This is a genomic window from Thioclava sp. NG1, from assembly GCF_003122275.1.
Taxonomy (GTDB): Bacteria; Pseudomonadota; Alphaproteobacteria; order Rhodobacterales; family Rhodobacteraceae; genus Thioclava; species Thioclava nitratireducens.
In genome coordinates, this window is record NZ_QFBB01000003.1 from 57,672 (window position 1) to 115,342 (window position 57,671).

Here is a 57,671-nt window from a genome sequence, read left to right on the forward strand (position 1 = left end):
GATCAACAGCACGCCCGCCAAGGCGCAAAGCTGGGTGCCGCCCTCGGCCAGAACCGCCGTGATCAGCCCCGGCTCGCCGCCTTGCTGGCCCAGTACGGGCATCAGCGCGACGATAACCATCCAGAAACCGAGGCCAAGCACCGCGACCCCGGCGATCCTTGGCGCGATACCCTCGATGCCGCTGATCACCGGGCGCATCGGCTCGGATATCTCGCCGAAGACGCGCGTGGCCCAGCCGCCTGCGAGACGCGCCTCGTTCAGCGAGACCACCACGAAGGCGATCACGAAGGGCAGCAGGAAATAGATCATCCGGAAGGCCAGCAGGCCCGCCGCGGCATCGCCGAGCGGCACGCCCGCGGGCAGGGCGGCGATCACCACCGTCTCGAACACGCCGACGCCGCCGGGCACGTGACTGAGAATGCCGACCATGCTGGCCGCAGCGTAAATCGCGACGAAGCTCGCGAAAGGTGGCGTGCCTGCGGGCATCAGCACCCAAAGCGCGCCCGCCGCCATCGTCGAGTCGAAGAGCGCCACGCCGAGTTGCCCGACAAGGATACGCGGGGCCGGCATCGCGATCTCGCGGTCGCGGATGCGCAGGGCGCGCCCCGTATAGGACAGGTAGAAGGCGCCGCCCAGGATCAAGGCCGTCGCGGCCAGCGCGCCGACGCGGATCAGGGACTCGGGCGCCGAGATGACCCCGGCGAGCGCAGCAGGATGCACGGAAAGCGCCAGAACGCCCACCATCGTCAGCCCGAGCCCCATCGCGATCGCGATATAGGAGGACAGCGCCGCGACCTCGAACGCGTTCAGCCCGGCGGCGGAGTAGATGCGGTAGCGCACGGCGCCGCCCGAGATCACGCTGATCCCGACCGTGTTGCCGAAGGCGTAGCCAAGGAACCCGCCAAGCGCCACGGTGCGCAGGGGCAGCTTTTTGCCGAGGTAATGCAGCGCCCAGAAATCATAGCCGACAAGCGCCACGTAGCCCAGCGAGGTCGCCCCCACGGCCGCGCCGAGCGTGGGCCACGGCGTCGCCCTGATCTGTGCGATTACCTGGCGCACGTCGATGCTGGCGAGCAGATGATGCAGCGCCCAGAGCCCCATCAAGAACAGCAACAGCCCCAGCGCGATCGGCCAGAGTATCTTGACGCGCGACGAGGCAGGGGCGGCTTGCGCCGGATCAACGTGAACCATCTTGTATTTCCAAGTTTTTCCAATCTCTGGCGGAACGATCGCAGAAGGAATTTATGTCCTTCTTAAAATTCCGTAAGAAATCGCTTCCGATGGCATCTTATCGACCGAGACGGCGCGGCTGACCAGAGGCAGAACACCGGAATGCGAACGGCGTCGAGAGCAAACGCTCCCGACGCCGTCGCGGGTCCGAGACGTGGCGGCAGGCTGCAATTCGGGGCCCGCGCGCCGCGTTTTTCCGGTTTGGTTAGAGCTTCAGCCAGGCGGCGCCGTTCGGGCCGAGCGACAGGGTGCCGTCCTCCAGCGTCGCGGCGAGGCAGGGGCCGACAAGCTCCCCGTCCGCTTTGAGCGTCACCGGATCCGGGCCGAGGTTGAAGTAGCAGGCGAATTTCGTCTCGCCATCGTCGCGGATGAAGCCGAGGATCGGGTCCGGCAGGTCGAGGAAGGTCGACGCGCCTTTGCGCAGCACCGGGTTTTCCTTCCGGAAGGACAGCACGCGACGGTAATAGGCCAGCACCGAGTGCGCGTCGGCCTCCTGCACCGAGACCGCCCGGGCGGCTTGCGGCGGTTTCACCGGCAGCCACGGCTTGGCCTTGGAGAAGCCCGCATTCGTGCTTTCGTCCCAGACCATCGGCGTGCGGCAGCCGTCACGGCCCTTGTTCTCGGGCCAGAAGCGTAGGCCGGGCGGGTCGGTAAGCTCGTGATATTCCATCTCGGTCTCGGTCTGGCCGAGTTCCTCGCCCTGATAGATGCCGATCGTGCCCTGGAACGACGCGAGCATCGCGATGGCCAGCCGTGCGATGCCGTCCTCGGTGCCGTATTTCGCCCAGCGGGTCACATGGCGCTGCACGTCGTGGTTCGAGAAGGACCAGCTCGGCCAGCCATCGGGGGCATTCTCGAAGAAGCCTTCGATCTTGCCGCGGAAATGCGCGGGCGAGAATTTCGGCCCCAGCATGTCGAAGCTGTAGGCCATGTGGAGGCGATCGACGCCGCGCGTGTATTCCTCCATGAGCCCGAGCGCGCGATGCGGCGCTTCGCCGACTTCACCGATCAGAGTCCGGTCTTCGTATTCGTCCATTACCACGCGCATCTTCTTGAGGAAGGTGATGTTCTCGGGGCGGTTCTTGTCGAACTCGTGATCCTGCATGTCGTAGGTCGAGACCGGCGGCCAACGCTCTGGATCGGGTTCCATCGCCGGGTTGTCGCGCAGCTTGGGGTCGTGGAAGTAGTAATTCACCGTATCGAGCCTGAAGCCATCGACGCCGCGATCGAGCCAGAAACGGAAAATGTCGAGCAATTCCGCCTGCACCTCGGGATTGTGCAGGTTCAGGTCGGGCTGTTCGATCAGGAAATTGTGCAGGTAATACTGGCCGCGCTCGGGGGCGTATTCCCAGGACGAGCCGCCGAACACCGCCTGCCAGTTGTTGGGCGGGCTGCCGTCGGGCTTGGGATCGGCCCAGACATACCAGTCCTTCTTCGTACCGCCTTTCTTGGAGTCCTTGAACCACGGGTGCTGATCGGAGCTGTGCGAGATCACCTGATCGATCACGACCTTCAGGCCCAGTTCATGCGCCCGCGCGACCAGCGCGTCGAAATCCTCCAGCGTGCCGAATTGCGGATCGATACCGCGATAATCGGACACGTCATAACCCATATCGGCCATTGGCGAGGTGAAGATCGGCGACAGCCAGATCGCATCGACGCCCAGCGAGGCGACATGATCGAGCCTGCGCGTGATCCCCTTGAGATCGCCGATCCCGTCGCCCGAGTCGTCTTGAAAGCTACGCGGATAAATCTGGTAGATAACCGCTCCGCGCCACCAATCCTTCGCCATGAATCGCTCCTCTTTCAGTTTCCTGTTGCCCGTTAACGCGGCAAGGGTAGACTTGTTAGCGCAAACGGCAACAGCTGCTCAGATGGTTTCTACGCCGTCGCTTGACCTTGAACAGGGGGCGGCTCATCAATCAATTGCTATCTGAAGAGATCCGGAGACCTCCCCCTTGAAAGACACCCAATTGCCCAGTGCCGAGACGGTTCGCGAAGAAATTTTGCACCACATCACATTTTCGATGGGCAAGGATCCCGATCACGCCTCGGTCTATGACTGGCGCATGGCACTGAGCCTCGCGATACGCGACCGGGTCGTGGCACCGTGGTTCGCGGCCACCCGCCGCACCTGGGAGGAGAAGCGCAAGCGGGTCTACTATCTCTCGATGGAATTCCTGATCGGGCGGATGCTGGAAGATGCCGCGATCAATCTCGGGCTGCGTGCGATTTGCCGCGAGGCGATCGAAGGGTTGGGGCAGGACTGGGAGACGGTGGTCGAGAACGAACCGGATGCCGCGCTTGGCAATGGCGGGCTGGGGCGGCTGGCGGCGTGCTACATGGAGAGCATGGCGACGCTGGGCTGCCCGGGCTACGGCTACGGCATCCGCTACGAGCACGGCCTCTTCAAGCAGCGCTTCGAGGGCGGGCGTCAGGTCGAGACGCCGGAGGATTGGCTCAAGCAGCGTCATCCGTGGGAATTCGAGCGTCCCGAGGCGGCCTACGAGATCGGCTTCAAGGGCCATGTCGAGACGCTGGACGGCAAGCCGCATTGGATCCCCGGCGAGACGGTGCTGGCCGAGGCCTATGACATGCCGATCATCGGCTGGGAGGGCAAATGGGCGAACACGCTGCGGCTGTGGTCGGCCAAGCCCACCGAGCTCTTCGACCTCGCGCGGTTCAATCACGGCGATTACGCCGCCGCGGCCGAGCCCGAGGCGCTGGCGCGGACGTTGAGCCGCGTGCTTTACCCGGATGACACGACCTATGCGGGCAAGGAGCTGCGGCTCAAACAGGAGTATTTCCTGACCTCCGCCGCGCTGCAGGACATCATGCGCCGGCATCTGGCTTCGGGCTATACGCTCGAAGAGCTGCCGGACTATGTCGCGATCCAGATGAACGACACGCATCCGGCGATCGCCGGGCCGGAACTGATCCGCATCCTCGTCGATCTGCATGACATGGAGTTCGAGACCGCGCTCGAGATCACGATGCAATGTCTGGGCTATACCAACCACACGCTGCTGCCTGAAGCGCTCGAACGCTGGGCGACCTATCTGATGGGCACGGTGTTGCCGCGCCATATGCAGATCATCGAGAAGATCGACAGTTGGCACCGCCGCACCTATCCGAAACGCGCGCATTTCGTGGGGATCGTGAAGCATCAGGAAGTGCGGATGGGCGAGCTGGCCTTCATCACCTCGCACAAGGTGAACGGTGTATCGGCGCTGCATACCGAGCTGATCAAGCGCAACCTCTTTCCCGAGCTCGACGCGCTGCATCCGGGGCGGATCATCAACCAGACCAACGGGATCACGCCGCGCCGCTGGCTGCGGATGGCGAACCCGGCGCTGTCCCACCTCATCATCGACACGATCGGCGAGGGCTGGGAGGCCGATCTCGACAAGCTGCGCACGCTCGAGCCTTACGCCGATGACGCGGGCTTCCGCGAGGCCTTCATGGGCGCGAAACGCCATAACAAGGTGCATCTCGCGGAGTGGGTGCACGAAAGCCAAGGGATCACCATTGACCCCGACGCGATCTTCGACATTCAGGTCAAGCGCATCCACGAATACAAGCGCCAGCTACTGAACATCCTGCAGACCATCGCGGACTGGCATGCGATCCGCGAGAACCCGCAGGCCGATTTCCAGCCGCGCGTGAAATTCTTCGGCGGTAAGGCCGCGCCGGGCTATCACACCGCGAAACAGATCATACGGCTGATCAACGACGTGGCGCGGGTGGTGAACAATGACCCTTACGTCGATGGGCGCCTCAAGATAGTCTATCCGCCGAACTACAACGTCTCCATGGCCGAAAGACTGATCCCGGCCGCCGATCTGTCAGAACAGATCTCGACTGCGGGCAAGGAAGCCTCCGGCACCGGCAACATGAAGTTCGCATTGAACGGTGCGCTGACCATCGGCACGCTCGATGGCGCGAATGTGGAAATCCGTGAACAGGTCGGCGCGGAGAACTTCTTCCTCTTCGGCATGACCGCCGACGAGGTGATGGAGCGCCGCCGCGATCCCGAACATGCGCGCAACGCGATCCTTGAAAGCCAGCCTTTGCAGGACGTTTTGCAGATGATCGCCGAGGGACGTTTCTCTCCGGAGGAACCAGAACGCTATCACGATCTTGTTCATAACATGTGGCACAGCGATTATTTCCTCGTTGCCTCCGATTTCGAGGCCTACCGGACCGCCCAGAAAGAGGTGGACACGGCCTTCGCCGATCGCGCAGGCTGGGCGAAGATGGCTGTTTTGAACACCGCGCGGATGGGGTTCTTCTCCTCCGACCGGGCAATCAAGGGCTACATGGACGAGATTTGGACCACGCGATCTGCCCTGTGAACCAAGGAGCGATATGACACTTTCCCGCGACGAGGCCGAAGCGCTGATCGAAGCGCATCATCCCGACCCGTTTTCCGTGCTGGGTCTTCATGACGGGAAAATCGTGGCACTCGTGCCCGGGGCGGACGAGGTCTGGGCGCTCGGGAAAAAGGACGTCGCGCTGGAGCCTGTGGTGCCCGGGGTCTTCGCCGGAAATTGGAGCGAGAAAACCTATTGTCTGCGCGCGCGACGCGACCAGACGACATGGGATTTCGACGACCCTTACAGCTTCGCGCCGGTGCTTGGACCGATCGACGAGTATCTGATCGGGGAGGGGACGCATAAGCGTCTCTGGGAGAAGCTCGGCGCCCATGCGATCACCCACCAAGGCGTCGAAGGCGTCCATTTCGCGGTCTGGGCGCCCAATGCGCGCCGGGTCTCGGTCGTGGGTGAGTTCAATTTCTGGGACGGGCGGCGCCACCAGCTGCGCCGGATCGGTGCGTCCGGTGTGTGGGAGATCTTCGTCCCCGGCATCCATGAAGGCGCGCTCTACAAGTACGAATTGCTCGACGCCGAGGGCACGGTGCTGCCGCTGAAGGCGGACCCGGTCGGCTTCGGCGCGGAGCATCCGCCTGCGCAGGCCTCGGTCGTGCGCAAGCTGGGGCTGCACCGCTTCGGTGACAGCGCATGGTGCCAGACCCGGGCCGAGGCGCAGGAACGTCACGCGCCGATCTCGGTCTACGAGGTACACCTGGGTTCGTGGATGCGGATCTGGGACGATGGGGGCAGGCCGCTCTCGTACCACGAGTTGGCCGAGAAGCTGGTAGATTACGTTTGCGACATGGGTTTCACCCATATCGAGTTGCTTCCCATTACCGAACACCCGTTCGACGGCTCCTGGGGCTATCAGCCGATCGGGCTTTACGCCCCGACGATCCGCCATGGCCGCCCCGAAGAATTCGCGGAGTTCGTCGATGCCGCACACCGGAAAGGGCTCGGCGTCATCCTCGACTGGGTGCCGGGCCATTTCCCGACCGACGATCACGGGTTGAGACATTTCGACGGCACGGCGCTTTACGAGCATGCCGACCCGAAAGAGGGCTTCCATCAGGACTGGAATACGCTGATCTACAATTACGGGCGGCGGGAAGTGTCCAACTACCTGCTTGCCAACGCATTGTTCTGGCTGGAGGAATATCACCTCGACGGGCTGCGCGTCGATGCGGTGGCCTCGATGCTCTACCGCGATTACTCCCGGGCGGCGGGCGAATGGGTGCCCAACAAATATGGCGGGCGCGAGAATCTCGAGGCGATCGAATTCCTGCAGAACATGAACGCGGCCTCTTACGGCGGCGCGGAAGGCATCATGACGGTGGCCGAGGAAAGCACCGCCTATCCCGGGGTCACGCGGCCCGTGCATGAGGGCGGGCTCGGTTTCGGCTACAAGTGGAACATGGGCTGGATGAATGACAGCCTGCGCTATTTCGCGCGCGATCCGCTTTATCGCAAATTTCACCATAACGAGCTGACCTTCGCGAGCTCGTACGTTTACAGCGAGAATTTCATTCTGCCGATCAGCCATGACGAGGTCGTGCACGGCAAAGGCTCGATGCTCGGCAAGATGCCGGGAAGCGAGCCCGAGAAATACGCCAACCTCCGGGCCTTCTACGCCTTCCAATGGGCGCATCCGGGCAAGAAGCTTCTCTTCATGGGGCAGGAATTTGGCCAGTGGTCGGAATGGAGCCACGAGCGCGAACTGGACTGGTATCTTCTGAACGATCCGCGCCACGAGGGGCTGCGCGCGCTGGTGCGTGACCTCAACCGGCTCTACCGCGACACGCCCGCGCTGCATTGGGGCGATTGCGAGCCGCAGGGTTTCGAGTGGATCGCGGCCAACGATTCCGAGGCCTCGGTCTTCATCTTCGAACGCCGCGCGCCCGGCTCCGATCCGGTCGTGGTCGTCGCGAACCTGACCCCGGTCGAACGCAGCTACCGCATCGGTCTGCCCCAGAGCGGCGAATGGTGCGAGATTTTGAACACGGATTCCGAATTCTATGGCGGTGGCAACCGCGGCAATCTCGGCGCGATCGCCGCTGAAGACCACGCCCATGGCCGCTGCGCCCATAGCGCGGAGGTATATTTGCCGCCGCTGTCAGTCGTGATGTTCACGCCCGCATAAGCGGTGCCCAGAGGAGGGGGAGGATTATGAAACCACAGCCCAACACGCGCCTGAGCGCACAGGCCATGGCCTTCGTGCTGGCGGGCGGCCGCGGGAGTCGCCTCAAGGAGCTCACCGACAGGCGCGCGAAACCCGCGGTCTATTTCGGCGGCAAGACCCGGATCATCGATTTCGCTCTGTCGAACGCGCTCAATTCCGGCATCCGCAAGATGGCCATCGCCACGCAATACAAGGCGCATTCGCTGATCCGCCACATCCAGCGCGGCTGGGATTTCTTCCGCGCCGAGCGGAACGAATATCTCGACATCCTGCCCGCAAGCCAGCGCGTAGCCGATAGCCGCTGGTATGCGGGCACCGCCGATGCGGTCGCTCAGAACATTGATATCGTAGAAGATTACGGCGTGAAATACGTCATCATCCTTGCCGGCGACCATATCTACAAGATGGATTACGAGGTGATGCTGCGCCAGCATGTCGAGACCAAGGCCGATGTCACCATCGGCTGCCTGACGGTGCCGCGCATGGAAGCGACCGCCTTTGGCGTGATGGCCATCGACAAGACCGGCCAGGTCACCGATTTCCTCGAAAAGCCCGCCGATCCGCCCGGCATGCCCGGCGATCCCGATCACGCGCTGGCCTCGATGGGGATCTATGTCTTCGACTGGGAATTCCTGCGCGAATTGTTGATCCGCGACATGGAGGATCCGAATTCAAGCCACGATTTCGGTCATGACCTGATCCCGCAGATCGTCAAGCACGGCAAGGCTATGGCGCATAAGTTCTCGGATAGCTGCGTGACGACGGGACTGGAGACCGAGCCTTACTGGCGCGACGTCGGTACGGTCGACGCGTTCTGGCAGGCCAATATCGACCTCACGGATTTTACGCCGAAGCTAGACCTCTATGACACCGAATGGCCGATCTGGACCTATGCCGAGATCGTGCCGCCCGCGAAATTTATCCACGATGAGGACGGACGACGGGGCTCTGCGATCTCCTCGCTGGTTTCTGGCGATTGCATCGTCTCGGGTGCGGAGGTGCGCAATTCACTGCTTCATACGGGCGTGCGTGCGCATAGTTTCGCAAGCCTCGAGGAGGCGGTGGTGCTGCCTTACGTCGATATCGGGCGACATGCGCGGCTCAGCCAATGCGTGATCGACCGCGGCGTGCAAATCCCCGCAGGCCTTGTCGTGGGCGAGGATCCGGAAGAAGACGAGAAGTGGTTCCGCCGGTCGGAAGGCGGGGTCGTGCTGATTACGCAGGCGATGCTCGACAAACGCGCGGCGGCATTGGACTAACTGGGGTGGATAGCGGGGCGCTGCCCCGCACCCCGGGATATTTGGAAAGAGCGAAGACATGAAACGCGTGCTCTCGGTTGCGTCAGAAGCGGTTCCACTGATCAAGACGGGCGGTCTGGCCGATGTGGCAGGTGCGTTGCCCGCCGCTCTCAAAGGGCAGGGCTGGGAGATGTGGGTGATGATCCCGGCCTATCGCGGAATCCTGAAAAAGCTGAAATCGCCGAAACCAGTATGGGAAAGCGAGAGCCTCTATGGCGGTCCGGCGCGGCTGGTGCTGGGCAAGGCGGGCGGCATGGAGGTTCTGGCTCTGCAGGCCGACCATCTGTTTGACCGTGACGGGGGCCCGTATTCCGAAGACGGGCGCGACTATCCCGACAATGCCGAACGCTTCGCAGCCCTCAGTTTCGTCGCCGCCGAGATCGCGCGCGAGGGCGCGGGCAAATGGCAGCCCGATCTGGTGCATTGCCACGATTGGCAGACCGGGCTCGTGCCATGGTATCTGCGCGGCACCGGGATCCCGACCGTGATGACAATCCACAACATCGCGTTTCAGGGCCGGTTCGGCCGCGACAAGCTGGCAGCCCTCGGGCTGCAGGCGTGGGATTTCACCCGCGAAGGCGTGGAGTTCTGGGGCGACATCTCGACGCTCAAGGCTGGGTTGGTTGCGGCGAGCGCAATCACCACGGTCAGCCCGCGTTATGCCGACGAGTTGATGCGCGGCGAGTTCGGCATGGGTTTGGAAGGTGTCATTCAGGCCCGCGCGGGCGATCTGCACGGTATCCTCAACGGCATCGATCTGGAGGTCTGGAATCCTGAGGCCGATCCGGAGGCGACGTGTTTCTCGGCTACGAAGCTCGGTGGGAAATCTAATAATCGCAAGGCCTTGGAAGCCGAGTTTGAACTGGATGCGCCGGGGCCGCTTGCGATTCTGATTTCGCGCCTGACAGCGCAGAAGGGGATGGATCTGATCGCCCCGGCGCTCGAGCCCTATCTCGAAGCGGGCGGTGGCCTTGCCGTGCTTGGATCGGGCGATGGCTGGGCCGAGGATGCGATGCGCGAGCTTGCTGCGCGCCATCCCGGTCGGGTTGGCGTGAAGATCGGCTATGACGAGGCGCTGAGCCACCGGATGTATGCGGGCGGCGACGCGGTGCTGGTGCCCTCGCGGTTCGAGCCCTGCGGGCTGACGCAGCTTTACGGGCTGCGTTATGGCTGTATCCCGGTGGTCTCTGCCGTCGGCGGTCTGGCCGATACGGTGGTGGGCGCAACGCCCGCGACAGAAGCCGCAGGCGCATCGACCGGCATCGTATTCCATCCCGTTGACGATCTGGCGCTGCGGCAGGCGCTGATGAAGTTGATCGCGCTTTACGGCGATCGAAAAGGCTGGTCCGCGATGCAGCGCCGCGCGATGAAAACCGACTGGGGCTGGGAGCGGTCAGCCGCGCGCTATGCCGCGCTGTATGACGACCTTGTCGCTCGATGAAGATCACCCCAGGGAAACCGGACCCGCTGGGCGCGACGCCCTGCGAAGGTGGCGTGAATTTCGCGCTTGCCTCGGCCCATGCCGAGAGGGTGGAGCTATGCCTGTTCAACGGAGAGAAGGAAGAACGCATAGACTTGCCGGGACGTTCGGGGCCGATCTGGCATGGCCTCGTCGAGGGGCTCAATCCGGGCGCACGCTATGGCTACCGGGTGCATGGGCCCTGGGCCCCCGAAGCTGGACATCGGTTCAATCCGGCGAAGCTGCTGATCGACCCCTACGCGCGGCAGATCGACTCGAAGATCAGCTGGCAAGCACCTATGCAATATGGAAAATCCAGGCCAGACCGGCGAAACAGTGCGAGCGTTGTGCCGAAGTCGGTCGTGACCGATATCGAGCGGCCCAAATGGGATCGCCCGCGCCACAGCTGGTCGGAAACAGTGATCTACGAGGCCCATCCCAGGGGGCTGACGATGACCCATCCGGACGTGCCCGTGGCGCTGCGCGGCACATGGGCAGGGCTCGCCTCTGATCCGATCCTGTCGCATCTCGCCGATCTTGGGATCACCGCGATCGAGCTGCTGCCGAGCTGCGCCTATCTCGACGACCGCTTCCTGGTCGAGAAGGGGTTGAGCAACTACTGGGGCTACCAGCCGATCGCCAATTTCGCGCCCGAGCCGCGCTATTCCGGGCCAGATCCGCGCGACGAATTCCGCGACATGGTGCGGCGCTTCCATGGGGCCGGGATCGAGGTGATCCTTGATGTCGTCTACAACCATACGGGTGAGGGCAACGCGGTCGGGCCGATGCTCAGCCTTCGCGGCCTCGACAATGCGAGCTATTACCGCCTGACACCGGACGGCGCCTATATCGACGAGACCGGAACGGGTAATACGCTGGACCTGTCGAACCCGCTTTGCCTGCGTCTGGTGATGGATTGCCTGCGCCATTGGGTCGAGGAGATGGGCATCGATGGCTTCCGCTTTGATCTGGCCGCGACGCTCGCGCGCGGATCGTCGGGGGCGGTCGAGGCGCATTCGCAATTTCTCACCGCGATCGAGCAGGATCCCGTCCTGCGGAGCGTGAAGCTGATCGCGGAGCCGTGGGATATCGGGCCGGGCGGCTATTACCTCGGTGGCTTCCCGCATCCGTTCGCCGAATGGAACGACCGTTTCCGTGACGACGCGCGGCGCTTCTGGCGCGGTGATCGTGGGATGGCGGGCGATCTGGCGCGACGCGTCGCGGGCTCGGCGGAGATCTTCGACCAGATGGGGCGGCCCGCGACGGCATCGGTGAATTTCATCACCGCGCATGACGGATTTACGCTGCAAGACCTCGTCTCCTATGGCGAAAAGCAGAACCTCGCGAATGGCGAGGAAAACCGCGATGGCCATGATGCGAACTTCTCTGAGGCGCTCGAGGACCCTGAGGCGCAGGCTTTGCGCAAACGCGCGTTGCTCGCGACGTTGCTGATGAGCCAAGGCGTTCCGATGCTGCTGGCGGGCGACGAGATCGGCAATTCTCAGGGCGGCAACAACAATGCCTATGCGCAGGATAACGAGGTCGGTTGGATCGATTGGAGTGGACCTGACGAGACTTTAACAACATTCGTCAAACGCTTGATAGAGATACGAAAAAATCACCGCGTCTTGCGGCAGAACCGCTATCTGCATTCGCTGATCCGCAAGCAGGACGGGATGCGCGATCTGATCTGGCGGCTCGCCTCGGGGCACGAACCCGAGCCGCATGATTGGAACGATCCCGAACTGCGCTGCATCGGTGTCGAGATCCGTGGCGCCGCCGAGGGGCCGGCAGGCGAGGCCGGGAGCGAAGCGGTCTATGTGATCCTCAACGCAGGGCCCAAACAACGGGTGCAGTTACCTCCCGGTCGCTGGACCTGCTTGATCGATTCCGCGTTTCCTGAACGGGAGGCGGAACAATTGGGCGCCCCTGAGGCTTGCCTTGCCGCACAATCCGTTCAAGTCTTTACCCGCGCAACAGTGCAGGAGAAATCATGACCCGCCACGCGACCCAGCCCATCGACGGCCAGAAACCCGGAACCTCGGGGCTGCGCAAGAAAACCCGCGTTTTCATGCAGCCGAACTATCTCGAGAACTTCGTGCAATCGACCTTCGACGCGATCGGCGGCGTGCGGGGCAAGACTTTGGTTCTTGGCGGTGACGGGCGCTATTTCGGGCGTGAAGCTGCGAGTACGATCCTGAAAATGGCGGCTGCCAATGGGGCCGCGCGGATGATCGTGGGGCAGGGTGCGTGGCTCTCGACGCCCGCCGCCTCGAACCTGATCCGGCAGCGTCAGGCGAACGGCGGCATCATCCTCTCGGCCAGCCACAATCCGGGCGGCCCGGACGAGGATTTTGGCGTCAAATACAATAGCTCCAATGGCGGTCCAGCGCCGGAGTCGATCACTTCGGCGATCCACAAACGCACGCAGGAGATCACCGAATATCATCTGATCGACGCGGCAGACCCGGATTTGGACAGCGTCGGTGAGACGAAACTGGGAGAGATGACCGTCGAAGTCGTCGACCCCGTGACCGCCTATGCCGACCTGATGGAAACGATATTCGATTTCAACGCTTTGCGCGATGTCTTTAAGGCGGGGTTCCGGATGCGGATGGACTCGATGTGCGCCATCACCGGACCTTACGCGGTCGAGATCTTCGAGAACCGTCTCGGTGCGCCGGCGGGGACCGTGACCCATGGCACGCCGTTGCCGGATTTCGGCGGTATGCATCCCGATCCGAACCCGACCTGGGCGCATGAGTTGATGGACGAGATGATGGGCGAAAACGCCCCGGATTTCGGCGCGGCGTCGGATGGCGATGGCGACAGGAACATGATCCTTGGCGCGGGCACTTATGTCTCGCCGTCGGACAGTCTTGCTGTGCTGGCCGCAAATGCGCATCTCGTTCCGGGCTACAAGGACGGGCTGAAGGGCGTCGCGCGCTCGATGCCGACCTCTGCGGCGGCGGACCGGGTGGCCGAGGCGCTTGGCCTCGATTGCTACGAGACGCCGACGGGCTGGAAGTTTTTCGGCAATCTGATGGATGCGGGGCGCGTGTCGCTCTGTGGCGAGGAGAGCTTCGGCACGGGCTCCGACCATGTGCGCGAGAAGGACGGGCTATGGGCGGTGCTGATGTGGCTCAACATCCTTGCCGCGCGGAAGATGTCGGTGGCCGAGATCATGGCCGATCATTTCGCGCGCTATGGCCGCAACTACTATTCGCGCCACGATTACGAGGCGCTGCCGACCGAGCAGGCAGAGGCGATGCTGGACGATCTGCGCGCTCGTCTCGGAGAGCTGAAAGGGACGCAGGTCGAAGGGCTTACGGTCGAAAGCTCAGACGAGTTTTCCTATACTGATCCGGTCGATGGCTCGGTCGCGGAAGGTCAGGGTTTCCGTATTCTGTTCGAAGGCGGCTCGCGCGTCGTGCTGCGGCTGTCGGGCACGGGCACCGAGGGCGCGACGCTGCGCGTGTATCTCGAGCGCTATGCACCTGGACCGGATGGGCTGGACCATGATCCGCAAGAGGCGCTGGCACCGATCATCCGGGCGACCGAGACGTTGGTGGGGATCCGAGAGCGCACGGGGCGCGAGAAACCCGACGTCATCACCTGATCCCGTCAGGCGGTAAATCCAGCCGCAAAACAAAGTCGGGGGGTGAAATCGCCCCCCGTTTTCATACTACATTAATACCTATAATCGGTATTATGTAAATTATGATTGCGGTTTGACGCCCACTATGGGGTCAAAACCGTGCTCCCGACCGTTTTCCGGCCCTCCAGCGCCTCATGGGCTGCAGCAACATCCTCCAGAGAAAATGTCTGTGGCACGTCGATCTTGATGTCGCCTTTTCCAATCATCTCAAAGAGTTCTGCGGCGGAGTTTCGTAGCCACCCCGGCTGATCCGTGTGTTGGAACAAGGTTGGACGCGTCAGGAACAGCGAGTTACGCGCAAGATCGCCGATCTTGAACTGATCCGCCGGTCCCGAACTTTGTCCGAAGCACACCAGCGTGCCGAAGCGCTTGAGCACATCGAGCGACGTCATCAGCGTATCGGCGCCAACCGAGTCATAGACCGCCGCGACGCCTGCGCCGTCGGTGAGCCGTTTGACCTCTGCGCCGAAATCCTCGGACCGGTAATCGATCACCGCGTCATAACCGTGCTCGAGCGCACGCGCGCATTTCTCAGGCCCGCCAGCCGTACCGATCGCGCGTACGCCTTTGGCCTTGAGCCATTGACCCGCGATCGAGCCGACGCCCCCTGCAGCCGCGTGGAAAAGCACGGTGTCACCGGACTTTACAGGATACGAGTGATGAATCAGGTAATGCACGGTCAGACCTTTAAGCATCACCGCTGCCGCGACTTCGTCGGAAATATCGTCCGGGATCGGCACCACGTTTTTCGCCGCGATCACCCGGTGGCTCGCATAAGCGCCGTTGGGCTGCGTATAGGCCACGCGCTGCCCGACCTGCAGATCGACGCCGTTGCCGACCGCCTCGATGACGCCCGCCGCTTCACCGCCGGTGATCAGGTCGCTCTCGACGGGCCACGGATAGAGGCCGGTACGGAAGTAAACATCAATGAAATTCAGACCGATAGCGGTATGTCTTAAGGTGATTTCACCGGGTCCGGGCTTGGGAACCTCTATTTCGATCTTGTGGAATTGGTCGCGCCCGCCGGGGCGCGCGATTGCCATCGCATAGGCCATGATATCCTCCCTGTTGCCGCGCAAAGGTACTCCGCGCGGCCCCGGCGTCAATCCGGGATCGGATGCGGCAGGAAGGCGCCGTTCATCTCGACGATCTCATCCCAGACGCGCAGCGCCAGTTCGCGCGGGCGTTCGCTCTCGCGGCGCACAAGGAACCAATGACGCATCAGCGGCAAACCAGGCGCCGGGATCAGCGCCAGACGTCCGGTCTCCAGCTCGTCCGTCACCGTGTGGAGGCTGAGAAACGCGATGCCGAGACCCGCCATCACCGCCTGCTTGATCGTCTCGTTGCTGTCCATCTCCAGCGTGTCATAGAGCCGCCCGTCACCGACCCGGTCGAGCCAGCGCGACATCAGGATCCGCGTCCCCGATCCTTCCTCGCGCGAGATGAAGGTCTCGCCGAAAAGCCGCTCGACATCGTCTGCCTTGGCGATCAGCGGATGGCCCGGCGGCGCGACCAACGCATGCGGATGCTGGCCGATCGGCTGCGCCACGACCGGCGGATGGCGCGGCGGTCGGCCCATCACGGCGATGTCGAAACTGCCGCGCTCGATCCCCTCGATAATGGCCGAACGGTTACCCACGCGCAGCGCGACCTCGATCTCGGGATGGGCGTCTTGCAGCATCTTCACCAGCCGCGGCGCGAAATACTTGCCGGTGGAGACGACGCCGAGCGTGATCCGACCCACCTGCCCCCGTGCGATGGCGCTCAGCGTCGCTTCGGCCTGCGACAAGTTGTCCTCGATCCGCAGCGCGCTCTCGCGCAGCGCTTTGCCTGCTTCGGTCAGCTCGGATCCGGCGCCATCAGCGGCACGCTGGATCAGCCTCATCCCGATCGCGTCCTCCAGTCCCCTGATTTGCGTATGAATTGCTGGGGTTGTGAGGTTCAGGCTCTCTCCGGCAGCCGTCAGCGAACCGCCGCGAGCCACCGCATCGAGCGCGCGCAATTGCTTCAGCGTCACAGCATTCATCCGCATTGGGTTTCAAATATCCTTAACGCACATTCCCTTTATTTAAATTTCATAAAAAACCGATCCGGGCAATGGTCTGGCTCACAAGAACATCGTCTTTGGAGGAGGAGAAGATGTCCGTGAGTTTCGACGGCCTCGGTATTTCTGCCGATCTTGCCGACACCATGACCCGCTTGACCAGCGTCGGCGCCCAGCTTGCCCGCATGATCGCGCGCAACGGGCTGGACGGAAATCTGGCGGAAGCGGCTGGCACCAATGCCGGTGGCGACGGGCAGAAAGCGCTCGACGTGATCGCGGACGAGGCCTTCATGGCCGCGCTGCGCGGTGGTGCGGTGCGCCATTACGCCTCGGAAGAGCAGGACGAGGTGGTCGATTTCGGGACCGGCACGCTCGCGCTCGCCATCGATCCGCTCGACGGGTCGTCCAATATCGACGTGAATGTCTCGATCGGCACGATCTTCTCGATCTTCGAGGCAGCCGACGACACGGAGGCCAGCTTCCTGCGTCCGGCGAACGAGCAGATCGCGGGCGGCTACATTATCTTCGGACCGCAGACCGCCCTAGTCGTGACCTTCGGGAAGGGTGTGCAGCAATGGGTTCTCGAGCCCGGAAGCGACATCTGGCGCCGCGTGGCCGATCCGAAGCCCCTGCCCTCCGAGACCTCGGAATACGCGATCAACGCCTCGAATTACCGCCACTGGCCGCAGCCGATCCGCGCCTTCATCGACGATCTGGTCGCCGGCGCCGAAGGCCCGCGCGGGCGCAACTTCAACATGCGCTGGATCGCGTCGCTGGTGGCCGAGACCCACCGCATCATCTCGCGCGGCGGCGTGTTCCTCTATCCCGGTGACGACCGCGAAGGCTACCAGCGCGGACGCCTGCGGCACGTCTACGAATGCGCGCCAATCGCGATGCTGATCGAGCAGCTCGGCGGCGAGGCCACCGACGGCGCCGATCCCATCATGTCCGCGACGCCCGACCGGCTGCATGCCCGCACGCCCTTCGTATTCGGCTCGGCCAGCAAGGTCGCCCGCGTCGCCGCCTATCACGACTTGCCGCAGGATGAAGCCCACGCGCTCTTCAATACCCGCGGCCTCTTCCGGAGCTGATACATGTCCAAGAAACACCCCATCATTTCCGTCGTCGGTTCCTCCGGTGCAGGTACCTCGACGGTGAAATCGACCTTCGACCAGATCTTCCGCCGCGAGGGAATTTCGGCGGTCTCGATCGAGGGGGACGCCTTCCACCGCTACAACCGCGCCGACATGAAGGAAGAGCTGCAGAAGCGGTACGACGCGGGCGATCAGGGCTTCTCCCACTTCTCCTACGAAGCCAATGAACTCAAAGAGTTGGAGCGCGTCTTTCGCGAATATGGCGAGACCGGCAAGGGCAAGACCCGGCATTACGTCCATGACGATGCCGAGGCCGAGAAATGGGGCACGCCACCCGGTCATTTCACCGACTGGAGCGATTTCGCCGACGAGTCCGATCTGCTTTTCTACGAAGGTCTGCACGGCTGCGTGGTCAATGACGAGGTGAACCTCTCGGCGCTGGCAGATCTGAAGATCGGCGTGGTTCCGGTGATCAACCTCGAATGGATCCAGAAGATCCATCGCGACCGGGCCTCCCGCGGCTATTCGACCGAAGCCGTCACCGACGTGATCCTGCGCCGCATGCACGCCTATGTGCATTGCATCACGCCGCAATTCACCGAGACGGATATCAATTTCCAGCGCGTGCCGGTCGTCGACACTTCGAACCCGTTCATCGCGCGCTGGATTCCGACCGCGGATGAGAGCCTCGTGGTGATCCGCTTCAAGAACCCGCGCGGGATCGATTTCCCTTATCTCACCTCGATGATCAACGGCTCGTGGATGAGCCGCGCCAACTCGATCGTCATTCCCGGCAACCGTCAGGATCTGGCCATGCAGCTGATCCTCACCCCCCTCATCGAGCGCCTCGTGCGCGAAGCGAAGCGGGCTTGAGAAGGATGAACAAGGCGATGAAAGATATTCAAATTACGCAAGAAACCCGGATGGCGAATGCGATCCGCGCGCTCGCGATGGATGCGGTGCAAAAGGCCAATTCTGGCCATCCCGGCATGCCGATGGGCATGGCCGATGTGGCGACGGTTCTGTTCAACCGCTTCATCAATATCGATCCCACCGCGCCGAAATGGCCCGATCGTGACCGCTTCGTGCTGTCGGCCGGGCACGGTTCGATGCTGCTCTACGCGATCAACCATCTGCTGGGCTATGAAGACATGGGCATGGACCAAATCAAGGCGTTCCGCCAGCTGGGTTCGCGCACCGCTGGTCACCCGGAATACGGCCATGCCGACGGGATCGAAGTGACCACCGGGCCGCTTGGTCAGGGTGTCGCGACCGCCGTGGGTATGGCGATAGCCGAGAAGATGAAGAACGCGCGCTATGGCGCCGATCTGGTTGATCATTTTACCTATGTCATCGCGGGCGACGGCTGCCTAATGGAAGGGATCAGCCACGAGGCGATCGACCTCGCGGGTCATCTGGCGCTCGGCAAGTTGATCGTGCTGTGGGACGACAATTCGATCACCATCGACGGCGACACCGATCTCTCCACCTCGATGGATCAGAAGGCGCGTTTCGCCGCCGCCGGCTGGCATGTCGTCGACTGCAACGGCCACAGCCCGACCGAGATCGCCGCTGCGATCGAGGCCGCGCGTCAGGATCCGCGCCCGTCGATGATCGCCTGCCGCACCATCATCGGCTTCGGTGCGCCCAACAAGCAAGGCGGCCACGATGTCCACGGCGCGCCGCTGGGTGACGCCGAGATCGCTGCCGCGCGCAAGCAACTGCATTGGGACCATCCGCCGTTCGAAATTCCGGCCGCGATCTACGAGGAATGGGGCCGGATCGCCTCGCGCGGCGCGCGGGCGCGGGCGGAATGGGAGACGAGGCTGAACGCCGCGACCGCTCGCGCCGACTTCGTCGCCGCAGAGGAGGCAGACACCAGCGCCCTGCCCGCCGCGATCGCCGTCTACAAGCGCAGGCTGTCGCAGGACAGGCCCAAGGTAGCGACCCGCAAGGCGAGCCAGATGGCGCTGGAAGTGGTCAACGCCACCCTGCCCTTCACCGTGGGCGGCTCGGCCGATCTGACCGGCTCGAACCTCACGAAATCCTCGGGCATGAAATCGATCACGCCTACCGATTTCACCGGCGATTACATCCATTACGGCATTCGCGAGCACGGCATGGCCGCTGCGATGAACGGTATCGTGCTCCATGGCGGGCTGCGGCCCTATGGGGGCACCTTCCTGGCCTTCGCCGATTACTGCCGCCCCGCAATTCGTTTGTCGGCACTGATGGGCGTGCCGACCTGCTATGTCATGACCCATGACTCGATCGGCCTCGGCGAGGACGGTCCCACCCATCAGCCGGTAGAGCATCTGGCCTCGCTCCGGGCCATTCCTAACCTGCTCGTGCTCCGACCAGCCGATGCGGTGGAGACCGCCGAGGCCTGGGAAATCGCCATGACCTCGACGGCCACGCCGACGATGATCGTGGCCTCGCGTCAGGGTCTGCCGACGGTTCGCATCGAACATACGGACGAGAACCTCACCGCCCGCGGCGCCTATCTGCTGCGCGCACCCGAGGCCCGCGACGTGACGCTGATCGCCACCGGCTCCGAAGTTGAAATCGCAATGGCCGCTGCCGAACAACTGGCCGAGCAAGGGATCAAGGCCGCGGTCGTCTCTGCGCCGTGTTTCGAGCTTTTCGAGAAACAGGACGCGGCCTATCGCGCCGAGGTTCTCGGCGATGCCCCGCGCGTCGGCTGCGAAGCCGCGATCCGTCAGGGCTGGGATCTCTTCCTGCGCCCCGAGGACCGCTTCGTGGGCATGACCGGTTTCGGTGCCTCGGCCCCTGCCCCGGCGCTCTACGAACACTTCAACATCACGTCCGAAGCGATTGTTTCGGATGCAAAAGAACTGATCTGAGGGACTAACGAGAATGACGGTTAAAGTTGCCATCAACGGGTTTGGACGTATCGGCCGCAACGTGCTGCGCGGGATCATCGAGTCGGGTCGCACCGATATCGAGGTGATCGCGATCAACGATCTCGGCCCGGTCGAGACGAACGCGCATCTGCTGCAATTCGACTCCGTGCACGGCAAATTCCCGCAGGAAGTCACGACCGGCGACGACTGGATCGACGCAGGCCGTGGCAAGATCAAGGTCACCGCGATCCGCGACCCGAAGGAGCTGCCCTGGGGCGACGTGGACATCGCGATGGAATGCACGGGCATCTTCACCGCGCGGGAGAAAGCTGCCTTCCACCTGGAGAACGGCTCGAAGCGCGTGCTCGTCTCGGCCCCGGCGGCCGGTGCTGACAAGACCATCGTTTACGGCGTGAACCACGGTGCGCTGACCAAGGACGATCTGGTCGTGTCGAACGCCTCCTGCACGACGAACTGCCTTTCGCCGGTCGCCAAGGCGCTCAACGACGCGATCGGCATCTCGAAAGGCTTTATGACGACGATCCACAGCTATACCGGCGACCAGCCGACGCTCGATACGATGCATCCCGACATGTATCGCGCCCGCGCCGCCGCGCTGTCGATGATCCCGACCTCGACCGGGGCCGCGAAGGCCGTGGGTCTGGTGCTGCCGGAACTCAACGGCAAGCTGGACGGTGTCGCGATCCGCGTGCCGACGCCGAATGTCTCGGTCGTCGATCTGGTATTCGAGGCCGCGAAAGATACCACTGTGGAAGAGGTCAACGCGGCTATCCGCGCGGCCGCTGACGGCCCCATGAAAGGCATCCTCGGCTATACCGACAAACCCAATGTTTCCAGCGACTTCAACCACGATCCTCACTCCTCGGTCTTCCACATGGATCAGACCAAGGTGATGGACGGCCGGATGGTGCGCATCCTCAGCTGGTACGACAACGAATGGGGCTTCTCCAACCGCATGGCCGACACCGCCGTCGCGATGGGAAAGCTCCTCTGACCGCGGCGCGACCGGTTAGGCCCGCAACGTAAGGCCCACAACGTAAGGAACACCTGATATGGCACTGATTACGCTCAGACAATTGCTCGATCACGCCGCGGAATACGGCTACGGCGTGCCGGCGTTCAACATCAACAACATGGAACAGGGTATCGCCATCATGAAGGCGGCGGCGAAATGCGACGCGCCCGTCATCATGCAGGCCTCGCGCGGTGCGCGCAGCTATGCTGGCGACATCATGCTGCGCCACATGATCCAGGCGCTGTCGGAGATGTATCCCGATATCCCGCTGTGCATGCATCAGGACCACGGCAATAACGAGGCCACCTGCCTCACCGCGATCCGCCACGGCTTCACCTCGGTGATGATGGACGGCTCGCTGAAAGAGGACATGAAGACCCCCGCCGATTGGGACTACAATGTCAGCATCACCAAGCGCGTGGCCGATATGGCTCATTGGGTGGGCGCTTCGGTCGAGGGCGAACTGGGCGTGCTCGGCAATCTCGAGACTGGAGAAGCGGCGGAGGAAGACGGCTCGGGCGCGGTTGGCAAACTCAGCCACGATCAGCTCTTGACCGATCCCGACGAGGCGCTGGATTTCGTCAAGCTCACCAAGGTCGATGCGCTGGCGATCGCCTGCGGCACCAGCCACGGCGCCTACAAGTTCTCGCGCAAGCCCACGGGCGACATCCTCGCGATCAGCCAGATCGAGAAGATCCATGCGAAGATCCCGAACGTCCATCTCGTGATGCACGGCTCGTCAAGCGTGCCGCAATATCTGCAGGACCTGATCAACGAGTCCGGCGGCGAGATGCCCCAGACCTACGGTGTCCCGGTCGAAGAGATCGAGCGCGGCATCAAGTCGGGCGTGCGCAAGGTGAATATCGACACCGATAACCGCATGGCGCTGACGGCACAGTTCCGCAAGGTCGCGCAAAGCAAGCCGACCGAATTCGACCCGCGCAAATTCATGATCCCCGCGATGGAAGAGATGGAGAAGCTCTGCCTCGACCGCTTCCAGCGCTTCGGCACCGCCGGGAATGCCAGCAAGATCAAGGTGATCGACCTCGACGACATGGCCAAGCGCTATGCCGAGGGATCGCTCGACCCGGTGATTTCCGCGGCCAAGGCCGCCTGACACACCCGCGATCCCGGCAGTCGAGCGCCCGGGGCCGCAGTTATCGGATTTAGGGAGACAAGGAGACCCCGATGAACCAGCATGCAAATCCCGGTAAATACAGCGCCGGCGTCAAGGAATACCGTGAAACCTATTGGGAGCCGAACTACACCCCCAAGGACAGCGACGTGCTCGCCGTCTTCAAGATCACGCCGCAGCCCGGCGTCCCGCGAGAGGAAGCCGCAGCCGCCGTCGCCGCAGAAAGCTCGACCGGCACCTGGACCACCGTCTGGACCGACCTGCTGACCGATCTCGACTACTATAAGGGTCGTGCCTACGCGATCGAGGACGTGCCGGGCGACGACGAGAGCTACTACGCTTTCATCGCTTACCCGATGGGTCTGTTCGAAGAGGGCTCGGTCGTCAACGTCTTCACCTCGCTCGTGGGCAACGTCTTCGGCTTCAAGGCCGTGCGGGCCCTGCGTCTGGAAGACGTGCGTTTCCCGCTGTGGTTCGTGACGACCTGTGACGGCCCGCCCCACGGCATTCAGGTCGAGCGCGACAAGCTCGACAAATACGGCCGTCCCTTCCTGGGGTGCACGATCAAGCCGAAGCTGGGTCTCTCGGCGAAGAACTACGGCCGCGCGGTCTACGAGGCGCTGCGGGGGGGACTCGACTTCACCAAGGATGACGAGAACATCAACTCGCAGCCCTTCATGCGCTGGCGTGACCGTTTCGAGTTCTGTCAGGAAGCGATCGAGAAGGCAGAGCGTGAGACCGGCGAGCGCAAGGGCCACTACCTGAACGTCACCGCGCCGAACATCGAAGAGATGTACAAGCGCGCCGAGTTCGCCAAGGAGATCGGGTCGCCGATCATCATGTCGGACTACCTGACGATGGGCTGGGCCGCGCAGGCCTCGCTGAGCCGCTGGTGCCGCGATAACGGCATGCTGCTGCACGTCCACCGCGCGATGCATGGCGTGATCGACCGCCACCCCAAGCACGGCATCAACTTCCGCGTTCTCGCGAAGATGCTGCGCCTTCTGGGCGGCGACCACCTGCACTCGGGCACCGTCGTCGGCAAGCTCGAAGGCGACCGCGAGGCGACGCTGGGCTGGATCGACCTGATGCGCGACAAATACGTCAAGGAAGACCGCTCGCGCGGCATCTTCTTCGATCAGGACTGGGGTCAGATGCCGGGCGTGCTCCCGGTGGCTTCGGGCGGCATCCACGTCTGGCACATGCCCGCGCTGGTCAACATCTTCGGCGATGACAGCTGCCTTCAGTTCGGCGGCGGCACGCTGGGCCACCCCTGGGGCAACGCCGCGGGCGCAGCGGCCAACCGCGTCGCGGTCGAGGCCTGCGTCAAGGCACGCAACGAGGGCCGCGATCTCGAGAAGGAGTCGAAAGACATCATGACCTCGGCCGCGAAGCACTCGCCCGAACTCAAGATCGCTATGGAGACGTGGAAAGAGATCAAGTTCGAGTTCGACACCGTGGACAAGCTGGACGTGGCGCACCGCTAAGGTGCGCCCCTCCCACCAACGCCTGAGAAAGGACTGACACCATGAGTGAAATGCAAGATTACGGCTCCCGCATCTCGGACCCGAACAGCCGCAAGATGGGCACCTTCTCCTATCTGCCCCAGCTCAGCGATGACGAGCTGCGCAAGCAGGTGGAATACATCGTCTCGAAGGGCTGGAACCCGGCCATCGAGCATACCGAGCCCGAGAACATGCGCTCGAACTTCTGGTACATGTGGAAGCTGCCGATGTTCGGGGAAACCGATGTCGATGCGATCTTCCGCGAGATCGAGATGTGCAAGAAGGCCAACCCGGGCAACCATGTCCGCCTCGTCGGCTACGACAACTTCAAGCAGACGCAGGGCACCTCGATGGTGGTGCACCGCGCCGACATGTCGGCCTCTGCCTGATCTGATACCGGGGCGGGCTGCCGATCGCGGCGGCCCGCCCTGCCCCATTTTTCCGGATTTTCCAGCGCGACGGAGAGCCACCCATGAGCGATATCGACCCAGACCAGTTCCGCGTGAAGACCGAGCCCTACTACCGGCCCGTCGGCAACGAGATCGAACAATACGCCGCCGCCTATGACGTGCGGATGCCGGTGATGCTCAAGGGCCCCACGGGCTGCGGCAAGTCGCGTTTCGTCGAATATATGGCGTGGAAGTTGCAGCGCCCGTTGATCACCGTGGCCTGTAACGAGGACATGACCGCGTCCGACCTGATCGGGCGGTTCCTCCTCGATATCAACGGCACGAAATGGCAGGACGGCCCGCTGACCGTTGCCGCGCGGATCGGCGCGATCTGCTATCTCGACGAGGTCGTGGAGGCCCGTCAGGACACCACCGTCGTCATCCACCCGCTGACCGATCACCGCCGCCAGCTGCCGCTGGAGAAGAAGGGCGAGCTGGTCGACGCGCATCCCGATTTTCAGGTCGTGATCTCGTATAACCCCGGTTACCAGTCGATGATGAAGGACCTCAAGCAATCGACCAAGCAGCGTTTCGGCGCGATGAGCTTCGACTACCCCCAGGCCGCGACCGAGGCCGAGATCGTCAGCCACGAGGCCGGGATCGACCTCAAAACCGCCGAACGCCTCGTGCAGGTCGCCCAACGCTCGCGCAATCTCAAGGGCCACGGGCTCGATGAGGGCATGTCGACGCGCCTTCTCGTTTATGCAGGCCAGTTGATCTCGCAGGACATCCCCGCGCCCGCCGCCTGCCAGATGGCGCTGGTGGAGCCGCTGACCGACGACGCGGATATGCGCGACACGTTGCAGGCGGCCGTCCAGACCTTCTTCCCCGAGATCACCGACAGCTCGAAGGTGGCGTAAGGAGCGCGTCCGATGAAGGTCGATCTCGACGATTACGCCGCCGATCTGATCAAATCCGCGCCGGAGCTGGAGGAGACCCTCGACGGGCTCTTCCACGAGGCGGCGCGGATGATGTCGCCCGCCGGGCTGAAGGATTACATGGACGGTGCGAAGGCCATGACCTCGCTCGGCAAGGGCCCCCGCCTGCTGATCTCCTATCTCGACGAGATGCCGCAGGTCGCCAAGGAATGCGGTGAGGACGTCATTCGGGACGTGGTGGGCGCGGTGCTGAAGCTGGCCTCGATGGTGTCGGGCGAAATCCTGGTGCTGATGCTCGACACGCTGCCCGGCGCCGCCAACCGCTTCGGCGATCCGGAACTGCTGCGCGGCTATCTGGCGCTGCTGCACCGGCTGGCGGCCCGTGCGCCAAGGGGACTGCGTCCGATGTTCGGCGTGCTCGAAGAACTGCTTGCGAAACTCACCCTCTCGGGTCTGCGCCGCTGGGTGGATTTCGGCGCCGAGGCCTATCGGCGCGACCTGCCGAAACAGGCGGATTACTTCGGGCTTGTTTCTGAAGACAGCCGCGCAGTCCTGAAACAGGAACGCCGCGGCACGCTCTTCATCGACAGCCAGCGCCGGCTGAACTTCTACCTCCGCGCCTTCTGGGCCCGCGACTTCTTCCTGCGTCCCTCTGCCGCCGACTTCGAAGGCTTCCGCCCCTTCATCGAGGACGGTGCGCTGCATCTGCCCGATGCGGTGGACGGGTTCAACGGCGCCTCCGGCCTCGATCTCTACCGCGCGATGTGCGCCCATATGGCGGCCCATATCGTCTATTCCGATCACGGGCTCGGGCAGGAAGCGCTCAATCCGGCGCAGATTTTCCTGATCGGCATGATCGAGGATGCCCGCGTCGAATATTGCGCGACGCGGGCCTTTCCGGGGCTGCGCGCGATGTTCGACCGGCTGATGCCGGACACGCCACCCGGCGCTTACGAGCACGAGACGATGTATCTGCTGGAAAAGGTCGCCCGCGCGCTCAACACGCCCGGCACCCGCACCGGCGATCTGGAAATCGACAATCTCGTCGAGACCTTCCACGGCGAGATCGCGGACAATGCACGTGAGACGATGTTCTCCTGGTCGCTCGGCGTCGAACTTTACAACCTGCTCGCGCAACGCCGCGCGGTGCCATCCCTTCGTATTCTCGAATCTCTGAAAATTCCGTATCGCGATGACAACCGCTTCATCTGGTCGCTCTCGGATTACGACTGGTCGGACCAGAACGCCTATCAGCCCGCGCAGGGTCAGGTGCGCAAGCGCGTAGGCCTGATGGAATTCGTCAACGAGGTCGATGTCGAGACCGCGGGCGACGATGCGCAGGAGGTCTGGGTGCTGTCGTCAGAGCTGTTCCCCTACGAGGATGAGGGCGTCAGCTATAACGAGATGGAGGGCAAGGCCCCGATCTCCGACCCGTTCCATTACGGTGAATGGGATTACAAGGTGCAGTTGATGCGCCCGTCGTGGTCGACTGTCTACGAACACCGCCCGCCGATGGGCGACCCGGACGAGATCGACACGATCCTGGCCGCGCATCGCGGCATCCGTCACCGGATCAAGCAGATCGTGGACCGGCTGCGCCCGCAGGGCATCTCGCGCCAGCGGCGGCTGGAGGATGGCGACGAGCTGGATATCAACGCCGCCGTCGATGCAATGGTGATGCAGCGCATCGGCATGCAGCCCGACATGCGGATCACCATGCGCAACGTCATCAACCGGCGCGATCTGGCGGTCTGCATCCTGCTCGACCTGTCGGAGAGCACCAACGAGACCGTGCGCGGCTCGGACAAGACCGTGCTGGAGCTGACGCGCGAAGCCTCGGCGCTGGTGGCCTCGGCGATCGAAGGGATCGGCGACCCGTTCGCGATCCACGGCTTTTCCTCGGATGGCCGGCACGACGTGCAATATCAGCGCTTCAAGGATTTCGAGCAGAAGCTCGATTCCGAGGTCAAAGGCCGCCTTGCGGGCATGAAGGGCGGGCTCTCGACCCGCATGGGGGCCGCGATGCGCCATGCCGCCCATCATTTGTCGCTGCGCCCGGAAGCCCATAAACTGTTGCTGATCGTCACCGATGGCGAACCGGCCGATATCGACGAGCGCGACCCGCAATATCTGCGCATGGATGCCAAGAAGGCTGTTGCGGAACTCCAGCAGATCGGCATTAACAGCTATTGTCTGACGCTGGACCCCGAAGCCGATGCCTATGTGTCGCGCATCTTCGGGACCAATAATTACACCGTGATCGATCAGGTCGAGCGCCTGCCCGAGAAACTGCCGACCCTGTTCGCGCAACTGACGAAATGAGCCGCCAAGGAGGCCCCCATGAGCTTTGACCGTTCCATCAAGATCGCGCCCTCGATCCTGTCGGCCGATTTCGCCAATTTCGGCGCCGAGATCCGCGCCATCGAAGATCAGGGGGCCGATTGGGTCCATGTCGACGTGATGGACGGGCATTTCGTGCCGAACCTCACCTTCGGCCCACCCGCCGTGAAAGCGTTCCGCCCGCATGTGAAGACCTTCATGGACGTCCACCTGATGATCGCGCCGGTCGACCCTTACATCGAGGCCTATGCCGAAGCGGGTGCCGACATGATTGTGGCGCATTGGGAGGCCGGCCCGCACCCGCATCGCATGCTGCAGGCGATCAAGGCGCAGGGCGTGAAATGCGGCATCTCGCTGAACCCCGGCACGCCCGCCAACGTGATCTCGGAACTGCTAGACCTCGTCGATATGGTTCTCGTGATGAGCGTGAATCCCGGCTTCGGCGGTCAGAAATTCATCCCCTCCAGCATCAACAAGGTCCGCCAAGTGCGCGAAATGATTGGCGATCGGGAGATTCACATTCAGGTGGATGGCGGCGTCGATCCGACCACGGTCGGCCCGCTGGTCGAGGCTGGTGCGGATTGCTTCGTCGCGGGCTCCGCCGTCTTCAAGGGCGGCTCGGTCGATAGGCCGGAGGTGTATGGCCAGAATATGCGCGCGATCCGCGAAGCGGCGGAGGGTGCTCTCAAAGCCGCGCAGTGAGAAACTGCCAAGCTGCAAGGAGATCGGTCGCAATCTCGTGATCTGACCGCTTGCCCTGCCGCTGCCTCTCGTTCATATTCGTGGAATTGAATACCAGCTAGGGAGGACTGGCATGACATTCACGCGACGCACCATTCTGCGCGGAGGGCTGGCCATGGGCGCCATGACAGCCCTTCCCCGGCTCAGCTTCGCCGCCCAGACCCTCGAGATGGGTTCGGCCCGGCTCGACACGCTGTCCGATGGCAATCTCGTGCTGCCGATCGGCTTTGTGACCGACAATCCGGAGGCCAAGCCGATCCTCGAGAGCTACGGCATCACCGGAGACTCGGTCGAACCGCCCTGCAACGTCACGCTCTATCGCGACGGCACCAACACCGTGCTGTTCGACGTGGGGTCGGGCAATGACTTCATGCCGTCTGCGGGTAAGCTGATGGAGGCGATGGACGCGCTCGAAGTCGCCCCCGAGGACGTGACCCATGTCGTCTTCACCCATGGCCACCCGGATCACCTTTGGGGCGTGCTCGACGATTTCGACGAGCCGTTCTTCGCCAACGCCGAGCACATGATGGGCAAGGACGAATTCGAATATTGGCTCAACCCGGAGACGCTCGACACGATCGATCAGGGCCGCAAGACCTTCGCGGCAGGCGCGCTGCGTCGCCTCCAGATCCTTGAAGACCAGATTGCAACCTTTGGAGATGGCGAGGAAATCCTCCCCGGCATCTTGGCGCAGATGACGCCCGGCCACACGCCCGGTCACATGTCCTTCCACGTCAAGAACGGCGAGACGCAGGCCTTCATCATCGGCGATGCGATCGTGAACCACTACCTCGCCTTCGCCGCGCCGGGCATGGCGGCAGGCTCCGACCAAAACCCCGATCTGGGCGCTGAGACGCGTGTCGCGTTGCTCGATCAGCTGGCGACCGACAAGCTGCCGATCATCGGCTATCACCTGCCCGAAGGCGGCCTGGGCCGGGTCGAGCGCGACGGCGACGCCTATCGCTACGTGCCGGAGGTCTGAGGGTGAAAAAACTCCTTTTGACCAGCGTCTTGGCGGGACTTCTTCATGTGAGCCCCGTACTCGCCTCTGAAGACGTGCCGGATATGTATCCCGGTTCGGTTCTCTACTCTAAGCCCTACGAGGTGATCCCCGGCGTCTGGACCGCGATCGGGGCCACTGCGCCGCCGACCTATGAGAATTCGGGTCATAACAACAATCTCAGCTTCATCGTCACCGGCGATGGCGTGGTCGTGGTGAATTCCGGCGCGTCCTATCAACTCGCCAAGGCGCTGCATGACGAGATCAAGGCGGTCACCGATCAGCCGGTGAAGCTGGTGATCAACGAGAACGGTCAGGGCCATTCGATGCTCGGCAACAATTACTGGATCGAACAGGGCGTGCCGGTGCTCGCCCATGTCGATGCGGCGGCCGAGTTCGAACATGACGCCGGCGGCGCCTTCGAGGCGCTCAAGAGCTACGGCAAGGAAACCGCCGAAGGCACCGATCCGAAGCTGCCCACCGAGACTTTCGAGGACAAGCGCGTCATCGAGATGGGCGACATGACCATCGAAGTGATGCATCTGGGCCCCGCGCACAGCCCCGGCGACACGCAGGTCTGGCTGCCGGAACAGAAGTTCATGATCGCGGGCGATATCGCCTTTTCGGAACGGATGCCGCCGATCTTCTCGGGCACCTGCACGAGCTGCTGGATCGAGACCTTCGAGACCAAATTCGCGCCGCTGGAGCCTGCCTTCATCATCCCCGGCCATGGCCATCCGACCAATCTCGAGAAGGTCACGCGCGGAACGACGGGCTACCTGAAATATCTGCGCGGAAAGATCGCCGAACATCTCGACAATGGTGGCGATCTGGCCGAGGCCTACTACGTGGATCAGAGCCCCTACAAAAACCTCGACACGTTCGAGGAACTGGCGACGAAAAACGCGGGCGTCGTCTACGAGGAAATGGAATTCGAATAGGAGGCCGCATGGCTGTCACTCCCCCCGTCTGCGATTTCGGCTGGAAGGCTCCGGGCTTCACCCTGCCCGGCACCGACGGCAAGCAATACAGCTTTGACGACATCCGTGGTCCCAAGGGCACGCTCGTGATGTTCATTTGCAACCATTGCCCCTATGTCCAGTCAATCCTCGACCGCATCCTGCGCGATGCGGCGGAGTTGCAGAAGGCGGGGATCGGCGTCGTTGCGATCTCGGCCAACGATGTCGACGAATATCCGCAGGACAGCTTCGAGAATATGGCCAAGCTGGCCGCGGAGAAGGGCTTTCCCTTCCCCTATCTCTATGATGAAACTCAGGCGGTCGCGAAGGCATACGGGGCCGCCTGCACCCCGGACTTCTTCGGTTTCAACGCCGAGGACGGGCTGCAATATCGCGGCCGTCTCGATGCCTCGACCAAGCAGGCCGCCGCGGTCGACGCCAAGCGAGAACTCTACGAAGGCATGATGCTGGTCGCCGAGACCGGCGAAGGCCCGCGCGACCAGATTCCGTCGATGGGCTGCTCCATCAAATGGAAATCGGCATGAGCGACGCGCCTTCCGTCATCTTCGATCTCGACGGAACGCTGATCGATTCCGTGCCCGCGATCCATGCCGTTTCGAACGCCGTTCTGACCGATATGGGCTTCGAGCCGCTCTCGCTTCCGACGGTCCGAAGCTTCGTCGGCAAGGGCGTGCCCAACCTCGTGCGCCAGTTGCTGATCACCTCGGGCGAAGACCCGGACGGGCCGCTCTTCAATCGGGTGGAGCACGCCCTCGTCGCGCGCTACGAGACCGATGTGGAGGGCAACGTGCCCTACCCCAACGTGATCGCCGCGCTCGACCGGCTCACGGAGATGGGCTGCCGGATGGCGGTCTGCACGAACAAACCGGTCCGCCCAGCTGAAGCCGCGCTGCGCCATGTCGGTTTATGGGACTATTTCGAGCTGACGCTGGGCGGGGACTCCATGCCCACCCGCAAGCCCGAGCCGGAAATGCTGCATCATTGCCATCGGGCCCTGGGCGGCGGACAGATGATCTATGTCGGCGACAGCGAGGTCGATGCGGAAACGGCGGCGAATGCGCAGGCCCCGTTTGCGATCTATTCCGAGGGCTATCGCAAGACGCCCTTGACCGACGTGCCCCATGACGTCGCCTTCTCGGATTGGGCGATGCTGCCAGGTCTGGTGGAGGGCTGGAAATGGTAAGCGCGCTGATCTTCGACGTCGACGGAACGTTGGCCGAAACCGAAGAAGCCCATCGCCGTGCATTCAACGAGACCTTTGCCGCGCGGCGCGTGGACTGGAACTGGTCGCAGGAGACCTATCGCGAACTGCTGAAAACCGCCGGCGGCAAGGAGCGCATGGCGCGCCACCGCGAGGTCATGGGCTTCGGCCCGACCGACGACGAGATCGCCATGCTGCACGAGATCAAGACCCGCCGCTATGTCGAGATCATCACCGGCGGGCAGGTCCCGCTGCGCCCGGGCGTGGCGCGGCTGATCGCAAATGCGCGTGCCGCCGGGATGAAGCTCGCCATCGCCACGACGACGAACCGTCCCAATGTCGATGCGCTGATCCGCGCGCAGCTGGGTGCCGACCCCGATCACCTGTTCGATGCGATCGCGGCAGGCGACGAGGTCGCCGCCAAGAAACCGGCGCCCGACGTGTTCGAACTCGCGCTGAATCGGCTGCATCTGCCGCCCGAGGCCTGCATCGCCTTCGAGGATAGCGAGGTGGGCCTGCGCTCTGCGCAAGCGGCCGGGCTGCGCGTGGTCGTGACGCCCTCGGCCTATACCGATGGCGGCGATTTCTCGCGCGCGGAGTGGGTGCTCCCCGATCTCTCGCACCCCTTACCGCCCGAGATCACGGAAGGGCTGGGACAGAGTGCCGCAATTTCATAAGATCGGACTCGGCTACATATGCTGGGCAGGTTAACGGAGGCCGCCATGATCAAACCGGACGTCAAAGCTTTTTTCGACACCGCGACTTTCACCGTCTCCTATGTGGTGAAAGATCCCGGCAGCAAAGCCTGCGCCGTTGTCGATAGCGTGCTCGATTTCGACTATTCCTCGGGCCGGACGGATACCAAATCCGCCGACGAGGTGATCGCCTATGTGCAGGAGAACGGGCTTGAGGTGGAGTGGATCCTCGAGAGCCACGTCCATGCCGACCACCTTTCCGCCGCGCCCTACATTCAGGAGCGCGTCGGCGGCAAGATCGGCATCGGCGACCGCATTCAGGTCGTGCAGGACACCTTCGGCAAGATCTTCAACGAAGGCACCGAATTCCAGCGCGACGGTTCGCAGTTCGACAGGCTCTTCAAGGAAGGCGACACTTTCAGCGTCGGCGCGCTGGAGGGTCGCGTTCTGCACACGCCGGGCCATACGCCCGCTTGCCTTACCTACGTCATCGGCGATGCGGCCTTCGTGGGCGATACGCTCTTCATGCCCGATTTCGGCACCGCGCGCTGCGACTTCCCCGGCGGCTCGGCGGAGACGCTCTACGCCTCGATCCAGAAGATCTTGTCGCTGCCTGACGAGACCCGCATTTTCGTGGGCCACGACTACAAGGCACCGGGCCGCGACGAATTTGCGTGGGAGACGAGCGTGGCCGAGGAAAAGGCCCGCAACATCCATATCGGCGGCGGCAAGTCCGAGGCCGAATTCGTCAAGATGCGCACCGAGCGCGATGCGACTCTGGCGATGCCGAAGCTCATCATCCCGTCGCTTCAGGTAAACATGCGCGCGGGCCAGATGCCTCCGAAGGACGAGGACGGCAAGACCTACCTCAAAGTGCCGGTCAACGGGCTCTGAGACGAAAAACCGAGAGGGCGGGAAACCCCGCCCATCTCCACCTAGAAGGCAGGATAACAGGACAGATCATGGAATTGCGCAAACTTTCCGACGAGTTCTCCGTCGCCCCGCAGATCGAACCCGAAGACGTGCCGAAGCTTGCCGAGATGGGCTTTCGCACGCTGATCATCAATCGTCCCGACGAGGAGATCGAGGACGCAGATCAGCGTTCGGACGCGATCGCCGCGCTTTGCTCGACGCATGGCCTCACGCCTTACTACCTGCCCTACTATCCCGGCGAACTGAGCCTCGAACTGGTCGACAATTTCGCGACCATCATGGACGCGGCAGAGAAACCTGCCTTGGGCTATTGCCGTTCGGGCACGCGCTCGTCGCATCTGTGGGGCGTCAGCCAGGCGGGCGAGATGGAAATCGACAAGATCGTCGCGACCGCCGCCGAAGCGGGCTATGACCATTCCACGCTGGTGCCGGTGATGCAGTATTACGCCAGCCGCCGCGATCAGGCCTGATCCAGCCCTTTCGCGACGTGCCAATGCTCAAACGCTACCTGCCGATCCTAAGCTGGGGGCGCGACTACGATCGCCCGACCTTCGAGGCCGATCTGATCGCGGCGGTGATCGTCACGATCATGCTGATCCCGCAGTCGCTGGCCTATTCGCTGCTGGCCGGGATGCCGCCGGAATACGGGCTCTACGCTTCGGTACTGCCGCTGCTGATCTACGCAGTTTTCGGCACCTCGCGCCCGCTGGCCGTCGGCCCGGTCGCGGTGATCTCGCTGATGACGGCCGCCGCGGTTGGCAGGGTCGCGGCGCAGGGTACGCCGGAATATATCGCCGCCGCAGTGGCGCTGGCGTTTCTCTCGGGCGTGATGCTGGTGGTGATGGGCTTCCTGCGCATGGGCTTCATCACAGCCTTCCTCAGCCACCCGGTGCTGTCGGGCTTCACATCGGCTGTCGGTATCCTGATCGCCGCGGGCCAGATGAAGCATTTCTTCGGTATTCCGGCGGAGAGCGGCGGGATTCTCGATATTCTCGGCGGCCTCTGGGCGCATCTCGGCCAGACCAATCCCTACACGGTCGTCATCTCGATCCTGTCGCTGGTCTTCCTGTTCTGGGCGCGACGTGGGCTTAAGCCGCGCCTGCTAAAGGCAGGGCTGTCCGAGCGGCTTGCGGCCATCCTCACCCGCGCCGCGCCGGTTTACGCAGTCGCCGCGACGATCCTGATCACCTGGCTGTTCGGGCTCGAGGGACGCGGGGTCCGCGTCGTCGGCACCGTGCCGCTCGGCTTCCCGACCCCGAGCCTGCCGCCCGCCGATCTCGCGCTCTGGAAAGAACTCTTCGTCCCGGCGCTCCTGATCGCGATCATCGGCTATGTCGAGACGATCTCGGTCGCCCAGACATTGGCCGCTAAGAAACGCCAGCGCATCGATCCGGACCAAGAATTCATAGCCCTCGGCGGCGCCTCCATCGGCTCCGCAATCTCTGGATCCTTTCCGATTACCGGGGGGTTCGCGCGCTCTGTCGTCAGCTTCGAGGCCGGCGCTACGACGCCCGCCGCTGGCGCCTTCACCGCGATCGGGGTGGCGCTCGCGACCTTCACCCTGACCCCGGCCCTCTATTACCTGCCGCAAGCGACGCTCGCGGCCACGATCTTCGTCTCGGTGCTGACGCTGGTCGATATCAAGGCGCTCAAGCGCACGTTCAAATACGCCCCCCGCGAAGGTGTCGGCATGGCTCTGACGGTGCTCGTCACCCTGATCTGGGGCGTCGAGGACGGCATCGCATTCGGTGTTATCCTCTCGATCGCGCTGCGGTTGTGGCAAAGCTCGCGCCCGCATGTGGCCGAATTGGGCCAGGTTCCCGGCACCGAGCATTTCCGCAATATCCGGCGCCACCGGGTGAACTGCGCGCCGGGCATCCTCAGCCTGCGCATCGACGAGAGCCTGTGGTTCCCGAATGCCCGCTTCGTCGAGGAGATGATCTACGACCGGATCGCGAGCGACGAGTCCATCAAGCATGTCGTGCTGAATTGCCCCGCGATCAACCATATCGACATGTCCGCGCTCGAGGCGCTGGAAGAGGTGAACGACCAGCTCAACGACGCGGGCGTGCGATTGCACCTGTCCGAGGTTAAAGGCCCGGTGATGGACCGCCTGACGCGCTCGGACCTGATCACCCAACTAACCGGGCAGATCTACCTTACCCATTACGACGCGCTGGCGACGCTCGCCCCCGAGACCACCCAAGGTTGCGCACACGAGAGCCGTGTCGAGACCCACCGCTAAGCGTCTTCGTGCCCCACGTGGGTTGCCATGGCGCGCGAAACATAAGACATTTGAACAGGGTCTCCGGCGCGGGGAAACATGCGCCTCCGGAGTAGTGTTAATGAGCTACGCGAACTAACCGATTGTGGGGTGAAACGCGATGTTATCCTTCTGTGAGGCGGTCTTACGCGCAAAATCCGTGCAGGAAATTTGGTCCCGCCATTGCCGCGAAATGGAGCGGTTCGGCTTCGACCGTTTGATCTATGGGTTCACGAGTTTCCGAAAGGGAAACAATTTTGGCCACGAAGACGATTTGTTGATCCTCTCGAACCACCAGAAGGAATATCTCGACCTCTTCATCGGAGAGGGAAAATATCGCCACGCGCCGATGGTGCAATGGGCCGCGAAGAATGACGGGCCCTGCTCGTGGCGCATTGTCGCGGACCGCGCAATGCGGGGAGAGCTGACCCCGGCAGAGATCGACGTGATCGACATCAACCACCGTTTCGGCATCCGCGCGGGCTATTCGATCGGTTTCTCCGACCCGCTCTCCTACGCGCGCGGCGCGATCGGACTCGTGGGGCGGCCGGGGCTGAGCCAGGACGACGTCGACCGCATCTGGCGCGAGAACGAACGCGAATTGATGGTGATGAACAGCCTCGTTCATCTGCGCATCTCGACCATGCCCTATTCCACCGGGCGACGCCCACTGACGGATCGGCAGCGCGAAGTCCTCGAATGGGTGGCGGAGGGCAAGACGACCGCCGATATCGCGATCATCATGGGGCTGACCCCGTCGACGGTGGAAAAACACCTGCGACTGGCGCGCGAGGCGCTGGACGTGGACACCACCGCGCAGGCGGTCATGAAAGCCTCGGTGCAAAAGCAGATTTTCCTGAACGCCTCACACGCGGCGGCGCGTTAGGTTTGCATCCCAGACCCCTGCCCCACAATGAAAAACGCCGCCCCGATCAGGGCGGCGTTTCCTGTTTCAAAGAAGAGGCGCGGGCTTAGTTGCCAGCTGCGGTCTTCGCCACTTCAGCGGCGAAATCTTCTTCTTTCTTCTCGATGCCTTCGCCGACTTCCATCCGGACGAAGCCGGTGATCTCGACGCCAGCTTCTTTCGCGGCCTGACCGACGGTGAGGTCGGGATTGACGACGAATTGCTGGTTCAGCAGCGTGACTTCCGCGGTGAATTTCTTCATGCGGCCTTCGATCATCTTCTCGATCACCTGCTCGGGCTTGCCCGATTCACGTGCGATGTCGATCTGAACCTGCTTTTCCTTCTCGACGACAGCCGGGTCGAGATCGGATTCGGACAGCGCGGCCGGGTTGGTCGCGGCGATGTGCATCGCGATCTGCTTGCCGATGCCGTTGTCTTCGCCCTTCAGCGCAACGAGCACACCGATCTTGCCCATGCCGTCGGCGGCAGCGTTGTGCACGTAATGCACCAGCGTGTCGCCTTCGAGGATGTGCATGCGGCGCAGGTTCATGTTCTCACCGATACGCGCGATGGCGTCGGTGATCACGTCTTCGACCTTCTTGCCGTTGAGATGCGCAGCCTTGACGACTTCGACATCTTCACCGGTTTCCAGCGCGACTTCCGCGATGTCGGAGACGAGCTTCTGGAAATCGGCGTTCTTCGCGACGAAGTCGGTTTCCGAGTTCATCTCGATCGCGACGCCCTTGCCGTTGTTGACGGCGAGCGCGACGAGACCTTCGGCAGCCACGCGGCCCGATTTCTTCGCAGCCTTCGCAAGGCCCTTGGTGCGCAGCCAGTCAACGGCGGCGTCCATGTCGCCATCGGTCTCGGTCAGCGCTTTTTTCGCGTCCATCATGCCTGCGCCGGTAGCTTCGCGCAGTTCCTTCACCTGAGCGGCGGTAATCGCCATGGTCGGATCTCCTTCAAGAACTCTGCGAGGGCGGGATACCCCGCCCTCATGTCATCTGGGTGACGGTCGCGGCCTTACTTGGCCTCGGCCTCGGCCAGCGCCTCTTCAACCGGGGTCTCGGTGAGGGCACCGACATCGACGCCCGCCGCGCCCATCTGGGCCGACATGCCGTCGAGAGCTGCGCGCGAAGCGAGGTCGCAGTAGAGCGCAATCGCACGGGCCGCGTCGTCGTTGCCCGGGATCACGTAATCCACGCCGTTCGGCGAGCAGTTGGTGTCGACCACCGCCACGACCGGGATGCCGAGCTTCTTGGCTTCCGCGATGGCGAGGTCTTCCTTGTTCACGTCGATCACGAACAGGAGGTCCGGCAGACCGCCCATTTCGCGGATACCGCCGAGCGACGCCTGCAGCTTGGCCTGGTCACGCTCCATGCCGAGACGCTCTTTCTTGGTCAGGCCTTCAGCGCCCTGCTCGAGCTTCTCGTCGATCTCGTTGAGACGCTTGATCGACTGGGAGACGGTCTTCCAGTTGGTCAGCGTGCCGCCGAGCCAGCGGTGGTTCATGTAATACTGTGCGCATTTCTCGGCGGCTTCGGCGATCGGGCGCGCAGCCTGACGCTTGGTGCCGACGAAGAGAACGCGGCCGTTTTTCGCAACGGTGTCGCGGATGACCTGCAGAGCCTGGTCGAGCAGCGGAACGGTCTGCGTCAGGTCGACGATGTGGATGCCGTTACGCTCGCCATAGATGTACTGACCCATACGGGGGTTCCAACGCTGGGTCTGGTGGCCAAAGTGAACGCCAGCTTCCAAGAGCTGACGCAGGGAGAATTCAGGAAGCGCCATGTCCAATTCCTTTTCCGGTTTGCGCCTGAGCGGAGGGTCTCAGGGCATATGCCCCAACCGGTGGACTTTTGGGGATGTCTCCCCCATCGGCCCGCCTCCGCCTGTGAAGTGCGCGCGATATAGACCCATCGCGCCGGCTTGGCAACCCCTACCGGTCATGGGCGTCCCCGGGAAAACCAAGGCGCGCGCGCCCGCTTCGGCTTGGTGTAAATATCCCGGGTGAATTCGCGTCAGCGAAGAGGGGCAGCGCCCCTGCCCCGTCTCCGGCCCGGCTTACAGCGCGCGGAACCGGTTGCGCTGACTGCCGGTCCATTCGACCTCGAAGGTCCACCCATCTTCGGTCTGCGTCTCGCCGCGGATCACGTTCTGCTCGTGCAGCCAGGCGCGTTTGCGGCCATCCGCAAAGCCCAGCGTGATCACTTCCTGATAGCGTTCTTCCGAAAGCTTCTCGTCGATCGCCGTCAGAAGCGCGTCGAGACCCTCTCCGGTCAGCGCCGAGATCGCCTGCAGATCGGGCTCGCGTGCCTCCTGTACCAGCAGAGCGCGGCGCGGCTCGGGCGGTACGGCGTCCATCTTGTTCCAGACCTCGATCAGCGGCACTTCCTTGGCGACGCCGAGTGTGGTGAGAATGTCGTTCACATCCTCCGCCTGCTCCTCGGTCTCGGGATGCGAGATGTCGCGGACATGCAGGATCAGATCGGCTTCGAGCACCTCTTCCAGCGTCGCGCGGAAGGCGGCGACAAGCTGCGTCGGCAGGTCCGAGATGAAGCCCACCGTGTCGGACAGGATCACCTTGCGGCCCGTCGGCAGCTCCAGCCCGCGCATCGTCGGGTCGAGCGTGGCGAACAGCATGTCCTTGGCCAGCACTTCGGCCCCGGTCACGCGGTTGAACAGGGTGGATTTCCCCGCGTTGGTATAGCCCACCAGCGCCACGATCGGGAACGGCACCTTGCGGCGCGCGGCGCGGTGCAGCTCGCGGGTCTTCACGACCTTCGCAAGCTGGCGGCGCAGACGCACGATCTGCTCGTCGATGGCGCGGCGGTCGGCCTCGATCTGGGTTTCCCCCGGGCCGCCGACGAAGCCGAGCCCGCCGCGCTGACGCTCGAGGTGGGTCCAGGCGCGCACCAGCCGCGTACGCTGATAGCTCAGCGCGGCCAGCTCCACCTGCAACACACCTTCACGGGTACGCGCACGGTCGGCAAAGATTTCGAGGATCAGTCCGGTCCGGTCGAGGAGCTTCACCCCCCATTCCTTCTCGAGGTTGCGCTGCTGCACCGGGGTCACCGGCCCGTCGATGAAGACGAGGTCGACCTCGTTCTCCTCCAGCCGCGCCTTGATCTCGGCCAGCTTACCCTGGCCGAACAGCTTGCCCGGCTCGGGCTTGCGCAGCTTCACGATCTCTTCGCCCACCACCTGCAGATGCGGCAGGGCGGCGGCGAGCGAAACCGCTTCGGCCAGCGCAAATTCGGGCAAGTGTCGCTGGCCCTCTCGCGACGGAATGTCGGGATGGATCACGTAGGCCCGCGTATCGGGCGTCTCGGTAGAGGTCGTTTCGCTCAAGATATGTATCGCTAAAGCCGCGCGCGGCGCCGCTTAGTCGTCGCCTTCGTAAAGCGAGATAGGTTGTCCCGGCATGATCGTCGAGATCGCGTGCTTGTAAACAAGCTGAGATTGCCCGTCGCGGCGCAGAAGCACACAGAAGTTGTCAAACCAGGTGATGACGCCCTGCAGCTTCACCCCGTTGATCAGGAAGATCGTGACAGGAACCTTTGTCTTGCGCACATGATTGAGAAATGCGTCTTGCAGGTTCTGTTTGTCGCCAGCCATATTATTCTTGCCCTTGTTTTTCGTATCGCGTTTCGCATCGCGCGTGATCGGACGGGCCTGATTTGCCCTTTCTTCAAGTATGCAGCGCATAGCGGGAGATTCCAGCCCAAAAAACAGTTTGTTAGGCCCTGAGCCAGAAATTGCGTATCGAATCCGGGATTCAGGCGCGCCAGAATTCCGGGTTGAACAGGGCGATGATCGCCAATGTCTCGAGCCGGCCAAGCACCATGGCGAAGGCGAAAACGGCCTTGATTGGCTCGCTCAGATGGGCCCAGCTCAGTGGCACATCGGCCGCGATCCCCGCCAGCGGTCCGGTATTCGACAGCGCCGCGATGGTCAGGATCGTCGCGGGCTCGAACGACAGACCGAACAGCGACGCCGCCATCATCACCCCGGCGATGGAAATCGCGAACAGCATGAACACGATCCAGCTGATATAGGCGCCTTCGCGGCGCAGCCGCCTTGCCATCATGCCGCCGCCCGCGATGGAGTTAGGATAGATCAGCTTGTCGAGTTCGCGCTCGCCGTGACGCAGCAGCGCGTAAACCCGCAGCAGGCGCACCCCTCCCGCGGTCGTTGCGACGCCGCCCCCGATGATCGCAAGCCCCGCGAGGATCAGGCCCGGTGTGCCCAGCCCCGACCAGTCGCGCGCGTCGTGCCAGCCGTTCGATTCGAAGCCGGTCGTGGTCAGGAAGGACAGCGAGGTGAACAGCGACCCCCAGATCGAGCGGAAGATCGCACCGAAATCGCCCGGCGTGCGCACTTCCAGCGCCGCGATCCAGTGACGCAGGAACAGGAACAGCGGCACGAGGATCACCAGCCCCGCAGCCAGACGCAGCTCTGGGTCGTCGATCAGCTTCGGCGAGGCGCGCAGCTCGCCGCCCCCCGGCCAGAGCCTGCGCGACAGCGCGGGCAGGAAGAACACGAAGATCACCATCTCGCCCGCCACCCCAGAGCGCGCATTGGCCATCCCGCCCACTGGCGAGATGCCGGAGGTCGAGAGCGTGGACATCGCATGGATCAGCGCCGTCAGCGACCGGTCCCCCGCCATCAGCAGGCAGACCCACAGCAGCACCGTCAGCCCGGTATAGATAGGAGCCAGCGAGACCGCGTAATGGGCGATGCGCTCGGACATCTCCGCGCCACCATCTGCGGCCGGGGCCGCGGCGGCCGGGGCGCCAGAGGGGCCACCAGAGAAGAACACTTCGAAGCCGCCAAGCCGCATCGGCGCCAGCACCGCGATTGCCATCACGAGGATGAAGAAGCCGCCCATCCACGCCACCAGCCCACGCCAAAGATGCACCGAGCCGACCAACCGGTCGGGCTCGTAAAGCGTGCCGCCCGTGGTGGTGAAGGCGGAGACCATCTCCCACCAGCTATTGAAAAACGATGTGTCGCGCACCGCGATATAGAACGGCACTGCCAGCATCACGGGCAGCACGGTGAAAGCGGCCAGCATGATCAGAAGGCTCGCCCGCCCCGCCCGCGCAGGCCGAGGGTTCGACCCGTTGGCCAAGCCGATCAGGGCGGTCGCGAAGAGAAACAGCGTCGCCGAATAGAAGAACGATCGCGCGGTATGGTGATGATGCGTCAGGAGCGCGTGGATCGCCGGCACATACATCGCCAGCGCCGAAACTCCCATCAGGAGTATCGGCAGCGGCAAGGCCTTGATCATGCGTTCCATGCGGACCGGCCCTTAGAAGAAGTCGATGGAGACCTGCAACAGGCGCTCCACTTCGGGCACGTCGGAGGTCAGAGCGAAGAGAACCACGATATCGCCCTCCTCGATCCGGGTATTGCCGGTCGGCTTGACGATCTTGTCGCCCTTGCGGATCGCGCCGATCAGAACCCCTTCGGGGAAATCGACATCGCGCACCGCCTTGCCCGACATCGGCGAGGTTCCCATGACCTGCGCCTCGATCGCCTCGCCCTCGGCATCCCCGATCGAGTAGATCGCGCGCACCCGGCCATGGCGGATATGGCGCAGGATCGACGACACGGTGGTTGCCCGGGGGTTGATATAGGCATCGATATCGAGCGCGCTCAGCAAGGGCGCCAGCGTCGGATCGTTGATCAGGCAGATCGCCATCCGGCAGCCCGCCTGTTTCGCGCGCACCGAAACGAGAATGTTCGTCTTGTCGTCATCCGTGATCGCCAGAACCGCGTCGGCGGTGGCGATATTCGCCTCCTCCAGCAGTTCCGAGCTCATCCCGTCTCCATTGAGCACGATCGTACGGTCCAGCGCGTCGGCGGCCTTCTCGGCCTGCGCGCGCGAGCGCTCGATGATCTTGGCACGCACGCGCTCGGTCCGCGCTTCGAGGGACTTGGCCACGCTGAGACCGACGTTGCCGCCGCCGATGATGACGATGCGTTCCTGCTTCTGCGTGGATTTGCCGAAGATATCGAGCGTGCGGTTCACGTCCTCGACATGGGCGAAGACATAGATCTGGTCGCCCGCGAAAAGCTGATCGCCCGGCTCGGGCGCGAACAGCCGCCCCTCGCGGCGAATGCCCACCACGACAGCGCGCAGCGTCGAGAACAGATCGGTCAGCTGCCGCAGCGGCGTGTCGAGCACAGGGCAATCAGCGTCCAGCTCGATCCCCAGCAACTGCAACTGCTCGTCGAGGAAGCTTTCGGTGTCGAAGGTCGAGGGCGCCGCCAGACGGCGCAGCGCAGCCTCGGCCACCTCGCGCTCGGGCGAGATGATGACGTCGATCGGCAGATGATCGCGGCGGTAGAGATCGGAATATTCCGGCTGCAGATAGCTTTGCGCCCGGATGCGGGCGATCTTGCGCGTGATCCCGAAGACCGACATCGCGACCTGGCAGGTCACCATGTTGACCTCGTCGGAATGGGTTGCGGCGATCATCAGGTCGCAATCGCGCGCCCCGGCCTGCTCGAGAATGTCCGGATGCGAGGCGAAGCCCACCACGCCCTGGACGTCGAGCGTATCGGCCGCGCGCCGCACCAGTTCGGGATTGGAATCCACGACCGTGACATCGTTGCGCTCGCCCGCCAGATGGCGCGCGATCTGCCAACCGACCTGACCCGCACCGCAGATGATGACCTTCATGGCAAATGCCTCCGCGCCTTACTTGGCCCCTATCTAGGCCGCGTTGCCGGGGGTGGTCAAATGGCAAACACGCAAGCCGCATGTCAGCCGCGTAAACCTAAGCCCGTTCCGCTTGCCGAGAATATCCTTGGGGGTGAGGCAGGATAAACGAACTTCAAGCGGACGGACGACCCGCCGCACGCCCCGTAGCGCCAGAGATCGGCCGTGGCGAGCGGAGGCCGGCCCCTGCTCAGCCCCCCTTGCAAAACCTAGCCGGTGCGCTCGCGCCGCGATCACCGGTCGCTCACGCAACATCCCATCCGCGTGTATCCGCGCCGGTCTCACCGAGCGGTGATGGCGCGTGAGCGGAACCGTCACCGAAGTGTCAAATGACGCCCCTAGCCAGAGGCCACGCCCCGTAACGCACGGGAAAGCTGCCATCTCAACGAGGGACTTCACATGATCGACACGCTCCGCCCGACCGGTGCCGTCAGCGCGCTCGCGCTGGCTTGCGCCGCCGCGACCGCCCAGGCTGGCACCGCCGCCGATACCCAGACCGCCACCCCGATCAAGCATCTCGTGGTGATTTTCCAGGAGAACGTCTCCTTCGACCATTATTTCGCGACCTATCCGAAGGCCGCCAACCCCAAGGGCGAGCCGCAATTCACCGCCGCGAAAGACACGCCCAAGGCCAATACGCTCGCAAACGCCGGTCTGCTGAGGAACAACCCCAACAAGAGCAATGCCGTCAATGGCGCGAATGCCGCCGCCCCGTTCCGGCTCGACCGGACGCAGGCCGCGTCCGCCGACCAGAACCACGGCTACACCGCCGAGCAGGCCGCTTTCCACGGCGGCAAGATGGATGCCTTCCCAGCCAATACCGGCAAGGGCACGAAGGGCGGCACGGGCGCATTCGGCACCAAGGGCCAGGTGATGGGCTATTACGACGGCAATACCGTCACCGCACTGTGGAACTACGCGCAGGCGTACGCGATGAACGACAATGCCTTCTCGAGCACCTTCGGCCCCTCGACGCCGGGCGCGATCAACCTCGTCTCGGGCCAGACCAATGGCGCGGTGCTGCCCAAGGGCTACAAGCTCGAAGCCGACGGCACCTATGACAAGGGGCGCGTCGTGCCCGACGGCAATGGCGGCTGGACCATGATCTCGGATCTCGATCCGACCGGCGATGTCTGCTCGAACCCGAAATACCCGACGACGCTTATGGGCGGCAAGAATATCGGCGATCTGCTGAACGCCAAACACGTTACCTGGGGCTGGTTCGAGGGCGGCTTCGACCTGACCGCGGTGAACGGCAACGGCACCACCGGCTGCGACCGCTCGTCGCTCTCGCAGGTGACCGGCGAGACCTCGAAGGACTACATCCCCCACCACGAGCCCTTCCAGTATTACAAATCGACCCGGAACGTCGATCACACCCGTCCCGCCTCGGTCGATGTGATCGGCACGTCGGACGATGGCGGCGCGAACCACCAATATGACAGCAAGGATTTCTACGCGGCCTTGAAGAACGGCAACCTGCCGGCGGTGAGCTTCCTGAAAGCGCCCGCCTATCAGGACGGCCATGCGGGCTATTCCGACCCGCTCGACGGGCAGGAGTTCATCATCAACGCGGTCAACGCGCTGCAGAAATCGAACGACTGGAAGGACACAGCGATCGTCGTGACCTACGACGATTCCGATGGCTGGTATGACCACGCGATGGCAGTGGTGAACGGCTCGAACATCCCGGTCGCGGGCTATGACGTGCTCAATGGCAGCAACTGCGCCAGCGACAAGACGCTGCCCGGGCTCGACGGCAAGCCCGCGCAGGGCCGTTGCGGCTACGGCACCCGCATCCCGATGCTGGTGATCTCGCCCTATGCGAAGAAGAACGCGGTGGATCACACACTGGTCGATCAGTCCTCGGTCACCAAGTTTATCGAGGATAACTGGCTGAACGGTCAGCGCATCGGTCAGGGCTCCTTCGACGCCCAGGCGGGCGAGCTGAACGGCATGTTCGACTTCTCGAAAGCGGCCAATGGCAAGCTGATCCTCGACCCGGCCACCGGCAACCCGAAAGGCTGAGGCGATGAGACTGCCGAACCTGAGATTGATCACTCCCAGAACGATCCGTTCGGCACAGGGGGCCGCGAGCATCACGCTCGCGGCTTTCCTTTCGGCCACCCCCGTCGGGGCCGCGTCCGACGCCGGTTCGAAAACGACCGCACCCGGAGATGCCGATCTGAGCGCCGTGGCCACGATCGGCAAGGCGCTGTTTTCTGACCCCACGCTGTCAGCCAGTGGCCAAATGAGCTGCGCGAGCTGCCACGACCCGGGCAATCACTTCGCGCCCTCCAATGCCCGCCCGGTGCAGCTTGGCGGGGCGTATCTCGACCAGCCGGGACTGCGCGCGGTGCCATCGCTCACATACAAGCGCCAGACGCCACCCTTCACCTTCGGGATGCTCGACCCGACCTCGGAGGCGGGCGAAGCCGCGCCGCAGGCGGTCGCACAGCAAGGGACGGGCGCGAAAGGAGCCGCAGGAGCAAGCGCATCTACGCAGCCCGCGCCGCAAAAAACCGCCGGCACGCCCGCCGCCGCGAGCCCGGTGCCGCGGGGCGGTCTGTTCTGGGACGGGCGCGTGGATACGCTGCAAGAGCAGGCGCTGGCCGTCCTCTTCACTCATTTCGAGATGGCAGAGCCCGACCGCGCAACCCTCGCCGCGACCCTGCGAGCGCGCTATGGCGACCGCTTCGCGCAGCTCTTCGGCGAGGCGGTGCGTGACGACGACAAGATGCTGATCGACGAGGCCGCCTTCGCTCTGTCGCGCTACCAGACCGAGGCGGTGGAATTTCATCCCTATACCAGAAAATACGACGCCTTTCTCGCAGGTGAGGCGCAGCTTTCGCCGGCAGAGGCGCGGGGCCGTGCGCTCTTCGACGATCCGAAGAAGGGCAATTGCGCGGCCTGTCATCTCGACACCCGGTCCGCCGATGGTCGCCCGCCGCAATTCACCGATTACGAATACGAGGCGCTCGGCGTGCCCCGCAACCCGGCGATCCCGGCCAATGCAGATCCGCATTATGTCGATCTCGGTCTGTGCGGCCCGCTGCGCCACGACACGATTTCGACGCAGCCCGGCAATTGCGGGATGTTCAAGACCCCGAGCCTGCGCAACGTCGCGACCCGGCACGTGTTTTTCCACAACGGTGTCTACACCAGCCTGCAACAGGTCCTGCGCTTTTACGCCAAGCGCGACAGCGATCCCCGCGCGATTTACCCCACGCGCAACGGAAAATTGGCGCGGTTCGACGACCTGCCCACTCGCTATCAGGGAAATATCGACCGCACCGATGCGCCTTTCGGACGCAAGCCCGGAGAAGGCGACGCGCTGACCAAGGCCGAGCAAGCAGATATCATCGCCTTTCTCGAGACCCTGACAGATGGCTACGCACCGCCGGAGGAGTGACCAGAGCCACTGGCGAGGCCCCTCTTGCGAGGCCGCTTCCGCCTTTGAGCCATGCTGCACTCCGGCGACAGGGCAGCGCCCCCCTGCCTCTTAAGTTTTGTCGCTATCCGGCGACGGGGTCAGCGCCCCCCTGCCCCGGTCACCGGAACAAAACGAGCGCTCCCGGCGACCATGCGACGCGGGTGCGGGTGCCGACTTCCAGCACGGGGCGGCCGAACACGTTGCGCATCGAGATACGGACCGGTTTTTCGGTGCCGTCGAGGCGCACGTCGTAATAGGTCATGTCGCCGTAATAGACGACCTCGTCGATCGTGCCGGGCGCTTCGCGGTCGGAGGCCTGTTGACCTTCGTAAAGAAGCGTCAAGGTTTCCGGGCGGAAGCCCACCGCGGCGCCATCGCCCGCAGGTGCGATCGAGATCTGGCTCGGCGCGACTTCGAGCCGTCCGAGACCTGCGACCTCTGCGGTGACCGCTTCGCCGGGCCCATCCGTGACCGTCGCGGGCAGGAAATTCATCACCCCGATGAAATCGGCCACGCGACGCGAATTGGGGCGACCATAGAGCACTTCCGGGTCGGCGAGCTGGGCGATCTCGCCCTCGAACATCACCGCGATCCGGTCCGACATGACCAGCGCCTCTTCCTGATCGTGGGTGACCAGAACGAAGGTGATGCCGACCTCGCGCTGCAGCTTGATCAATTCGACCTGCATCTGCTCGCGGATCTTGCGGTCGAGCGCGGAGAGCGGCTCGTCGAGCAGCAAAACCTTAGGCTTGAGGATCAGCGCGCGGGCCAGCGCCACACGCTGCCGTTGCCCGCCCGAGAGCGCATGGGCCGCGCGAGTGCCGTAGCCCTTGAGCCCCACCATCTCGAGCGATTCTTCGACCAGCTTGGCCTTCTCCGATTTCGAGCGCGGATCGCGGCGCAGGCCGAAGCCGACATTCTCGGCCACGCTCAGATGCGGGAAGATCGCGTAGGACTGGAACACCATATTGGTGGGCCGCTTGTTCGGCGGAACGCCCACCATCGTCTTGCCGTCGATCAGCACCGCGCCTTCCGATATCTCCTCGAATCCCGCGATGGTGCGCAGCAGCGTGGTCTTGCCGCAGCCCGAGGGACCGAGCAGCGAGAAGAACTCGCCCGCGCGGATCTCCGCGGTGATGCCGCGCAGCGCGTGATAATCGCCGTAATATTTATGAACGTCCTGAAAGGCGATCATCGGTTTATCGGTCACAGGAAACCTCCGGTATCCTTGGCGCCGGTCCGTTTGACCCCGCGCCGGCGGAAGAATTCGGCCACGCTCAGAAGCAGGATCGAGGCCGCGACGAGGCAGGTGCCAAGCGCCATGATGACCGGGATCGCTGACGGGAAACGCAGCTGGGAAAAGATATAGGTGGGCAGCGTGGGCTGATTGCCCGCGAGGAAGAAGGCCACGATGAACTCGTCGAGCGAGATCGTGAAGGAGATCAGGAAGGCCGAGATGATACCGGGCATAACCAGCGGCAGAACGATCAGGCGGAAGGTCGACATTCGCGTCTCGCCCAGATCGACCGCCGCCTCTTCCAGCGACTGATCCAGCGTCGCGAAGGCCGTCTGCAGCACCGCGATGGCATAGGGCAGCGAAATGATCACATGGCCGAGGATCACCGTCGCGATCGACAGGTTCACCTTCAACACTTCGAGCATCACCAAGAGCAGTGACATCCCCATCAGGATATCGGGCAGCACCATCGGCAGCAGGATCAGCCCCATGATCCCGCCCTTGCCCTTGAAGCGGTAGCGCGTCGAGGCGCGGGCGGCGAAAACCGCGAGGATCGTGGCCCCGGCGGAAGAGGTCAGCGCGATGATCAACGAATTCGACAGCGCATGGCGCAGCGTGTCGTTCTCGGCCATTTTCGCGAACCAGTCGGTCGTGAAGCCTTTCAGCGGAAAGGCGATGATCGTGCCGTCGTTGAAAGCGAACAGCGGCAGCAGGAAGATCGGCGCGTAGAGGAAGATCAGGTAGGCGATCGCGTAAATCTTGAGGGGCGGTATTTTCATGCGCGGCTCACTTTCCGACCTTCAGGAAGCGGCGGTTGAGCCACAGGAAGACCAGCGACAGGGCCGCGACCACGAGCAGCGAACTGACCGCAATGGCCGAGCCCAGCGGGCGATTGTCCAGGGGTAGCATCTGCGCCTGAATGAGGTTCGCGACCATCGGCATCTTGCCGCCTCCGATCAGCTCGGGCGTGACGTAATCGCCGACCGTCGGGATGAACACGATCAGCGTCGCGGCGACGACACCGGGCATCGCCAAGGGCAGCGTCACGCGCAGGAAGGTGCGCCAGCGACTTTCGCCCAGATCCTGCCCCGCCTCCAGCAACGAGCGGTCGATCTTCTCGAGGCTCACGAAAATCGGCAGGATCGCGAAGGGCGCATAGGCATGGGCCAGCGTCAGCGCGATCGCCCCCACCGAATTGAGCATCTGCAGCGGATCGGCGATCAGCCCGTTCGGCCCGATGATCCCGATCCCCTCCAACGCGGAATTGATCACTCCATTATAGCCAAGGATCACCTTCCACAGGAACACGCGGATCAGATACGACGTCCAGAACGGGATGGTGATCAGAAAGATCCAGCGCGCCTTGCGGTTCGGCGCCAGACCGAAGCTCAGATAATAGGCAATCGGGAAGGCCAGCGCGACCGTGACCAGCGTCACCAGCCCCGCCACCAGCAGCGAGCGGACCAGAATCACGCGAAAGATCGGATCGGTCCATGTGGCGATGTAATTCTGTACGGTGAATTCATGCACCACCGTCAGATAGCCATCCTTGAAGAAGGAATAGGCAAGGATCGTGACCAGCGGCGCGGCCAGCAAAAGAACGGCATAGAGGAAGGGGGGCGAAATCAGCGCATAGCCCTGCGCGGACTCGCTGCGCAGCCAGCTCTCCCCTTTACCCGCCATCCATCTCTCCCGATTTGCACCCGTCTCGGGCGTCGTTGGCTGTCACGAAAGCACAAGGGCGCGGGCGTGAAAAGAGGGCAAGCGCCCCTACTCGCGCAAGGGCAAGGCAGATGCCGTAATTTTGTGCAGCGCGCTTCGGCGGCTCGGCGTCAGGCCTCAGCCCTCAGACCGGCAGATCGTCGGGCATCCGCTCCAGCAGCCCCGTCAGCGTGCGCAGCGCGGTACGGAAGCGCTCTTCGGGCACTGAGCCCGCCATCGCGATGCGCACCGCGTTGGGCGCCTGACCGTCCTGCACGACATATTCATCGGCCGAGCGCAGCAGCACGCCTTCCATCTCCGCCATGCGCGCGAAGGTGGAGCCACGCCAGCCCATCGGCAGCTTCAGCCAAAGGAAGCTCAGCCCCGGCAGCCAGTTGAAATCCTGTCCCGCCAGCGATTGCACCGTCATCTGCAACCGCCGACCCATTTCCTCCTGCGCGGCATAGCGAAGACGCATCGCCTCGCCGCTCTCGAAGAGCCGGGCGACCATGTCGGTGATCGGTCGTGCGAGGCCGAAGAAGCTGTGCTGGGCGGCTAGCCGCCCCACTTCGCCCATGCCTTCGGGGGCTGCGACGATGCCGAAGCGCATGCCCGCCGAGATCGTCTTCGACAGAGATGTGATGTGCCAGCTGCGCTCGGGCGCGATCACCCGGAAGCTCGGCAGGCCGGTGACCGGCGCGGTGTAGCAATCGTCCTCGATGATCTGCAGGTCATGGCGGCGCGCGACCTCGACCAGCGCCTCGCGGCGCGCGACATCCATCCGGCCCGCCGTGGGGTTCTGTGCGTCGGGCGTGATACAAACGATCTGGCCGCCATGTTTGCGGCAGGCCGCGTCGAGCGCATCGGGCATCATCCCCTGCTCGTCGATGGCCACGGGATGGACCTCTGCGCGGTTGAGCCGTGCGGCGTGACGGAAGCCGGGATAGGCCAGCTCCTCGATATAAACGCCGGGCCGATCGCCACGCAGGCAGGTCTGCATCACGAGGTTGATCCCGTTCTGCCCGCCATGCGTCAGCACAAGGTCATCCGCGTTCAGGATAGAGGCGAGCGAGCAATCTTTCGGAAACCAGTCGAGAACCGCCTCGCGGCAATAGGCGTCGCGGCGCAGACCGGGATATTGCAGGTAGGTCTTGCCGATCGAGCGCGCAGCTTCCTCCATCGCCCATTGTAAGGCTTTTGTCTGGCCGACATCGGGCAATTGTGGCGATCGAAGGTTGACCAGATCGTCCGGGGTTGCGTCGATCTCCTCCCCGGTATGGCGGTAAAGTGGCTCGCGCGGGCCGAGTCGCTGCGTTTGTGTCGATACAAAGGTGCCGCGTCCCACCTTGGCCTCCAGCAGCCCCTCCTGCGTGGCGATTTGGTAGCCCCGCGCGACCGTGCCGGGGGTCACCCCCAGTGACCACGCCAAGTCCCTGACAGTAGGGAGTTTTGCGCCCGGTTTCAGGTCTCCGCGACGGATCCCTTCGCGCAGCGCGCGCACCAGCGCGAGATATTTCGGTCCGGCGATATGGGCGAGTTGAGGAGACCAGCTTGTATCAGTCACAATATTTCTCTGGTTGCTTATTTTGAGGTATTGTATCCCTCCTATAGCAACAAACGCCACATTGTATCAATACAGAAAGGCATCGCAATGTTTACCCTGTCGCGGACCCGTCCCGTTCCCGCTCGTCATGGCCGTCTGAGCCTGATCGCGCGCGTTGCGCGCGTCCTCGAAGCGCGCCGTTCGCGGATGGCGCTGGAGAAACTCGATGACCATCTGCTCAAAGATATCGGAATCAGCCGGGAGATTGCCCGGCAAGAAGTGCGCCGCTTCCTGTGACGCGAACGATCCGGGCAATTCCCCTGACCGGAATCGTCTATTGGCCGGGCCTCAGTGCCCGGCTCTTTTTTGCGGTTGATGAAAATCACTCGGTGGGGTGCGTCTCGGGCAAGGCGGCCTCGGCGTCGCGCCGGGACAGATCGGGGCGCAGCGCCAGAAGCTCCGCCCGCTGCGCCGCATCGAAGCCCGCCAGCATCGCCAACTCCGGTCGGAAACTCTCGACCCATAGTCCGTCGCAGAGCAACATTTCCGGCGCGTCGAGTAGCAGTTGCAGATAGCGCACGCCGCCCGCCGCCCGCTCAGCCTCGACCCCGTCCAGCCCGACAAGCTCTTGCGCGGAAACGAGATTCCCCCGTAGCGGCGACATCAGACGGTGATTGGGTGATACGCGCATATCCTGCACCGGATGCCCCTCGCCAAGCGCGCCCGCGCGGATACGCACCGGGCACAGCAGAGGATTGAGCGCGAGATCGGCAGCCGTGAACACTCGTGAACCGATCCAGCGCAGCGTCTGAACACCGGACTCGCGCGTCACCAGCCGCGCACCGGGGCGCAAATCGCCCGCAGGAACACCGCCAGCCTCGGTTGCGACCCGCGTCTCGGGCGTCACGCAGGGAATGGCCGCGCGAAACGCAGCGATGGAGCCGGAAAAAACCGTATCTCCGGATGCGTCAAAGCCACTGATATGGCCGTCCGTCTCGTCATGGCTGTCGAATTCCAGGCGCAGCGACTCGGTGCGCGCCATCGCGGTACATCGCAGCCCCTGAGCCGGCGATTGCGCCAAAATCTCCGCGATATCCGTTGCGCGCATGCTCCGCGTCATCCGATCCTCCTGCCTCCCAGCAGTCGAGGCCCCCTTCCATCACACGATAGCGACAAAACCCTGAGGCGAAAACGCGTGATGGCGTCTCTACGTGCGGATTAGCGGAAACGAATTGTTCGAGTTGCGGAAACAACACGGCAGCGCCGCGCCCCGGAAACATCCCGGACGCGGTCGCAGTTATTGGGCTGGCGGGGCCTCTGACGAGGCCTGCGCGTCAGCTCATGCGCAGGACGTTGGCTTCATGCTTCTTGAGCGTCTTGCGCGCCGCCTGATAGGCCTCGCGGCCCTTCGCGGTCTGCAGTTCCGGGAAGATCTCGAAGATTTCCTGACGCTGCGAATTGCCCATCCCGCCCAGCGTCTGGTCGCCGGGCTGGAAGCTCTCGGTCCAGGCACCATTGGCGAGCAGAACCTCGTGGCGGTCGAACATGAAGTGCAGGTAGCTGGTGCCCAGCGTCTCCACCGTGTCCACGCCCTGATTGCCGACGAGATGCTTGGCCGCGACGAGAACCTCATGCTCTTCGAAATAGAGCGCAGTCTTGTCATTGGCGACGAGCATTCGGTGGTTCGGCGAGACCATCATGTCGCGCTCGGGCAGGTCGTTGCCGAGCGAGCCCTTGCGGATCAGCACCGGCTTGAGATGCGGTGCGCGCGCGAGCTGCTCATGCGTCATGTCGGCGCGGCCGGCCCAGCGGACCTCCTGAATGCCGTTATCGCGGGTCAGGACCTTGTCGCCTTCGCGCAGCGTCTCCACCGGAACCTCGCCACGCGGCGTCGCGATCAGAGTACCCGGCGTGAAGCAGGGGATGACCTCTTCCATGTTGGAGAATTCGAGCGTACCGGTGACATTGCCCGAGCCGTCGAGGAAGTCGACCGTCCCGGCATAGGTGCTGACACCCGAGACCGGATCGTAATCGGTGACCGTGGAATGAACACGCAGCGGCCCCGCGCCCTGCAGGTCGAGCGTGTCGTAATCGTCGCCGCCTTCGCCGCCGTCGAGCGTGTCTCCGATGCCATCGGTCGAGGACCCCACGATGAACAGATCGCGATCGTCGCCACCGGAGACGGTGTCCGCATCCGCGCCGCCATCGAGCGTATCGTTGCCCTGACCGCCGTCGAGACTGTCCGATCCGTGACCGCCCTCCAGCGTGTCGTTGCCTTGCTGACCGTAGAGCACGTCATCGCCCAGACCGCCCATCAGGCTGTCGTCGCCGGGCTCGCCCGGATCATCTTCCACCGGACAGGTATCATAGGTCATGTCGGTGATCGAGATCGCCTGATCCGTCGCCCCGCCATTCGAATAGGCGATGCTCAGCTTTGCGGTCGGATCATTGATGGTGACCTTGACCGAACCGATCTTGTCGTCCTGATGCAGGCTGCCGTCGTCCTGATCGCCACCGGTGATGGTGTAGGTGCCGTCGCCATTGTCGGTGACCGTCTGGTTGCCCTCGGGATCGATCGTGATCGCGACCGGATTGCCATCGGCATCGACGGCCGAGAGCGTCACGACATCGACATGGTCATCATAGCTGTCCGAACGATCGAGATCGTTGATCCGGAAGCTCAGCCCCTGAACTTCACCGGTGTAATCGCTATTGTCGGAAGAGAAAGTCAGGACGGTCGTCGAGGTCGGCGACACACCGCCTTCGCAATCGCCGCCCGCACCGTAGAGCTGCAGCGCCGAGCAGCTGTCGAAGTTCTCGCCAGCTTCGGTATATTGCGCAGAGGTCGTCAGCGTCGCCTTCGCCCCGTAATCCTGCGACTGGAAGTCGAAATGGACCTTGGTCTCGCCCAGATCGACAGTCTGGTCCTTCACCTCGCCGCAATCGGTCTGGAAATGGCTCCAGTCCACGGTTTCCGAGACCGGATCGGCCGCGGAGCCGCCGGCCGGATCGTTGTCGCCGTAGATCGTGTCGTTCCCGGCGTCGCCCGAGATCGTGTCGTTGCCGCCCTCGCCATAGATCAGATCGTCGCCCTGGCCGCCCTCGACGGAGTCGTCGCCCTGACCGGCATAGACCGTGTCATTGCCGTCGCCCGCGATGATGTAGTCGTCATTCGGCGCGGCGCCCGGAAGGATCGCGTCGTTATTGTCGACCATGTCGCCTTCGGGATCGCCGGTGTAATGATCGTCGATCAGGTCGCCGCCGGAGGTGCCTTCGACGATACCGTCGGGCGCGCTCACGTTGATCGTAACGGTCGCGGTGTCGTAGCCGCCCTGCCCGTCATAGATCTTGTAGGTAAAGCTGTCGGTGCCGGAATAGTTGGGATCGGGCGTGTAGGTGATCGTGCCATCGGCATTCACCGTGACCGAGCCATGCGCCGGGTCGCTCGCCCACTGCACCTTGAGCGGGTCGCCATCGGGGTCGCTGTCATTCGCGAGAACGGCGATCGTCTGCGCGGTATTGTACTTAACGCTCGCGCTGTCGTTGGTAGCATTCGGATCGGAATTCTTGTCGCAATCATCGTCGTCGTGATGATAGTAGAAATAAGTCATCCCCAACTCTCCTTTGCCGTCCGCTTGGCTCCCTGGCCCCGCGCCGTGGCGTATCTTCCCTAGGGCGCAAAGCGGCGGCGCCGTGACGTGTCCGGATCCGAAGTCCGAACGTGTTTTTTGAGAAGAATTGGCCAGCGTCGGCGCGCGCGGGCGCTGCCGGCAAAGTCGCCGCAGATCGCTCTGCGTCTCCTTTGCCCTCATGGTCGAGGCCGTTATGGATCGGTCCCCTTGGCAGCGCCGGGCGAGCTCTCTTTCGACAACTCTTCTCTTTGGCCACCCCCATGGCCAATCGCCCCCCAGCAGGGCTTGGCCTCAATCTGCCCTCGCGACCGCCACAAAGAAAAGGGGAATTTGCCGCTTTCTTGCCTCATTTCGAGGAAATGCCCGGGAAACGGTCATCAATAATCCGAATCGCGAAGTGACTGTTTTTAAACACCGTTTCCGTTTACCAAAAGATCGACCTATCTTTTTAGACAGGAACCATGCCTAAGTTTCGCCACATTTAAACCGGTGGTTGAAAGGTATTTGTCGGACCCGTTGCGAAAGGCGAAAAACTGTTTTCGATTTAGCGACAATAACCGGGCGAGTTTGTTTCCTGGGATGCCCCCAATCGCAGCGATATTTCTCCCACGGATAAGTCTTAATTGTCCTCGACCGCGCCGCAATCCGGTATCTCGCGCCCGTTTGTTCTGAGAACAAAACGAGATTACTTCGAATCATCTTTTGCTAACCACGTTCCAAGACGCCGCTTTTCACGATGACGCCAAATTTGGACAAAGTCTTGCGAGGCCGGAAAATGCGGGCCTGACAAGACATAGGAACGAAGATGCGCCGGCCGGGTCACCATCGGCGCGCGGATCTGTCATTCTGCGGAAGGTCTGGTGCCCGAGGTCGGACTCGAACCGACACGCCTTGCAGCGGCGGATTTTGAATCCGCTGCGTCTACCATTCCGCCACTCGGGCCCAGTCCGAATCCTCTAGCGCGCAGCCGCGCCCGAGGCAAGTACGCTTAGAGGTTACGCGTTGAAAACGTGTCGCATTGTTTGAGCTCACCGCTCAGATAGCCCCGCTCGAACCAGCGTTGCCGTTGAGCGGAGCTGCCATGGGTGAAGCTGTCGGGCATCGGCACCCGGCCGGCCTCGCGTTGCAGCGTATCGTCCCCGATCCGTGCCGCGGCGTTCATGGCCTCCGCGATGTCGCCCGGCTCGATCGCGCCGATCTGATCTTCGGCGCGGCGCGCCCAGATCCCCGAGAAGCAATCGGCCTGCAACTCGATGCGCACCGAGAGCGCATTAGCCTGCGCCTCGGAGCTTTGCGCGCGCACTTCGTTAACCTTACCGAGAATCCCCAGCTCGTCCTGAACGTGGTGGGCCACCTCATGCGCCACGACATAGGCGGCGGCGAAATCGCCCCGCGCGCCGAGCTGCTGGCTCAGCGTGTCGAAAAACGCCGTATCGAGATAGATTTTCTGATCGCCCGGACAGTAGAACGGCCCCGTCGCGCCGCTCGCATTGCCGCAGGGCGATTGCGTGACCCCGCTAAAGAGTACCAGCACCGCCGGATCGTATTGCCGTCCCAGGTCGGATTGGAACACGCCCTGCCAGACCTCCTCGGTATCGGCCAGCGTCACCGAGACGAAATCACCCATCGCCTTCTCGCGTTCGCTCAGCTCGCCCGATTGCGTGATCACCGGCCCCGAGCCCGATCCGCCATCGAGCAGCGGCGTCAGATCGATCCCGAGGAAATAGGCCACCACGATGATCGCGATCACGCCGAGGCCGCCGCCGCCCAGACGGATTGCGCCGCCCCCTGCCCTGCGCTGGCCGCGCCGGTCCTCGATATTGCGGCTGCCGCGCCGTCCACGCCATTGCATTTGCGAATGCCTCCCTCGCTTTTTCGTGAAGTCTAGCGCGAGGCCCGCAAAAGCAAAGGTGCGACGCGCGCGACTTGACCTTGCGGCCCGCGCGGGAGATGAAGCGATCCGAGCAGCAAGGAAAAGGATGCCGCCATGATCCGCCGCATCTACGACTGGACGATGGCCCGCGCGAGCCACCCGCATGCGATGTGGTATCTCGCCGCCGTCGCCTTCATCGAGGCCTCGGTCTTCCCGATCCCTCCGGATGTGCTGATGATCCCGATGATCCTCGCCCGGCCCTGGGCGGCTTGGCGCATCGCGCTGGTGGCGACGCTGTCGTCGGTCGCGGGCGGCTGTCTGGGCTACCTGATCGGTTATGGTTTCATGGACGCAATCGGCAGGCCGGTGCTGGACTTCTACGGCAAGGCGGACGATTTCAACACACTCGCCGCCCGGTTCAACCAGATGGGCGGCTGGGCCGTGCTGATCGCAGGTGTCACGCCTTTCCCCTATAAAGTGATCACGATCTTCGCGGGCGCCACGAACCTGAGCCCGGTTCTCTTCCTTGGCGTCTCCTTCATCGCCCGCGCGCTGCGCTTCTTCGTGGTCGCTGGCCTCCTTTGGAAATTCGGCGAGCCGATCAAGACCTTCATCGAACGTTGGCTCGGCCCGCTCTTCACTATCTTCGTCATCCTGCTGATCGGCGGGTTCTATCTCCTGAAATATCTCTGAGGCCTCCGATGCAAGATCGCCTGCAAACCCTGACCTCTTTCCGCGGCCTCGTCGGCCTCGCCGCCGCTGGCTCCGCCGTCGTGCTGGCCGGGGCCTTCGTGTTTCAGGCCTTGGGCTATGCGCCCTGCCACCTGTGCCTGCTGCAACGCTGGCCGCATCTGGTCGCAATCCTGATCGGACTTGCGATCCTCGCCTTCCGCCTGCCCGGCTGGACTGCGCTTCTGGGCATGCTGGCGGCGCTGACGACCTCGGTGCTGGGCTTCTATCATTCGGGCGTCGAGCGGAAGATCTTCCAAGGTCCGACCGATTGCACCTCGAATGGCGTCGACACCACCGTCTCCGCCGCCGACCTGCTCAAGCAGATCAACGAGGCCCCGCTGGTGCGCTGCGACGAGATTCCGTGGGACATCTTCGGCATCACCATGGCGAACCTCAACGCAATCGGCTCGCTCGTTCTTGCGGGCATCTGGCTCTGGGCGTTCCTCAAGTCGCGCCGCGCCTGAGCCACCCGAGCGGGGGCCAAGCCCCTTGCCCCGCTCCCGAAACCGCGCCAAGAACCGCGCATGAGCG

General features: G+C 63.3%; 48 protein-coding genes and 1 tRNA gene (2 of these 49 cut by a window edge). 31 read left to right on the plus strand and 18 right to left on the minus strand.

Going from position 1 to position 57,671, the window contains the following annotated elements:
• Both mprF and DEM26_RS05870 read right to left on the minus strand, forming a co-directional pair.
• On the minus strand, positions 1 to 1,191 hold the beginning of the coding sequence (mprF, locus tag DEM26_RS05865; RefSeq protein ID WP_109171939.1) for a bifunctional lysylphosphatidylglycerol flippase/synthetase MprF. It extends 1,416 nt beyond the left edge of the window; the window shows 1,191 of its 2,607 coding nt (coding positions 1-1,191); its start codon is at positions 1,189 to 1,191; its stop codon lies beyond the left edge, outside the window.
• 244 nt (positions 1,192 to 1,435) lie between these two features.
• Positions 1,436 to 3,022 (minus strand): alpha-amylase family glycosyl hydrolase, encoded by a 1,587-nt coding sequence (locus DEM26_RS05870; protein ID WP_109171940.1) that lies wholly within the window; start codon positions 3,020 to 3,022, stop codon positions 1,436 to 1,438.
• A 166-nt stretch (positions 3,023 to 3,188) separates the two neighbouring features.
• Here DEM26_RS05870 and DEM26_RS05875 point away from each other — a divergent pair, with 166 nt between their 5' ends.
• From DEM26_RS05875 to DEM26_RS05900, 6 genes are read left to right on the plus strand one after another with little or no spacing between them, the layout of a single operon-like run.
• Complete coding sequence (locus tag DEM26_RS05875; protein WP_075774800.1) at positions 3,189 to 5,585, plus strand: glycogen/starch/alpha-glucan phosphorylase; 2,397 nt, start codon at positions 3,189 to 3,191, stop codon at positions 5,583 to 5,585.
• Between the two features lie 13 nt (positions 5,586 to 5,598).
• Complete coding sequence (glgB, locus tag DEM26_RS05880) at positions 5,599 to 7,743, plus strand: 1,4-alpha-glucan branching protein GlgB (protein WP_088722773.1); 2,145 nt, start codon at positions 5,599 to 5,601, stop codon at positions 7,741 to 7,743.
• A gap of 26 nt (positions 7,744 to 7,769) precedes the next feature.
• Positions 7,770 to 9,041 (plus strand): glucose-1-phosphate adenylyltransferase, encoded by a 1,272-nt coding sequence (gene glgC, locus DEM26_RS05885; protein ID WP_075774802.1) that lies wholly within the window; start codon positions 7,770 to 7,772, stop codon positions 9,039 to 9,041.
• A gap of 58 nt (positions 9,042 to 9,099) precedes the next feature.
• The gene (glgA, locus tag DEM26_RS05890) at positions 9,100 to 10,521 is read left to right on the plus strand and encodes a glycogen synthase GlgA (protein WP_109171941.1); all 1,422 of its coding nucleotides are present in this window, start codon (positions 9,100 to 9,102) and stop codon (positions 10,519 to 10,521) included.
• Complete coding sequence (gene glgX, locus DEM26_RS05895; protein ID WP_109171942.1) at positions 10,518 to 12,536, plus strand: glycogen debranching protein GlgX; 2,019 nt, start codon at positions 10,518 to 10,520, stop codon at positions 12,534 to 12,536. Before glgA ends, glgX begins: the two co-directional genes overlap by 4 nt.
• Positions 12,533 to 14,158, plus strand: a complete 1,626-nt coding sequence (locus tag DEM26_RS05900) for an alpha-D-glucose phosphate-specific phosphoglucomutase (RefSeq protein ID WP_109171943.1) — start codon at positions 12,533 to 12,535, stop codon at positions 14,156 to 14,158. Before glgX ends, DEM26_RS05900 begins: the two co-directional genes overlap by 4 nt.
• Before the next feature lie 122 nt (positions 14,159 to 14,280).
• Here the strand turns inward: DEM26_RS05900 and DEM26_RS05905 are convergent, their stop codons facing one another.
• Positions 14,281 to 15,252 carry a quinone oxidoreductase family protein gene (locus DEM26_RS05905; RefSeq protein WP_109171944.1) on the minus strand — a complete coding sequence of 324 codons (972 nt, stop codon included), beginning with the start codon at positions 15,250 to 15,252 and terminating at the stop codon, positions 14,281 to 14,283.
• Positions 15,253 to 15,299: 47 nt separating this feature from the next.
• Complete coding sequence (gene cbbR / locus DEM26_RS05910) at positions 15,300 to 16,229, minus strand: LysR family regulator CbbR (RefSeq protein WP_109171945.1); 930 nt, start codon at positions 16,227 to 16,229, stop codon at positions 15,300 to 15,302.
• Between the two features lie 107 nt (positions 16,230 to 16,336).
• Here cbbR and DEM26_RS05915 point away from each other — a divergent pair, with 107 nt between their 5' ends.
• The 19 genes from DEM26_RS05915 (at position 16,337) to DEM26_RS06005 (ending at position 36,241) form a co-directional block, all read left to right on the plus strand.
• Positions 16,337 to 17,332 carry a class 1 fructose-bisphosphatase gene (locus DEM26_RS05915; RefSeq protein ID WP_075774808.1) on the plus strand — a complete coding sequence of 332 codons (996 nt, stop codon included), beginning with the start codon at positions 16,337 to 16,339 and terminating at the stop codon, positions 17,330 to 17,332.
• Positions 17,333 to 17,335: 3 nt separating this feature from the next.
• Positions 17,336 to 18,208, plus strand: a complete 873-nt coding sequence (locus DEM26_RS05920) for a phosphoribulokinase (protein ID WP_088722779.1) — start codon at positions 17,336 to 17,338, stop codon at positions 18,206 to 18,208.
• Between the two features lie 17 nt (positions 18,209 to 18,225).
• Entirely contained in the window at positions 18,226 to 20,199 is a 1,974-nt protein-coding gene (gene tkt / locus DEM26_RS05925; RefSeq protein ID WP_109172130.1) for a transketolase, read from the plus strand.
• A gap of 13 nt (positions 20,200 to 20,212) precedes the next feature.
• Positions 20,213 to 21,214 carry a type I glyceraldehyde-3-phosphate dehydrogenase gene (gene gap, locus DEM26_RS05930; RefSeq protein ID WP_109171946.1) on the plus strand — a complete coding sequence of 334 codons (1,002 nt, stop codon included), beginning with the start codon at positions 20,213 to 20,215 and terminating at the stop codon, positions 21,212 to 21,214.
• A 58-nt stretch (positions 21,215 to 21,272) separates the two neighbouring features.
• The gene (fba, locus tag DEM26_RS05935) at positions 21,273 to 22,352 is read left to right on the plus strand and encodes a class II fructose-bisphosphate aldolase (RefSeq protein WP_088718603.1); all 1,080 of its coding nucleotides are present in this window, start codon (positions 21,273 to 21,275) and stop codon (positions 22,350 to 22,352) included.
• A 71-nt stretch (positions 22,353 to 22,423) separates the two neighbouring features.
• A complete protein-coding gene (locus DEM26_RS05940) occupies positions 22,424 to 23,857 on the plus strand; it encodes a form I ribulose bisphosphate carboxylase large subunit (protein ID WP_088726541.1) in 1,434 nt (477 codons plus the stop codon).
• A gap of 41 nt (positions 23,858 to 23,898) precedes the next feature.
• Positions 23,899 to 24,264 carry a ribulose bisphosphate carboxylase small subunit gene (locus DEM26_RS05945; protein ID WP_075774814.1) on the plus strand — a complete coding sequence of 122 codons (366 nt, stop codon included), beginning with the start codon at positions 23,899 to 23,901 and terminating at the stop codon, positions 24,262 to 24,264.
• Between the two features lie 83 nt (positions 24,265 to 24,347).
• Positions 24,348 to 25,184 carry a CbbQ/NirQ/NorQ/GpvN family protein gene (locus DEM26_RS05950; RefSeq protein WP_075774815.1) on the plus strand — a complete coding sequence of 279 codons (837 nt, stop codon included), beginning with the start codon at positions 24,348 to 24,350 and terminating at the stop codon, positions 25,182 to 25,184.
• A gap of 12 nt (positions 25,185 to 25,196) precedes the next feature.
• The gene (locus DEM26_RS05955; protein WP_109171947.1) at positions 25,197 to 27,524 is read left to right on the plus strand and encodes a nitric oxide reductase activation protein NorD; all 2,328 of its coding nucleotides are present in this window, start codon (positions 25,197 to 25,199) and stop codon (positions 27,522 to 27,524) included.
• A gap of 18 nt (positions 27,525 to 27,542) precedes the next feature.
• Positions 27,543 to 28,244: a ribulose-phosphate 3-epimerase gene (rpe, locus tag DEM26_RS05960; RefSeq protein ID WP_109171948.1), complete on the plus strand. Its 702-nt coding sequence runs from the start codon at positions 27,543 to 27,545 to the stop codon at positions 28,242 to 28,244.
• A 112-nt stretch (positions 28,245 to 28,356) separates the two neighbouring features.
• On the plus strand, positions 28,357 to 29,265 hold the full coding sequence (locus DEM26_RS05965; protein ID WP_088734406.1) for an MBL fold metallo-hydrolase: 909 nt from the start codon (positions 28,357 to 28,359) through the stop codon (positions 29,263 to 29,265).
• 2 nt (positions 29,266 to 29,267) lie between these two features.
• On the plus strand, positions 29,268 to 30,224 hold the full coding sequence (locus tag DEM26_RS05970; protein ID WP_075774819.1) for an MBL fold metallo-hydrolase: 957 nt from the start codon (positions 29,268 to 29,270) through the stop codon (positions 30,222 to 30,224).
• A gap of 8 nt (positions 30,225 to 30,232) precedes the next feature.
• A complete protein-coding gene (locus DEM26_RS05975; protein ID WP_109171949.1) occupies positions 30,233 to 30,787 on the plus strand; it encodes a thioredoxin family protein in 555 nt (184 codons plus the stop codon).
• Complete coding sequence (locus tag DEM26_RS05980) at positions 30,784 to 31,446, plus strand: phosphoglycolate phosphatase (RefSeq protein ID WP_075774821.1); 663 nt, start codon at positions 30,784 to 30,786, stop codon at positions 31,444 to 31,446. The genes DEM26_RS05975 and DEM26_RS05980 overlap by 4 nt, the downstream gene beginning before the upstream one ends.
• Positions 31,440 to 32,141 carry an HAD family hydrolase gene (locus DEM26_RS05985; protein WP_109171950.1) on the plus strand — a complete coding sequence of 234 codons (702 nt, stop codon included), beginning with the start codon at positions 31,440 to 31,442 and terminating at the stop codon, positions 32,139 to 32,141. The genes DEM26_RS05980 and DEM26_RS05985 overlap by 7 nt, the downstream gene beginning before the upstream one ends.
• 48 nt (positions 32,142 to 32,189) lie before the next feature.
• The gene (locus DEM26_RS05990) at positions 32,190 to 33,053 is read left to right on the plus strand and encodes an MBL fold metallo-hydrolase (RefSeq protein WP_075775107.1); all 864 of its coding nucleotides are present in this window, start codon (positions 32,190 to 32,192) and stop codon (positions 33,051 to 33,053) included.
• 68 nt (positions 33,054 to 33,121) lie between these two features.
• On the plus strand, positions 33,122 to 33,562 hold the full coding sequence (locus DEM26_RS05995; RefSeq protein ID WP_088718594.1) for a TIGR01244 family sulfur transferase: 441 nt from the start codon (positions 33,122 to 33,124) through the stop codon (positions 33,560 to 33,562).
• Between the two features lie 23 nt (positions 33,563 to 33,585).
• On the plus strand, positions 33,586 to 35,337 hold the full coding sequence (locus DEM26_RS06000) for a SulP family inorganic anion transporter (RefSeq protein ID WP_075774824.1): 1,752 nt from the start codon (positions 33,586 to 33,588) through the stop codon (positions 35,335 to 35,337).
• Between the two features lie 139 nt (positions 35,338 to 35,476).
• A complete protein-coding gene (locus tag DEM26_RS06005) occupies positions 35,477 to 36,241 on the plus strand; it encodes a helix-turn-helix transcriptional regulator (RefSeq protein ID WP_075774825.1) in 765 nt (254 codons plus the stop codon).
• Between the two features lie 85 nt (positions 36,242 to 36,326).
• Here DEM26_RS06005 and tsf read toward each other — a convergent pair whose 3' ends face one another.
• From tsf to trkA, 6 genes are all read right to left on the minus strand, one after another.
• Positions 36,327 to 37,208, minus strand: a complete 882-nt coding sequence (gene tsf / locus DEM26_RS06010) for a translation elongation factor Ts (protein WP_075774826.1) — start codon at positions 37,206 to 37,208, stop codon at positions 36,327 to 36,329.
• A gap of 74 nt (positions 37,209 to 37,282) precedes the next feature.
• Positions 37,283 to 38,050, minus strand: a complete 768-nt coding sequence (rpsB, locus tag DEM26_RS06015; RefSeq protein ID WP_075774827.1) for a 30S ribosomal protein S2 — start codon at positions 38,048 to 38,050, stop codon at positions 37,283 to 37,285.
• Between the two features lie 273 nt (positions 38,051 to 38,323).
• A complete protein-coding gene (gene hflX, locus DEM26_RS06020) occupies positions 38,324 to 39,610 on the minus strand; it encodes a GTPase HflX (RefSeq protein WP_233243034.1) in 1,287 nt (428 codons plus the stop codon).
• A 33-nt stretch (positions 39,611 to 39,643) separates the two neighbouring features.
• Entirely contained in the window at positions 39,644 to 39,877 is a 234-nt protein-coding gene (hfq, locus tag DEM26_RS06025) for an RNA chaperone Hfq (RefSeq protein ID WP_038060695.1), read from the minus strand.
• Between the two features lie 160 nt (positions 39,878 to 40,037).
• Complete coding sequence (locus tag DEM26_RS06030) at positions 40,038 to 41,561, minus strand: TrkH family potassium uptake protein (protein WP_075774829.1); 1,524 nt, start codon at positions 41,559 to 41,561, stop codon at positions 40,038 to 40,040.
• Positions 41,562 to 41,573: 12 nt separating this feature from the next.
• On the minus strand, positions 41,574 to 42,950 hold the full coding sequence (gene trkA, locus DEM26_RS06035; RefSeq protein WP_075774830.1) for a Trk system potassium transporter TrkA: 1,377 nt from the start codon (positions 42,948 to 42,950) through the stop codon (positions 41,574 to 41,576).
• Between the two features lie 438 nt (positions 42,951 to 43,388).
• On the opposite strand from trkA, the gene DEM26_RS06040 reads away from it, so the two are divergent.
• Both DEM26_RS06040 and DEM26_RS06045 read left to right on the plus strand, forming a co-directional pair.
• On the plus strand, positions 43,389 to 45,017 hold the full coding sequence (locus tag DEM26_RS06040; protein ID WP_109171951.1) for a phospholipase C: 1,629 nt from the start codon (positions 43,389 to 43,391) through the stop codon (positions 45,015 to 45,017).
• A 4-nt stretch (positions 45,018 to 45,021) separates the two neighbouring features.
• Positions 45,022 to 46,401, plus strand: a complete 1,380-nt coding sequence (locus DEM26_RS06045; protein WP_109171952.1) for a cytochrome c peroxidase — start codon at positions 45,022 to 45,024, stop codon at positions 46,399 to 46,401.
• A 139-nt stretch (positions 46,402 to 46,540) separates the two neighbouring features.
• Here DEM26_RS06045 and DEM26_RS06050 read toward each other — a convergent pair whose 3' ends face one another.
• From DEM26_RS06050 to DEM26_RS06065, 4 genes are all read right to left on the minus strand, one after another.
• Positions 46,541 to 47,617, minus strand: coding sequence for an ABC transporter ATP-binding protein (locus DEM26_RS06050; RefSeq protein ID WP_075775109.1), 1,077 nt, complete (start codon positions 47,615 to 47,617; stop codon positions 46,541 to 46,543).
• A gap of 11 nt (positions 47,618 to 47,628) precedes the next feature.
• A complete protein-coding gene (locus DEM26_RS06055) occupies positions 47,629 to 48,438 on the minus strand; it encodes an ABC transporter permease (RefSeq protein ID WP_109171953.1) in 810 nt (269 codons plus the stop codon).
• 7 nt (positions 48,439 to 48,445) lie between these two features.
• Positions 48,446 to 49,342, minus strand: coding sequence for an ABC transporter permease (locus DEM26_RS06060; RefSeq protein ID WP_075774835.1), 897 nt, complete (start codon positions 49,340 to 49,342; stop codon positions 48,446 to 48,448).
• A 163-nt stretch (positions 49,343 to 49,505) separates the two neighbouring features.
• Positions 49,506 to 50,924, minus strand: a complete 1,419-nt coding sequence (locus DEM26_RS06065; RefSeq protein WP_088718589.1) for an aminotransferase-like domain-containing protein — start codon at positions 50,922 to 50,924, stop codon at positions 49,506 to 49,508.
• Between the two features lie 87 nt (positions 50,925 to 51,011).
• Here DEM26_RS06065 and DEM26_RS06070 point away from each other — a divergent pair, with 87 nt between their 5' ends.
• On the plus strand, positions 51,012 to 51,200 hold the full coding sequence (locus DEM26_RS06070) for a DUF1127 domain-containing protein (protein WP_109171954.1): 189 nt from the start codon (positions 51,012 to 51,014) through the stop codon (positions 51,198 to 51,200).
• A gap of 85 nt (positions 51,201 to 51,285) precedes the next feature.
• Here DEM26_RS06070 and DEM26_RS06075 read toward each other — a convergent pair whose 3' ends face one another.
• The 4 genes from DEM26_RS06075 to ypfJ form a co-directional block, all read right to left on the minus strand.
• Positions 51,286 to 52,023 carry a Hint domain-containing protein gene (locus tag DEM26_RS06075; protein ID WP_088734400.1) on the minus strand — a complete coding sequence of 246 codons (738 nt, stop codon included), beginning with the start codon at positions 52,021 to 52,023 and terminating at the stop codon, positions 51,286 to 51,288.
• A gap of 214 nt (positions 52,024 to 52,237) precedes the next feature.
• A complete protein-coding gene (locus DEM26_RS06080) occupies positions 52,238 to 54,514 on the minus strand; it encodes a Hint domain-containing protein (protein ID WP_158275090.1) in 2,277 nt (758 codons plus the stop codon).
• A gap of 879 nt (positions 54,515 to 55,393) precedes the next feature.
• Positions 55,394 to 55,477 (minus strand) — tRNA-Leu (locus DEM26_RS06085).
• Positions 55,478 to 55,523: 46 nt separating this feature from the next.
• The gene (gene ypfJ, locus DEM26_RS06090; protein ID WP_109171955.1) at positions 55,524 to 56,387 is read right to left on the minus strand and encodes a KPN_02809 family neutral zinc metallopeptidase; all 864 of its coding nucleotides are present in this window, start codon (positions 56,385 to 56,387) and stop codon (positions 55,524 to 55,526) included.
• Between the two features lie 135 nt (positions 56,388 to 56,522).
• On the opposite strand from ypfJ, the gene DEM26_RS06095 reads away from it, so the two are divergent.
• The 3 genes in view from DEM26_RS06095 to DEM26_RS06105 are tightly spaced (at most 60 nt apart) and all read left to right on the plus strand, a layout consistent with a single transcriptional unit that may run on beyond the window.
• Positions 56,523 to 57,101 (plus strand): YqaA family protein, encoded by a 579-nt coding sequence (locus DEM26_RS06095; protein WP_075774840.1) that lies wholly within the window; start codon positions 56,523 to 56,525, stop codon positions 57,099 to 57,101.
• 8 nt (positions 57,102 to 57,109) lie between these two features.
• Positions 57,110 to 57,604 (plus strand): disulfide bond formation protein B, encoded by a 495-nt coding sequence (locus DEM26_RS06100; protein ID WP_199224636.1) that lies wholly within the window; start codon positions 57,110 to 57,112, stop codon positions 57,602 to 57,604.
• Between the two features lie 60 nt (positions 57,605 to 57,664).
• On the plus strand, positions 57,665 to 57,671 hold the start of the coding sequence (locus tag DEM26_RS06105; protein ID WP_088718586.1) for a PfkB family carbohydrate kinase. It continues 896 nt past the right edge of the window; 7 of the gene's 903 nt are visible here — the first part of the coding sequence; the start codon lies at positions 57,665 to 57,667; its stop codon lies beyond the right edge, outside the window.

What these genes read in the sequence shown, in the direction of transcription:
- trkA (WP_075774830.1), bottom strand. Translation starts at nt 42,950, where the DNA reads ATGAAGGTCATCATCTGCGGTGCGGGTCAGGTCGGTTGGCAGATCGCG.
- DEM26_RS06005 (WP_075774825.1), top strand. Translation starts at nt 35,477, where the DNA reads ATGTTATCCTTCTGTGAGGCGGTCTTACGCGCAAAATCCGTGCAGGAA.
- tsf (WP_075774826.1), bottom strand. Translation starts at nt 37,208, where the DNA reads ATGGCGATTACCGCCGCTCAGGTGAAGGAACTGCGCGAAGCTACCGGC.
- DEM26_RS05950 (WP_075774815.1), top strand. Translation starts at nt 24,348, where the DNA reads ATGAGCGATATCGACCCAGACCAGTTCCGCGTGAAGACCGAGCCCTAC.
- glgX (WP_109171942.1), top strand. Translation starts at nt 10,518, where the DNA reads ATGAAGATCACCCCAGGGAAACCGGACCCGCTGGGCGCGACGCCCTGC.
- DEM26_RS06075 (WP_088734400.1), bottom strand. Translation starts at nt 52,023, where the DNA reads ATGACGCGGAGCATGCGCGCAACGGATATCGCGGAGATTTTGGCGCAA.
- DEM26_RS05900 (WP_109171943.1), top strand. Translation starts at nt 12,533, where the DNA reads ATGACCCGCCACGCGACCCAGCCCATCGACGGCCAGAAACCCGGAACC.
- DEM26_RS05905 (WP_109171944.1), bottom strand. Translation starts at nt 15,252, where the DNA reads ATGGCCTATGCGATGGCAATCGCGCGCCCCGGCGGGCGCGACCAATTC.
- DEM26_RS06000 (WP_075774824.1), top strand. Translation starts at nt 33,586, where the DNA reads ATGCTCAAACGCTACCTGCCGATCCTAAGCTGGGGGCGCGACTACGAT.
- glgA (WP_109171941.1), top strand. Translation starts at nt 9,100, where the DNA reads ATGAAACGCGTGCTCTCGGTTGCGTCAGAAGCGGTTCCACTGATCAAG.
- DEM26_RS05975 (WP_109171949.1), top strand. Translation starts at nt 30,233, where the DNA reads ATGGCTGTCACTCCCCCCGTCTGCGATTTCGGCTGGAAGGCTCCGGGC.
- cbbR (WP_109171945.1), bottom strand. Translation starts at nt 16,229, where the DNA reads ATGCGGATGAATGCTGTGACGCTGAAGCAATTGCGCGCGCTCGATGCG.
- glgB (WP_088722773.1), top strand. Translation starts at nt 5,599, where the DNA reads ATGACACTTTCCCGCGACGAGGCCGAAGCGCTGATCGAAGCGCATCAT.
- DEM26_RS06100 (WP_199224636.1), top strand. Translation starts at nt 57,110, where the DNA reads ATGCAAGATCGCCTGCAAACCCTGACCTCTTTCCGCGGCCTCGTCGGC.
- tkt (WP_109172130.1), top strand. Translation starts at nt 18,226, where the DNA reads ATGAAAGATATTCAAATTACGCAAGAAACCCGGATGGCGAATGCGATC.
- DEM26_RS06070 (WP_109171954.1), top strand. Translation starts at nt 51,012, where the DNA reads ATGTTTACCCTGTCGCGGACCCGTCCCGTTCCCGCTCGTCATGGCCGT.
- DEM26_RS05945 (WP_075774814.1), top strand. Translation starts at nt 23,899, where the DNA reads ATGAGTGAAATGCAAGATTACGGCTCCCGCATCTCGGACCCGAACAGC.
- DEM26_RS05920 (WP_088722779.1), top strand. Translation starts at nt 17,336, where the DNA reads ATGTCCAAGAAACACCCCATCATTTCCGTCGTCGGTTCCTCCGGTGCA.
- DEM26_RS05965 (WP_088734406.1), top strand. Translation starts at nt 28,357, where the DNA reads ATGACATTCACGCGACGCACCATTCTGCGCGGAGGGCTGGCCATGGGC.
- rpe (WP_109171948.1), top strand. Translation starts at nt 27,543, where the DNA reads ATGAGCTTTGACCGTTCCATCAAGATCGCGCCCTCGATCCTGTCGGCC.
- DEM26_RS06055 (WP_109171953.1), bottom strand. Translation starts at nt 48,438, where the DNA reads ATGAAAATACCGCCCCTCAAGATTTACGCGATCGCCTACCTGATCTTC.
- DEM26_RS05915 (WP_075774808.1), top strand. Translation starts at nt 16,337, where the DNA reads ATGTCCGTGAGTTTCGACGGCCTCGGTATTTCTGCCGATCTTGCCGAC.
- DEM26_RS05940 (WP_088726541.1), top strand. Translation starts at nt 22,424, where the DNA reads ATGAACCAGCATGCAAATCCCGGTAAATACAGCGCCGGCGTCAAGGAA.
- glgC (WP_075774802.1), top strand. Translation starts at nt 7,770, where the DNA reads ATGAAACCACAGCCCAACACGCGCCTGAGCGCACAGGCCATGGCCTTC.
- ypfJ (WP_109171955.1), bottom strand. Translation starts at nt 56,387, where the DNA reads ATGCAATGGCGTGGACGGCGCGGCAGCCGCAATATCGAGGACCGGCGC.
- DEM26_RS05870 (WP_109171940.1), bottom strand. Translation starts at nt 3,022, where the DNA reads ATGGCGAAGGATTGGTGGCGCGGAGCGGTTATCTACCAGATTTATCCG.
- DEM26_RS05955 (WP_109171947.1), top strand. Translation starts at nt 25,197, where the DNA reads ATGAAGGTCGATCTCGACGATTACGCCGCCGATCTGATCAAATCCGCG.
- DEM26_RS06050 (WP_075775109.1), bottom strand. Translation starts at nt 47,617, where the DNA reads ATGATCGCCTTTCAGGACGTTCATAAATATTACGGCGATTATCACGCG.
- DEM26_RS06095 (WP_075774840.1), top strand. Translation starts at nt 56,523, where the DNA reads ATGATCCGCCGCATCTACGACTGGACGATGGCCCGCGCGAGCCACCCG.
- DEM26_RS05980 (WP_075774821.1), top strand. Translation starts at nt 30,784, where the DNA reads ATGAGCGACGCGCCTTCCGTCATCTTCGATCTCGACGGAACGCTGATC.
- DEM26_RS06040 (WP_109171951.1), top strand. Translation starts at nt 43,389, where the DNA reads ATGATCGACACGCTCCGCCCGACCGGTGCCGTCAGCGCGCTCGCGCTG.
- DEM26_RS06030 (WP_075774829.1), bottom strand. Translation starts at nt 41,561, where the DNA reads ATGGAACGCATGATCAAGGCCTTGCCGCTGCCGATACTCCTGATGGGA.
- DEM26_RS06045 (WP_109171952.1), top strand. Translation starts at nt 45,022, where the DNA reads ATGAGACTGCCGAACCTGAGATTGATCACTCCCAGAACGATCCGTTCG.
- DEM26_RS06080 (WP_158275090.1), bottom strand. Translation starts at nt 54,514, where the DNA reads ATGACTTATTTCTACTATCATCACGACGACGATGATTGCGACAAGAAT.
- hfq (WP_038060695.1), bottom strand. Translation starts at nt 39,877, where the DNA reads ATGGCTGGCGACAAACAGAACCTGCAAGACGCATTTCTCAATCATGTG.
- fba (WP_088718603.1), top strand. Translation starts at nt 21,273, where the DNA reads ATGGCACTGATTACGCTCAGACAATTGCTCGATCACGCCGCGGAATAC.
- DEM26_RS05985 (WP_109171950.1), top strand. Translation starts at nt 31,440, where the DNA reads ATGGTAAGCGCGCTGATCTTCGACGTCGACGGAACGTTGGCCGAAACC.
- DEM26_RS06060 (WP_075774835.1), bottom strand. Translation starts at nt 49,342, where the DNA reads ATGGCGGGTAAAGGGGAGAGCTGGCTGCGCAGCGAGTCCGCGCAGGGC.
- DEM26_RS05995 (WP_088718594.1), top strand. Translation starts at nt 33,122, where the DNA reads ATGGAATTGCGCAAACTTTCCGACGAGTTCTCCGTCGCCCCGCAGATC.
- gap (WP_109171946.1), top strand. Translation starts at nt 20,213, where the DNA reads ATGACGGTTAAAGTTGCCATCAACGGGTTTGGACGTATCGGCCGCAAC.
- rpsB (WP_075774827.1), bottom strand. Translation starts at nt 38,050, where the DNA reads ATGGCGCTTCCTGAATTCTCCCTGCGTCAGCTCTTGGAAGCTGGCGTT.